This window comes from Dickeya sp. CFBP 2040 (assembly GCF_012273755.1).
Classification (GTDB): Bacteria; Pseudomonadota; Gammaproteobacteria; order Enterobacterales; family Enterobacteriaceae; genus Dickeya; species Dickeya poaceiphila.
Genome location: NZ_JAAVXH010000020.1, coordinates 1 through 57,671, shown reverse-complemented (window position 1 = coordinate 57,671; position 57,671 = coordinate 1). Strand labels below are relative to the sequence as shown.

The 57,671-nt window shown below is 54.5% G+C and carries 51 protein-coding genes, 1 pseudogene and 1 riboswitch; of the genes and pseudogenes, 30 read left to right on the top strand and 22 right to left on the bottom strand.

Annotation, left to right across the window (positions count from 1 at the left end; translation table 11 throughout):
* Window positions 1-63: 63 nt before the first annotated feature.
* On the top strand, window positions 64-2,076 hold the full coding sequence (uvrB, locus tag Dpoa2040_RS02440) for an excinuclease ABC subunit UvrB (protein ID WP_168640165.1): 2,013 nt from the start codon (window positions 64-66) through the stop codon (window positions 2,074-2,076).
* A gap of 386 nt (window positions 2,077-2,462) precedes the next feature.
* On the opposite strand, the gene yvcK is transcribed toward uvrB, so the two are convergent.
* Window positions 2,463-3,383 (bottom strand): uridine diphosphate-N-acetylglucosamine-binding protein YvcK, encoded by a 921-nt coding sequence (gene yvcK / locus Dpoa2040_RS02435; RefSeq protein WP_168640164.1) that lies wholly within the window; start codon window positions 3,381-3,383, stop codon window positions 2,463-2,465.
* A gap of 544 nt (window positions 3,384-3,927) precedes the next feature.
* A riboswitch (molybdenum cofactor riboswitch) is annotated at window positions 3,928-4,072 on the top strand.
* Here yvcK and moaA point away from each other — a divergent pair.
* The 9 genes from moaA to Dpoa2040_RS02390 all read left to right on the top strand — a co-directional run bounded on the left by moaA (window position 4,060) and on the right by Dpoa2040_RS02390 (window position 11,631).
* Window positions 4,060-5,049, top strand: coding sequence for a GTP 3',8-cyclase MoaA (gene moaA / locus Dpoa2040_RS02430; protein WP_168640163.1), 990 nt, complete (start codon window positions 4,060-4,062; stop codon window positions 5,047-5,049). (Overlaps the previous riboswitch by 13 nt.)
* Window positions 5,050-5,093: 44 nt before the next feature.
* Window positions 5,094-5,606 carry a molybdenum cofactor biosynthesis protein B gene (gene moaB / locus Dpoa2040_RS02425; RefSeq protein WP_168640162.1) on the top strand — a complete coding sequence of 171 codons (513 nt, stop codon included), beginning with the start codon at window positions 5,094-5,096 and terminating at the stop codon, window positions 5,604-5,606.
* Between the two features lie 6 nt (window positions 5,607-5,612).
* A complete protein-coding gene (gene moaC / locus Dpoa2040_RS02420) occupies window positions 5,613-6,095 on the top strand; it encodes a cyclic pyranopterin monophosphate synthase MoaC (protein WP_168640161.1) in 483 nt (160 codons plus the stop codon).
* Entirely contained in the window at window positions 6,092-6,337 is a 246-nt protein-coding gene (gene moaD / locus Dpoa2040_RS02415) for a molybdopterin synthase sulfur carrier subunit (protein WP_012885131.1), read from the top strand. Before moaC ends, moaD begins: the two co-directional genes overlap by 4 nt.
* Before the next feature lies 1 nt (window position 6,338).
* Entirely contained in the window at window positions 6,339-6,791 is a 453-nt protein-coding gene (gene moaE / locus Dpoa2040_RS02410) for a molybdopterin synthase catalytic subunit MoaE (RefSeq protein ID WP_168640160.1), read from the top strand.
* A 247-nt stretch (window positions 6,792-7,038) separates the two neighbouring features.
* On the top strand, window positions 7,039-8,055 hold the full coding sequence (locus Dpoa2040_RS02405; protein ID WP_042869996.1) for an iron ABC transporter substrate-binding protein: 1,017 nt from the start codon (window positions 7,039-7,041) through the stop codon (window positions 8,053-8,055).
* Between the two features lie 124 nt (window positions 8,056-8,179).
* Window positions 8,180-9,682: an iron ABC transporter permease gene (locus tag Dpoa2040_RS02400; RefSeq protein WP_246867227.1), complete on the top strand. Its 1,503-nt coding sequence runs from the start codon at window positions 8,180-8,182 to the stop codon at window positions 9,680-9,682.
* Window positions 9,679-10,713: an ABC transporter ATP-binding protein gene (locus Dpoa2040_RS02395; protein WP_168640158.1), complete on the top strand. Its 1,035-nt coding sequence runs from the start codon at window positions 9,679-9,681 to the stop codon at window positions 10,711-10,713. The genes Dpoa2040_RS02400 and Dpoa2040_RS02395 overlap by 4 nt, the downstream gene beginning before the upstream one ends.
* Before the next feature lie 207 nt (window positions 10,714-10,920).
* Window positions 10,921-11,631, top strand: a complete 711-nt coding sequence (locus Dpoa2040_RS02390; protein WP_042870001.1) for a Bax inhibitor-1/YccA family protein — start codon at window positions 10,921-10,923, stop codon at window positions 11,629-11,631.
* A 50-nt stretch (window positions 11,632-11,681) separates the two neighbouring features.
* On the opposite strand, the gene clsB is transcribed toward Dpoa2040_RS02390, so the two are convergent.
* The 6 genes from clsB to hlyD form a co-directional block, all read right to left on the bottom strand.
* A complete protein-coding gene (gene clsB, locus Dpoa2040_RS02385; RefSeq protein ID WP_168640157.1) occupies window positions 11,682-12,893 on the bottom strand; it encodes a cardiolipin synthase ClsB in 1,212 nt (403 codons plus the stop codon).
* Window positions 12,890-13,660 (bottom strand): endonuclease/exonuclease/phosphatase family protein, encoded by a 771-nt coding sequence (locus Dpoa2040_RS02380; RefSeq protein WP_168640156.1) that lies wholly within the window; start codon window positions 13,658-13,660, stop codon window positions 12,890-12,892. Before Dpoa2040_RS02380 ends, clsB begins: the two co-directional genes overlap by 4 nt.
* Window positions 13,661-13,749: 89 nt before the next feature.
* The gene (locus Dpoa2040_RS02375) at window positions 13,750-14,856 is read right to left on the bottom strand and encodes an ABC transporter permease (RefSeq protein ID WP_168640155.1); all 1,107 of its coding nucleotides are present in this window, start codon (window positions 14,854-14,856) and stop codon (window positions 13,750-13,752) included.
* A gap of 64 nt (window positions 14,857-14,920) precedes the next feature.
* Window positions 14,921-16,066 (bottom strand): ABC transporter permease, encoded by a 1,146-nt coding sequence (locus Dpoa2040_RS02370; protein ID WP_168640154.1) that lies wholly within the window; start codon window positions 16,064-16,066, stop codon window positions 14,921-14,923.
* Window positions 16,050-17,801, bottom strand: a complete 1,752-nt coding sequence (locus tag Dpoa2040_RS02365; RefSeq protein ID WP_168640153.1) for an ATP-binding cassette domain-containing protein — start codon at window positions 17,799-17,801, stop codon at window positions 16,050-16,052. The genes Dpoa2040_RS02370 and Dpoa2040_RS02365 overlap by 17 nt, the downstream gene beginning before the upstream one ends.
* Window positions 17,791-18,795: a secretion protein HlyD gene (gene hlyD / locus Dpoa2040_RS02360; RefSeq protein ID WP_168640152.1), complete on the bottom strand. Its 1,005-nt coding sequence runs from the start codon at window positions 18,793-18,795 to the stop codon at window positions 17,791-17,793. The genes Dpoa2040_RS02365 and hlyD overlap by 11 nt, the downstream gene beginning before the upstream one ends.
* Window positions 18,796-19,249: 454 nt before the next feature.
* Between hlyD and rhlE the strand changes: the two genes are divergently transcribed.
* Window positions 19,250-20,614 carry an ATP-dependent RNA helicase RhlE gene (rhlE, locus tag Dpoa2040_RS02355; RefSeq protein ID WP_168640151.1) on the top strand — a complete coding sequence of 455 codons (1,365 nt, stop codon included), beginning with the start codon at window positions 19,250-19,252 and terminating at the stop codon, window positions 20,612-20,614.
* A gap of 4 nt (window positions 20,615-20,618) precedes the next feature.
* Here rhlE and Dpoa2040_RS02350 read toward each other — a convergent pair.
* A pseudogene (locus Dpoa2040_RS02350) lies at window positions 20,619-20,780 on the bottom strand (EamA family transporter); the annotation flags it as partial.
* Window positions 20,781-20,985: 205 nt separating this feature from the next.
* Here Dpoa2040_RS02350 and dusC point away from each other — a divergent pair.
* The 3 genes from dusC to pbpG all read left to right on the top strand — a co-directional run bounded on the left by dusC (window position 20,986) and on the right by pbpG (window position 24,212).
* On the top strand, window positions 20,986-21,921 hold the full coding sequence (gene dusC / locus Dpoa2040_RS02345) for a tRNA dihydrouridine(16) synthase DusC (protein ID WP_168640150.1): 936 nt from the start codon (window positions 20,986-20,988) through the stop codon (window positions 21,919-21,921).
* A 566-nt stretch (window positions 21,922-22,487) separates the two neighbouring features.
* Window positions 22,488-23,027 carry a class IV adenylate cyclase gene (gene cyaB, locus Dpoa2040_RS02340; RefSeq protein WP_042870016.1) on the top strand — a complete coding sequence of 180 codons (540 nt, stop codon included), beginning with the start codon at window positions 22,488-22,490 and terminating at the stop codon, window positions 23,025-23,027.
* Window positions 23,028-23,255: 228 nt separating this feature from the next.
* Window positions 23,256-24,212, top strand: coding sequence for a D-alanyl-D-alanine endopeptidase (gene pbpG / locus Dpoa2040_RS02335; RefSeq protein ID WP_168640149.1), 957 nt, complete (start codon window positions 23,256-23,258; stop codon window positions 24,210-24,212).
* Window positions 24,213-24,230: 18 nt separating this feature from the next.
* On the opposite strand, the gene Dpoa2040_RS02330 is transcribed toward pbpG, so the two are convergent.
* A complete protein-coding gene (locus tag Dpoa2040_RS02330) occupies window positions 24,231-24,917 on the bottom strand; it encodes a glutathione S-transferase family protein (RefSeq protein ID WP_168640148.1) in 687 nt (228 codons plus the stop codon).
* A 92-nt stretch (window positions 24,918-25,009) separates the two neighbouring features.
* Window positions 25,010-25,786, bottom strand: a complete 777-nt coding sequence (locus tag Dpoa2040_RS02325; RefSeq protein ID WP_042870022.1) for a DeoR/GlpR family DNA-binding transcription regulator — start codon at window positions 25,784-25,786, stop codon at window positions 25,010-25,012.
* 392 nt (window positions 25,787-26,178) lie between these two features.
* On the opposite strand from Dpoa2040_RS02325, the gene Dpoa2040_RS02320 reads away from it, so the two are divergent.
* Together Dpoa2040_RS02320 and bglX are read left to right on the top strand one after the other, a co-directional pair.
* Entirely contained in the window at window positions 26,179-27,519 is a 1,341-nt protein-coding gene (locus tag Dpoa2040_RS02320) for an aspartate aminotransferase family protein (RefSeq protein WP_168640147.1), read from the top strand.
* A 230-nt stretch (window positions 27,520-27,749) separates the two neighbouring features.
* Window positions 27,750-30,083 (top strand): beta-glucosidase BglX, encoded by a 2,334-nt coding sequence (gene bglX / locus Dpoa2040_RS02315; RefSeq protein ID WP_168640146.1) that lies wholly within the window; start codon window positions 27,750-27,752, stop codon window positions 30,081-30,083.
* A 108-nt stretch (window positions 30,084-30,191) separates the two neighbouring features.
* On the opposite strand, the gene Dpoa2040_RS18310 is transcribed toward bglX, so the two are convergent.
* On the bottom strand, window positions 30,192-30,299 hold the full coding sequence (locus Dpoa2040_RS18310; protein ID WP_012770198.1) for a membrane protein: 108 nt from the start codon (window positions 30,297-30,299) through the stop codon (window positions 30,192-30,194).
* A gap of 202 nt (window positions 30,300-30,501) precedes the next feature.
* Here Dpoa2040_RS18310 and dinG point away from each other — a divergent pair, with 202 nt between their 5' ends.
* The 4 genes from dinG (at window position 30,502) to Dpoa2040_RS02295 (ending at window position 37,222) form a co-directional block, all read left to right on the top strand.
* Window positions 30,502-32,607, top strand: a complete 2,106-nt coding sequence (gene dinG / locus Dpoa2040_RS02310; RefSeq protein WP_168640145.1) for an ATP-dependent DNA helicase DinG — start codon at window positions 30,502-30,504, stop codon at window positions 32,605-32,607.
* A 223-nt stretch (window positions 32,608-32,830) separates the two neighbouring features.
* Window positions 32,831-33,799, top strand: a complete 969-nt coding sequence (gene ybiB, locus Dpoa2040_RS02305; RefSeq protein ID WP_168640144.1) for a DNA-binding protein YbiB — start codon at window positions 32,831-32,833, stop codon at window positions 33,797-33,799.
* Between the two features lie 34 nt (window positions 33,800-33,833).
* Window positions 33,834-35,699 (top strand): M3 family metallopeptidase, encoded by a 1,866-nt coding sequence (locus tag Dpoa2040_RS02300; RefSeq protein ID WP_168640143.1) that lies wholly within the window; start codon window positions 33,834-33,836, stop codon window positions 35,697-35,699.
* 254 nt (window positions 35,700-35,953) lie between these two features.
* Complete coding sequence (locus Dpoa2040_RS02295; protein ID WP_168640142.1) at window positions 35,954-37,222, top strand: phosphatase PAP2 family protein; 1,269 nt, start codon at window positions 35,954-35,956, stop codon at window positions 37,220-37,222.
* Between the two features lie 133 nt (window positions 37,223-37,355).
* Here the strand turns inward: Dpoa2040_RS02295 and Dpoa2040_RS02290 are convergent, their stop codons facing one another.
* The 6 genes from Dpoa2040_RS02290 to rhtA all read right to left on the bottom strand — a co-directional run bounded on the left by Dpoa2040_RS02290 (window position 37,356) and on the right by rhtA (window position 43,841).
* Window positions 37,356-39,056, bottom strand: a complete 1,701-nt coding sequence (locus Dpoa2040_RS02290) for a fibronectin type III domain-containing protein (protein ID WP_168640141.1) — start codon at window positions 39,054-39,056, stop codon at window positions 37,356-37,358.
* A 192-nt stretch (window positions 39,057-39,248) separates the two neighbouring features.
* Entirely contained in the window at window positions 39,249-39,971 is a 723-nt protein-coding gene (gene glnQ, locus Dpoa2040_RS02285; RefSeq protein WP_168640140.1) for a glutamine ABC transporter ATP-binding protein GlnQ, read from the bottom strand.
* Window positions 39,968-40,627, bottom strand: a complete 660-nt coding sequence (gene glnP / locus Dpoa2040_RS02280) for a glutamine ABC transporter permease GlnP (RefSeq protein ID WP_042870036.1) — start codon at window positions 40,625-40,627, stop codon at window positions 39,968-39,970. The genes glnQ and glnP overlap by 4 nt, the downstream gene beginning before the upstream one ends.
* A 121-nt stretch (window positions 40,628-40,748) precedes the next feature.
* Window positions 40,749-41,495: a glutamine ABC transporter substrate-binding protein GlnH gene (gene glnH, locus Dpoa2040_RS02275; protein ID WP_168640139.1), complete on the bottom strand. Its 747-nt coding sequence runs from the start codon at window positions 41,493-41,495 to the stop codon at window positions 40,749-40,751.
* 533 nt (window positions 41,496-42,028) lie between these two features.
* Window positions 42,029-42,532 carry a DNA starvation/stationary phase protection protein Dps gene (gene dps / locus Dpoa2040_RS02270; protein ID WP_168640138.1) on the bottom strand — a complete coding sequence of 168 codons (504 nt, stop codon included), beginning with the start codon at window positions 42,530-42,532 and terminating at the stop codon, window positions 42,029-42,031.
* Window positions 42,533-42,968: 436 nt separating this feature from the next.
* The gene (gene rhtA, locus Dpoa2040_RS02265; RefSeq protein ID WP_168640137.1) at window positions 42,969-43,841 is read right to left on the bottom strand and encodes a threonine/homoserine exporter RhtA; all 873 of its coding nucleotides are present in this window, start codon (window positions 43,839-43,841) and stop codon (window positions 42,969-42,971) included.
* Between the two features lie 370 nt (window positions 43,842-44,211).
* Here rhtA and ompX point away from each other — a divergent pair, with 370 nt between their 5' ends.
* Window positions 44,212-44,727, top strand: a complete 516-nt coding sequence (ompX, locus tag Dpoa2040_RS02260; protein ID WP_168640136.1) for an outer membrane protein OmpX — start codon at window positions 44,212-44,214, stop codon at window positions 44,725-44,727.
* Window positions 44,728-44,808: 81 nt separating this feature from the next.
* On the opposite strand, the gene Dpoa2040_RS02255 is transcribed toward ompX, so the two are convergent.
* Window positions 44,809-45,306: a MarR family winged helix-turn-helix transcriptional regulator gene (locus Dpoa2040_RS02255; RefSeq protein ID WP_042870047.1), complete on the bottom strand. Its 498-nt coding sequence runs from the start codon at window positions 45,304-45,306 to the stop codon at window positions 44,809-44,811.
* A 97-nt stretch (window positions 45,307-45,403) separates the two neighbouring features.
* Between Dpoa2040_RS02255 and Dpoa2040_RS02250 the strand changes: the two genes are divergently transcribed.
* The gene (locus Dpoa2040_RS02250) at window positions 45,404-46,585 is read left to right on the top strand and encodes an MFS transporter (RefSeq protein ID WP_168640135.1); all 1,182 of its coding nucleotides are present in this window, start codon (window positions 45,404-45,406) and stop codon (window positions 46,583-46,585) included.
* On the opposite strand, the gene Dpoa2040_RS02245 is transcribed toward Dpoa2040_RS02250, so the two are convergent.
* The gene (locus Dpoa2040_RS02245; RefSeq protein ID WP_168640134.1) at window positions 46,582-47,496 is read right to left on the bottom strand and encodes a LysR family transcriptional regulator; all 915 of its coding nucleotides are present in this window, start codon (window positions 47,494-47,496) and stop codon (window positions 46,582-46,584) included. The two genes, Dpoa2040_RS02250 and Dpoa2040_RS02245, sit on opposite strands and share 4 nt — an antisense overlap.
* A gap of 127 nt (window positions 47,497-47,623) precedes the next feature.
* Between Dpoa2040_RS02245 and Dpoa2040_RS02240 the strand changes: the two genes are divergently transcribed.
* The 8 genes from Dpoa2040_RS02240 to Dpoa2040_RS02205 all read left to right on the top strand — a co-directional run bounded on the left by Dpoa2040_RS02240 (window position 47,624) and on the right by Dpoa2040_RS02205 (window position 54,752).
* Complete coding sequence (locus Dpoa2040_RS02240; RefSeq protein ID WP_168640133.1) at window positions 47,624-48,385, top strand: 5-oxoprolinase subunit PxpA; 762 nt, start codon at window positions 47,624-47,626, stop codon at window positions 48,383-48,385.
* A gap of 50 nt (window positions 48,386-48,435) precedes the next feature.
* Window positions 48,436-48,684 carry an acetyl-CoA carboxylase gene (locus Dpoa2040_RS02235; protein ID WP_168640132.1) on the top strand — a complete coding sequence of 83 codons (249 nt, stop codon included), beginning with the start codon at window positions 48,436-48,438 and terminating at the stop codon, window positions 48,682-48,684.
* A gap of 53 nt (window positions 48,685-48,737) precedes the next feature.
* A complete protein-coding gene (locus Dpoa2040_RS02230) occupies window positions 48,738-50,123 on the top strand; it encodes an acetyl-CoA carboxylase biotin carboxylase subunit (RefSeq protein ID WP_168640131.1) in 1,386 nt (461 codons plus the stop codon).
* A 1-nt stretch (window position 50,124) separates the two neighbouring features.
* A complete protein-coding gene (locus Dpoa2040_RS02225; RefSeq protein ID WP_168640130.1) occupies window positions 50,125-51,012 on the top strand; it encodes an allophanate hydrolase subunit 1 in 888 nt (295 codons plus the stop codon).
* Window positions 50,996-52,003, top strand: coding sequence for a biotin-dependent carboxyltransferase family protein (locus Dpoa2040_RS02220; protein WP_168640129.1), 1,008 nt, complete (start codon window positions 50,996-50,998; stop codon window positions 52,001-52,003). Before Dpoa2040_RS02225 ends, Dpoa2040_RS02220 begins: the two co-directional genes overlap by 17 nt.
* 200 nt (window positions 52,004-52,203) lie before the next feature.
* The gene (locus Dpoa2040_RS02215; RefSeq protein WP_168640128.1) at window positions 52,204-53,505 is read left to right on the top strand and encodes a cytosine permease; all 1,302 of its coding nucleotides are present in this window, start codon (window positions 52,204-52,206) and stop codon (window positions 53,503-53,505) included.
* Window positions 53,506-53,671: 166 nt separating this feature from the next.
* Window positions 53,672-54,160, top strand: coding sequence for an Hsp20 family protein (locus Dpoa2040_RS02210; protein WP_168640127.1), 489 nt, complete (start codon window positions 53,672-53,674; stop codon window positions 54,158-54,160).
* Between the two features lie 250 nt (window positions 54,161-54,410).
* Entirely contained in the window at window positions 54,411-54,752 is a 342-nt protein-coding gene (locus Dpoa2040_RS02205) for a GlpM family protein (RefSeq protein ID WP_042870069.1), read from the top strand.
* Window positions 54,753-54,814: 62 nt separating this feature from the next.
* Here the strand turns inward: Dpoa2040_RS02205 and Dpoa2040_RS02200 are convergent, their stop codons facing one another.
* From Dpoa2040_RS02200 to Dpoa2040_RS02190, 3 genes are all read right to left on the bottom strand, one after another.
* Window positions 54,815-55,348 carry a hypothetical protein gene (locus Dpoa2040_RS02200; protein WP_042870072.1) on the bottom strand — a complete coding sequence of 178 codons (534 nt, stop codon included), beginning with the start codon at window positions 55,346-55,348 and terminating at the stop codon, window positions 54,815-54,817.
* Window positions 55,349-56,038: 690 nt separating this feature from the next.
* Entirely contained in the window at window positions 56,039-56,713 is a 675-nt protein-coding gene (locus Dpoa2040_RS02195; RefSeq protein ID WP_168640125.1) for a hypothetical protein, read from the bottom strand.
* A 493-nt stretch (window positions 56,714-57,206) separates the two neighbouring features.
* Window positions 57,207-57,671, bottom strand: a 465-nt coding sequence (locus tag Dpoa2040_RS02190; RefSeq protein WP_168640126.1) for an integrase core domain-containing protein, incomplete at its 5' end; no start/stop codon positions are given.

The following is a 57,671-nucleotide window of genomic DNA, read 5'->3' as shown; positions in this document are numbered from 1 at the left end:
CGCTGGCCGACTCAGGCTGACGTTGGCGTGATTCCAACCGTTTTTTATCCGGGTGTCTTGCTCATGAGTAAAGCGTTCAAACTGCATTCTGCCTTCAAACCTGCCGGCGACCAGCCTGAAGCGATACGTCGTCTGAAAGAGGGGTTGGAGGATGGGCTGGCGCACCAGACGTTGCTGGGGGTAACAGGGTCCGGCAAGACCTTCACTATCGCCAACGTGATTGCCGACCTCAATCGCCCGACTATGGTGCTGGCGCCCAATAAAACGCTGGCGGCACAGTTGTATGGCGAGATGAAGGCGTTTTTCCCGGAGAATGCGGTGGAGTATTTCGTCTCTTACTACGACTACTACCAGCCTGAAGCCTACGTGCCGAGTTCTGATACCTTCATCGAGAAGGATGCGTCGGTTAACGAACATATCGAGCAGATGCGGTTGTCCGCCACTAAAGCGTTGCTGGAGCGGCGCGACGTAGTCGTGGTGGCGTCGGTCTCCGCCATTTACGGCCTGGGTGATCCGGATCTTTATCTTAAAATGATGCTGCACCTGACGCAGGGCATGTTGATTGACCAACGCGCGATTTTACGGCGACTGGCGGAATTGCAGTATTCCCGCAACGATCAGGCATTTGGACGCGGTACTTTCCGGGTTCGCGGTGAGGTCATCGATATTTTCCCGGCGGAATCTGAAGATATCGCCCTGCGGGTGGAATTGTTTGACGAAGAAGTGGAACGGTTGTCGCTGTTCGACCCGCTCACCGGCCACATTGTGCAGGCGGTGCCGCGCTACACTATTTACCCCAAAACGCACTATGTGACGCCACGCGAACGTATCCTGCAGGCGATGGAAGACATCAAGGTCGAGCTGGCTGAGCGCCGTCAGGTACTGCTCGCCGGCAATAAATTGCTGGAAGAACAGCGGCTGTCGCAACGCACTACGTTTGATCTGGAGATGATGAATGAGCTGGGCTATTGCTCCGGCATTGAAAACTACTCACGCTTTTTGTCTGGCCGAGGACCAGGCGAGCCGCCGCCGACGCTGTTTGACTACCTGCCGGCTGACGGTCTGCTGGTGATCGACGAGTCCCACGTCACCATTCCGCAGTTGGGCGGAATGTACCGCGGCGACCGGGCGCGCAAGGAAACGCTGGTGGAGTATGGATTTCGTCTGCCGTCGGCGCTGGATAACCGGCCAATGAAATTTGAAGAATTTGAAGCGCTGGCGCCGCAGACGATTTATGTCTCGGCGACGCCGGGCAATTATGAACTGGAGAAATCCGGCGGCGAAGTGATTGATCAGGTGGTGAGGCCGACCGGCCTGCTGGACCCGGAACTGGAAGTACGCCCGGTGACCACCCAGGTGGACGACTTGCTCTCAGAAATCCGCAAGCGTTCCGCCATCAACGAGCGTGTGCTGGTCACCACCCTGACCAAGCGCATGGCGGAAGACCTGACCGAATATCTGGAAGAGCACGGCGAGCGGGTACGATACCTGCACTCGGATATCGATACCGTAGAGCGGGTGGAGATCATCCGTGATTTGCGGCTGGGCGAATTCGATGTGCTGGTGGGCATCAACCTGCTGCGTGAAGGGCTGGACATGCCGGAAGTGTCGCTGGTGGCGATTCTGGATGCGGATAAAGAAGGCTTCCTGCGCTCTGAACGGTCGCTGATTCAGACCATCGGTCGGGCGGCGCGTAACCTCAACGGTAAGGCGATTTTGTACGCCGACAGGATTACGCCGTCGATGGAGCGCGCCATCAATGAAACCCAACGTCGCCGGGAGAAGCAACAGGCATACAATGAGCAACATGGCATTGTACCGCAGGGCCTGAACAAGAAGATTGGCGACATTTTGCAGATTGGTCAGCCTGTCAACGGTAAGGGCAAAGGGCGCGGCAAGAAAGCGGCGGAACCGACGGCCCGGTATCAACAACTGTCGCCGAAAGCGCTGGACCAGAAAATCCGAGAACTGGAAAGCCAGATGCTGGCCCATGCACAGAATCTGGAGTTCGAGGAAGCCGCCCGCCTGCGCGACGAAATCCACGCGCTGCGCGAGCAGTTTATTGCGGCGTCCTGACGTTAGTTTTAGTCCGGGGATATTTTATTGAGATTGTTTTTCGCGTGAAAAACTGCGCTGAGGTGAGCATCGACGCCGGGTGAGCGGCATGGATGCCGCGAAAGTCTGCGCCGCGTTGGACAAAAACGCGAAAAGCGTTTTTGAACAGCGTTTACGCTGGCCCGCAGGGCGAGCCACAGCATGTGGCGAGTAATCGCGTCGCAGGCGGCCCGAATAGCGGCGATGAACGCCGAAGGCACCGCGTAGCGGCGCAGTTTAGCCTATCAGCCAGTGGTCAAGGAGAGGCGGCGTGTGAGCCTCTCCTTTTCGTGCGCAATTTATTGTTTAATAAGGAATATGAAAGTTTGTCGCGCACGAAATTTTACTCTATCTCAATATAAATCCATTTAAGCTGGACACAGCCCCAGCGCTTGTACCGCCTGTTCCAGCGCTGCGCACAATAATACGCGATCATGGTGATGCGGCACGTCCTGTGCCCCCAGCGGTTGGCGGATAATCAGGCGATCATTCACGCCGCTGGTGTCCGTTTGGGGGGCTACGACCATGGCGTCAATGATACGCCCGTCAATTTTTCTTTCGAGAAGCTGTAGTTTCTGCGCCAGTGTCAGGCGAGTGGCTATCTGGCTTTGCTCGCCGCCCAGATTACCGATGTACACCACAGGCGCATGAGCATCGCGCAGCGATTGAGCCAGATCGGCAAGCAGCAACGGGGGGAGCAGGCTGGTGAGAAAACTGCCGGGGCCGATCAGTATCAAATCTGCTTCGGCAATGGCTGTCAGGGCTTCCTGTGTCGCAGGCGCAGTTGGGTAGATCATCAGATCCTGTGGCAGGGTGGCCAGTTGATCCACCGCGACTTCGCCATAGACCAGATTACCTTGTGTATCAACCGCCATCAGGTCCACTGGCTGTTCCGACATCGGAATCAGCCGTGCATCCACGTTAAGCAGATTGCGTATCAGGTTGATGGCTTCCAGCGGACGCACGCTGAGATGATCCATGGCTTTGAGCATCAAATTGCCAAGGTTGTGGCCCGACAACTCACCGTTACCGTTAAAACGGTATTCGAACATGGCCGACGCTACGCTGGGGGTGGTGATCAACTGATTAAGGCAGTTACGGGTGTCGCCCCAGGCAATGCCGCCTTCCGAGCGGCGAATGCGTCCGGTAGAACCGCCATTGTCGGTGGTGGTGACGATACCGGTCAGCCGCGAGCCGAGAAAGGAGAGCGATGACATCACGCGCCCCAGTCCATGGCCGCCACCCAGTGCGACCACGCTACCCAGCTCCGCCAACGTGCGATTACCCATAGATGCCCTTATATTCCGGTTGTCCACCCTAAAAAAGTAGCGGTTATATACCACACCTTTCATTAAAACAGCATAAATACCAGCAGAAAATTTCAATGCCTCTTGACTACCGGTCACTGCATGTATGCCCTGTACGCCCAATGCATCGTAGTCGGATGTGGGAAAATCTGGTGTCAGGTGGAATTTTTGGTGATGGTGCAGAATGCATCGCTTAATTGCCAGTAACTCATTGCCAGTAACAAGAAACCGATTTTTGAAAATATGCCTGGGTTATAGGGTAGGTAATTATCTACGGTATGCATTATCTGCATTTCACGCCCGCCGGTTATCCTGTGGCGTTACCTCCATAGGAGTAGGGGATATGCGGCATCCTATGACGCAGGTCAGAAAAATTGATCGCATTTCCGCTATGCTGAGCGTGAAAATAGTGAATGAAATCCGCTGTATACAAGATTATATACCGCATTTTTCAATGACGGATAGCTTGATTTGGCGATAAACTTCATGAAGTAATCACGGTTGCCCGGCGTCAGTGTCATCATGCCGGGAAATCAAACTCCTAGCCTTGGAACCTACGTTCGTGTATCAGCGCGAATAGGGTTCTCTGGCCGTGACCTGTGGGTCACCAGGGTGCAGGGTAGAAATGCCCGCATCTCCCGTACTTGGAAAGGTGTTTATGGTGAGTCAACTGACCGATGCGTTTGCGCGCAAGTTTTACTATTTGCGCCTGTCGATAACGGATGTCTGCAATTTCCGCTGTACTTATTGTCTGCCGGATGGCTATCAGCCCAATGGTGCGACCCCCCATCGCTTTCTGTCGTTAAGTGAAATCCGCCGTATTGGCCGGGCGTTTGCCGAACTGGGCACGGAAAAGGTGCGCCTGACTGGCGGCGAGCCGTCCTTGCGCCGGGATTTTGTCGATATTATTGCCGCTATTCGTGAAAACCCGGCCATCCGTACGCTGGCCGTCACCACTAACGGTTACCGGCTGGCGCGGGATGTGGCGAGCTGGCGAGAGGCCGGGCTGACGGCGCTTAACGTCAGCGTCGATAGCCTGGATGCCCGTCAGTTTCATGCCATTACCGGGCAGGATAAATTTCGTCAGGTGATGGACGGCATCGATGCCGCGTTCGCTAACGGATTCCAGCGGGTGAAAGTCAATACGGTGCTGATGCGCGATGTTAATGACAGCAGCCTGCACGCCTTTCTTGAGTGGATTCGCACCCGGTCTATCCAATTGCGCTTTATTGAACTGATGGAAACCGGCGAAGGACGGGAGATGTTCCGCCGCCATCATGTTTCCGGGCAGGTGATTCGCGAGCGTCTGTTGCAGCAAGGGTGGCAGCAGCAGATGCGGGAGCGCAGCGACGGCCCGGCTCAGGTGTTCTCGCACCCGGATTATCAGGGTGAGGTGGGGTTGATCATGCCGTATGAAAAAGACTTTTGTCAGAGCTGTAATCGGCTGCGGGTTTCGGCCATCGGCAATCTGCATCTATGTTTGTTTGGTGAGCAGGGTATTCCGCTGCGCGATTTGCTGACGGATGACGAACAACTGGACGCGCTGAAATTGCGTATTTCCGGCGGTCTTGGCAGCAAGCGGCAGTCGCATTTTCTGCATGACGGCAACAGCGGCATTACCCCGAATCTTTCCTTTATCGGCGGCTGAGTGGCCGCGTAATACGGTATTACGGCAACCGTTACGGAGTGTTTATGAGCAAGGTCAGCAGCGAATTTATTCCTTTGCAGGTGGCGGTGATGACCATATCGTCCCGTCGTACTGCCGCCGACGATACGTCTGGCGATTATCTGCGTGAAGCATTGCAGCATGATGGACATCATCTGGCGGACAGCGCGATTGTCAGTGAAAACCTGTATCACATCCGTGCACAGGTTTCCGCCTGGATAGCCCGCGACGATGTGCAGGTTGTCCTGATCAACGGCGGCACCGGCTTTACGTCAGGCGACCTGGCGCCGGAAGCTATTCGGGTACTGTTCGACCGGGAAATCGAAGGATTTGGCGAACTGTTCCGCATGGTGTCGTACGAAGAGATCGGCACCGCCACCATTCAGTCTCGCGCGATTGCCGGGCTGGCCAATCAGACGGCGATTTTCGCTATGCCGGGGTCAACCAAAGCCTGCCGTACTGCCTGGGAGCGCATTATTCGTGAGCAACTGGATGCGCGCCAGAAACCCTGTAACCTCTATCCTCATTTGAAAAAGTAAGCTGTTATGGCACAACTGACCCACATTAATGCCGCCGGTGAAGCGGCTATGGTGGATGTTTCTGACAAGGCGGAGACGGTGCGTGAAGCCCGTGCCGAAGCTTTTGTGGAAATGACGCCGCAGACTCTGTCGATGATTATCGAAGGGCGACATCACAAGGGCGATGTGTTCGCCACTGCCCGTATCGCCGGTATTCAGGCTGCCAAGCGAACCTGGGAGCTTATTCCGCTATGTCATCCGTTGCTGTTGAGTAAAGTCGCCGTCGAGCTGGAAGCCCAGCCGGAACATAACCGGGTGCGCATTGAATCCCTGTGCCGACTGACCGGCAAAACCGGGGTGGAAATGGAAGCCTTGACTGCTGCCTCGGTAGCCGCGCTGACGATTTACGACATGTGCAAAGCGGTGCAGAAAAATATGGTGATCGGTCCGGTGCGGTTGCTGGCAAAAAGCGGCGGTAAATCCGGCGATTTTACGGCGGAGGCATCATGATTACGGTGTTATTTTTCGCGCAGGTGCGTGAGCTAACCGGCATCGACCGGTTATCACTGCCTGCCGACTATCAGGACGTGGCGTCGTTGCGACAGGCGCTGTGTGAACGTGGCGACCGCTGGGCGCTGGCGCTGGAAGACGGCAAACTGCTGGCGGCGGTCAATCAGTCGCTGGTGGCGATGACGCATCCGTTAACGGATGGCGACGAAGTGGCGTTTTTCCCGCCGGTTACCGGAGGCTGACATGGACACACGCATTCGGGTAGGGCAGGAACCATTCAGCGTAGGCGATGAGTACACCTGGCTGGCAGCCTGCGATACAGACGGCGCAGTGGTGACCTTTACCGGCAAAGTGCGTAATCACAATCTGGGGGATAACGTCAGCGCGCTGACACTGGAGCATTATCCGGGCATGACCGAAAAGGCGCTGGCAGAGATTGTCGATGAGGCACGGCAGCGCTGGCCGATTCAACGCGCAAGTGTTATTCATCGTGTTGGTGCGCTCTACCCCGGTGACGAGATCGTCTTTGTGGGCGTCAGCGCTGCCCACCGTCAGGCGTCGTTTGATGCAGCGCAATTCATTATGGATTACCTCAAAACGCGCGCGCCGTTTTGGAAGCGGGAAGCGACGCCGGATGGCGACCGCTGGGTCGATGCCCGCGACAGCGATCAGCGGGCGGCGCAACGCTGGTCTTAAGCGGTGGTGGCGGTGGATTGATTGCCGCCACTGCATGATTTTTACAGAAATGATTTCATCACCGTAAAAAAAACGATAAAAAGCAGCAAATTATAAAATTTGCATTAACGTAGTGTTAAGAAAATAATTAATAAGAATCATTTTTATTTCTATTTTAATGCAATGATAATGAGCCGGCGGTAATGTCCCGCCTGATTTGCTTTTATTGTCATACAGTTAATTGCCACACAGTTAAAAGGATAATGGTATGAAACGGCGTATAGCTTCTCTGTTCCCCGCCACGTTGCTGGCCTCTTCCCTGATGATGGGATTCTCCTTCGGCGCACAGGCGGAGGATGCGGGTATTGTGATTTACAACGCACAGCACGAAAACCTGGTGAAATCCTGGGTGGATGGTTTTACTCAGGATACTGGTATTAAAGTCACGCTGCGTAATGGCGGTGACAGCGAATTGGGTAACCAACTGGTGCAGGAGGGCAATGCCTCTCCGGCTGACGTGTTTTTAACGGAAAACTCGCCGTCGATGGTGCTGGTGGATAACGCCAATCTGTTCGCGCCGTTGGATGCCGACACCCTGGCGCAGGTGGAGCCGCAGTATCGTCCGTCCCATGGCCGCTGGATTGGTATCGCCGCGCGCTCGACGGTATTTGTCTACAACCCGGAAAAACTGACCGAGGCACAACTGCCAAAATCACTGATGGACCTGGCCAAACCCGAATGGAAGGGGCGTTGGGCGGCTTCTCCGTCTGGTGCTGATTTCCAGGCCATCGTCAGTGCGATGCTGGAGCTGAAAGGCGAGAAAGCGACGCTGGAATGGCTGAAAGCCATGAAAACCAATTTCACCGCGTATAAAGGCAACAGCACGGTGATGAAAGCAGTGAATGCCGGTCAGATCGACAGTGGCGTCATCTACCACTACTACCCGTTTGTCGATGGCGCCAAAACGGGCGAAAACAGTAAAAATGTCCGTCTGTACTACTTCAAACATCAGGATCCGGGGGCGTTTGTCAGCATTTCTGGCGGCGGCGTGCTGGCATCCAGCAAGCATAAAGAGCAGGCTCAGGCATTCATCAAGTGGATCACCGGCAAGAAAGGTCAGGAAGTCCTGCGTACCAACACCGCTTTTGAATACGCGGTGGGCGTGAATGCAGCCTCTAACCCGAAACTGGTGCCGCTGAAAGACCTGCAGGCGCCGAAAGTGGATGCCGCCCAGCTTAACGGCAAGAAAGTGGTTGATCTGATGACCGAAGCAGGTTTGCTGTAATGTGTCAGTGCAGGGCGGGAGTCCAATAAGACAGATGGCTGATGTGGAATTGAAAGTCGCTGGTGTCGGTGTCACCCAACCGGTGCGACCGGGGGCGTGGCCATACCGGATAACGGGCGGCAGTATGGCACTGATAGCCGTGCTGTTGTCGTTGCTGGCGTTATTGCCGCTGGGCTTTGTGGTGGGTATTACTCTCAATACAGGCTGGGAAACGGTAAAAACGCTGGTGTTTCGGCCCCGTGTCGGAGAGTTGTTGCTCAATACCGTATTGCTGGTGGCGGTAACGCTGCCGCTCTGCACATTGTTTGGCGTGGCGCTGGCCTGGCTGACCGAGCGCACAACGCTGCCGGGTCGCCGTGTGTGGTCGTTATTGCTGACTGCGCCGCTGGCGGTGCCGGCGTTTGTCCAGAGTTACGCCTGGATCAGTCTGTTGCCCGGTATGCATGGCCTGGCGGCAGGCGTGTTCCTGTCGGTACTCGCTTATTTCCCGTTTATTTATCTGCCGGCGGCGGCGGTGCTGCGCCGGCTTGATCCCAGCCTGGAAGATGTGGCGACCTCGCTGGGCGCCAAACCCTGGCGCGTTTTTTTTCGCGTGGTGCTGCCGCAGTTGCGGTTGGCGGTATGGGGTGGGTCGTTGCTGATTGCGTTACATTTGCTGGCGGAATACGGCCTGTACGCCATGATCCGCTTCGATACCTTCACCACCGCGATTTTCGAACAGTTTCAGTCTACTTTTAATGGTCTGGCGGCAAATATGCTGGCAGGCGTACTGGTGCTGTGTTGCCTGGGACTGCTGTTACTGGAAGCGTTGACCCGTGGACGGGCGCGCTATGCTCGTGTCGGTTCCGGCAGTGCCCGCAGCCAGACTCCCTGGCGGCTGTCGTCATCGGCGGCGTGGCTTTACATGCTGTTGCCGCTGGCGTTAACCCTGCTGGCGCTGGGGGTGCCGCTGATGACACTCATCCGCTGGCTGTGGCTCGGCGGCATGGAGGTGTGGCGCAATAACGAGTTGTGGCCTGCGCTACGCCAGACATTGTGGCTGGGTGTCAGCGGTGCGGTGCTGGTTACGCTGTGCGCGTTTCCGATGGCCTGGCTGTCGGTGCGTTATCCGTCACGGTTGTATCGCCTGCTGGAAGGCTGTAACTACGTCACCAGCGCGTTGCCGGGCATTGTGGTCGCGCTGGCGCTGGTCACCGTGACCATTCATACCCTGCGGCCACTGTATCAGACTGAATTCACCTTGCTGCTGGCCTATGTGCTGATGTTTATGCCGCGTGCGCTTATCAACCTGCGCGCGGGTATTGCGCAGGCGCCGGTAGAGTTGGAGAACGTCGCGCGTAGTCTGGGCTGTTCGCCAGGCAAAGCGCTGTGGCGCATCACGCTGCGATTGGCCGCGCCGGGCGCCGCAGCCGGCGCGGCGCTGGTGTTTCTCGCCGTTACCAATGAATTGACCGCTACTTTGTTGCTGGCACCCAACGGCACCCGCACGCTGGCGACCGGTTTCTGGGCGCTGACCAGTGAAATCGACTATATGGCGGCTGCGCCTTACGCGCTGATTATGGTGGTGCTGTCGCTTCCACTGACCTGGTTGCTCTATTCTCAATCGAAACGTACGGCAGGTTTATGAATACGCTTGAACTTTATGGCATCGGCAAATCTTTTAACGCCGTTACGGTGCTGGATGGCATCAACTTGCAGGTGGCAGCGGGTAGCCGTACCGCGATTGTCGGTCCCTCCGGTTCTGGTAAAACCACGTTATTGCGCATCATCGCCGGCTTTGAAGCGCCGGATAGCGGTACGGTGCGGCTGCAAACACGGGTTGTGGCGGACGTAAGCCAGTGGGTGCCCGCACATCAGCGCGGCATTGGTTTTGTACCGCAGGATGGCGCACTGTTCCCGCACTTTACCGTGGCGCAGAATATCGGTTTCGGGCTTGAGGGCAGCAAGCAGGATAAGCAGCGGCGCATCGACGAACTGATGGCGATGGTGTCGCTGGACTCACGGCTGGCGGCGTTGTGGCCGCATGAACTGTCCGGCGGTCAGCAACAGCGGGTGGCGCTGGCGCGCGCGTTGTCGCAACGTCCGGCATTAATGCTGCTGGATGAGCCGTTTTCCGCGCTGGATACCGGCCTGCGTGCCGCTACCCGTCAGGCAGTGTCGGCGCTGCTGGAGGAAGCGGGTGTGGCGTCAATTCTGGTCACCCACGATCAGGCTGAAGCGTTGTCGTTCGCCGACCAGGTGGCGGTGATGCGGCAGGGGCGGTTGGTGCAGGTCGGGTCGCCGCAGTCGCTGTATCTGCGTCCGGCGGATGAGGGGATTGCCGCGTTCCTCGGCGATACGCTGGTGTTGCCGGCGCAGCTCAATGGGGGTCGCGCCGCTTGTGTTCTGGGTGATGTGGCGGTGGATGATAATCAGTCTGCCGGCGGGGCGCGCATCATGCTGCGACCAGAGCAGATTCAGATAAGGCTGGCTGAATCATCCGCCACGCCGCAGGCGGTAGTAACGGCCATTGAGTTTGCCGGATTTGTATCCACACTGCGCCTGCGGATGACGAATAGCCAACAGGAGATTGAGCTAAAAAGCGTCAGCCGGGAAGAGATCGTGGTTGGCTGCGGCGTCCATCTGGCGGTAGCAGGGCGAGCGCACCGGCTGGATTAAGCATTCCCCCCCTTCGTAACCTGTGTCCGGCATGATGTCGGGCACAGTGATTCCTTTCGGTATTACGCGTTGCGTTGTTACGTCATGTAAAGAAATTGCGATAGCTGTTGAGGATGCGTTACCCGTCGTGTGTAGCATTTTGTGTTAAGCTGAAAGGCAGGTGGGCGTTAAGCCCGTTTGTTTCACTTACATGCAAAAGGTTGCATCATGGATCGATTTCCACGTTCTCATGGTTCCATTGTTCAGCAGGCTGGCGCAGGCCTGCAAACCTATATGGCGCAGGTCTATGGCTGGATGACCTGTGGCCTGTTGCTGACGGCGTTTGTTTCCTGGTACGCCGCCAACACCCCGGCGGTGTTGCAGATGGTGTTCTCCAGCAAAATTACCTTTTATGGACTGGTGATCGCCCAATTAGGGCTGGTGTTTGTGTTGTCCGGCATGGTGCACCGTCTGAGTGGCGGCGTTGCCACTACGCTGTTTATGCTTTACTCCGCGTTGACCGGTCTGACGTTGTCCAGCATTTTCATTGTCTACTCCGGTGAATCCATTGCCAGTACCTTTGTGATTACCGCCGGGATGTTCGGCGCGATGAGCTTGTACGGTTATGTCACTAAACGCGACCTGACCGGTCTTGGCAGTATGTTGTTTATGGCGTTGATTGGCATCCTGCTGGCAACGCTGGTGAATTTCTGGCTGAAAAGCGAAGGGTTACAACTTGCCATCACCTACATCGGCGTGCTGGTATTTGTCGGCCTGACCGCGTACGACACGCAGAAACTGAAAAACATCGGTGAAGAGCTGTCGGTTGATGATCGGGATAACTTCCGCAAGTACTCGATCATGGGCGCGTTGACGCTGTATCTCGACTTCATCAACCTGTTCCTGATGCTGCTGCGTTTATTGGGTAACCGCCGCTGAGTGTGATGATAATCAGTGATAAACGGAGCCAATTGGCTCCGTTTTTTTTGCTATTTCCTGTCGTTGTCATCCATTGGCGTGCGCTCCACCTGGGTTAACTGTGGGCTGTGCGCCGGTAGCCAGCCGACCATCGATGGGAAACGTTTCAGGAAATGAAACACCACCATGCTTTTGAACACCTGCCAGTATGAGCGTTTCGGTAGTTGTGCGGGGTCAACCTGTACGCAATCTTCACGAATAAGCTGGTGCAGGTTGTCCTGCAATTGCTGGTTGAAGTCCCGGTCATTGATAAACAGATTGGCTTCCAGATTGAGCGCCAGACTGAGCGGGTCCAGGTTGCTGGAACCGACGGTAGACCCGTATTCATCCTGTAATGCGACTTTGCCGTGCAGTGGCCGACGGCGGTATTCATAAATAGCTATCCCGGCGTTTATCAGCCACGGATAGAGCAATCGAGCGCCTATCAGAACTATCGGCATATCCGGTTGACCCTGGATGATAAGTCGTACCTGTACACCCCGGCGAGCAGCCTTGCGCATTGCCCGCAATAACCGATAGCCGGGAAAGAAATAGGCATTGGCGATAATCACTTCACGTCTGGCTCGCCGTAGCATTTGCAGGTATTGACGCTCGATATCACGGCGGTGCAGGCCGTTGTCGCGCCAGACAAATAGCGCCTGTGCGTTGCCGGGGTGGATATTACGCGCCGGGCGGCGCAAACGTCGCCGCCACCAGATGCGCGGCTCCTCATCATGTGCCAGTGCCGCCAGTACAAAGCGGTTGATATCGTCCACCACCGGGCCACGCACTTTCACGGCGTAATCCTGCTTGGCCTCCGGACCGTAATCGTTGAGGTGGTCAGCGGAATAATTGATGCCGCCTATCCAGGCGGTGTGACCGTCCACTACCACTATTTTACGGTGCAGTCGCCGGAATAAATTGGTACGCAGCAGGCCGAACAATGGAGGGCGCGGGTCGTAAAAATGGAAACGTACCCCGGCTTCCACCATCGGCGACAGAAAGTCGGGCGACAGGTCGCGTGAACCATAGCCGTCAGCGGTGGCATCTATGCTGACGCCGCGCTGTGCTGCTTCAATCAATACCTCTCGCAACGCGTAGCCAACGTTGTCTTCAAACCAGATAAAGGTTTCCAGCACTACCCGGCTGCGGGCCTGGCGGATAGCGTTAAACACGCTGGGATAGTATTCATCGCCATTCACCAGCAGTTCAATTTGATTGCCGTCGCGCCACTCGGTTTTCACAAATGAATCTCCACTGCCAGCGGCGCATGGTCAGACAGATGCGACCATGGCCTGGACGGCAGCAGCTTCGGTACGCTGGTGCGGGCGTTGCGCACGTAGATGCGGTCAAGTCGTAACAATGGAAAACGTGCCGGAAAGGTACGCGGCGGTTTGCCGAAATGGCGGCTGAACACCTCTTCCAGACCAGCACGGCGTTTGAGCAGAGTGCTGGCCTTCATTTGCCAGTCATTGAAATCCCCGGCGACAATCAACGGCGCATCAGTGGGTAGCGTGGCCAGCAGGTCACACAAGAGCGTCAATTGCTGCCGCCGATGCGAGGCGGTCAGCCCCATGTGCACGCACACCACGTGAATATGCAAATCCCGGTTAGGGACTTTCAGCACACAATGCAGAATGGCGCGTCTGGCCTTTTCGGACACCGACACGTCCAGATTGCGATAGCTGAAAATCGGGAAATGCGACAGCACCGCGTTACCATGCTCGCCTTCCGGGTAGACAGCGTTACGCCCGTAGGCGTAATCGTTCCACATGGTTTCGGCCAGAAATTCGTAGTGCGGGGTATCCGGCCAGTGCTCCACCTGCAATGGGTGAGTGGAGTGGCGCCCCAGCACCTCCTGCAAACACACAATATCGGCGGAAACCGAACGTACGGCATCACGCAGCTCAGGCAGGATGAAACGGCGATTGAGTGCGCTGAACCCTTTGTGAGTATTGATGGTCAGCACAGTGAAAGAAAACCCTAATGACGGCTGCGAGACGGTATCCATTGTTTTCCCTCGTTCTCAGGTAGCTGAAATCAGTGTAGTCAGTGTTTGACAAGACGTCGTTGACGCCGGATACAGGTGGCGATGAAAAATTAGCCAATCTTGCGCCGAAACAGGGCGTAAGCCGTGCTGCCGGTGGTGGCGGTAATCGCCAGTAGCGGCCATATCCCACGCCAGATGACAGCCAGGCTGGCATTTTTCAGATAGATCTGTTTGGTTATGTCGGTGAAATGGCGCACGGGATTAACCCAGGTAAGCTGTTGCAGCCATAACGGCATGTTTTCGACGGGCGACAAATAGCCGGAGAGCAGAATGGCAGGCATCACGAAGACAAATACGCCGATAAATGCCTGTTGCTGGGTGGCGCAGAACGCAGAAATCAGCAGCCCGAACCCCACCAGCGATAATCCATACACCAGCATACTGAGGTAAAACAGCAGTAACGAGCCGGAAAACGGAATACGGTAAGCAAGGATGCCGGCTGCCAGCACGATACTGGCCTGAACGGTGGCGACAATCAGCGCCGGGACCGCCTTGCCGATGAAGATTTGCCCGGTAGAAAGTGGTGAAACCAGCAACTGCTCCAGCGTCCCTTGTTCCCGTTCGCGCGCCACCGACAGCGCGGTGACGATCAATACGCCAATGGTGGTGATCAACGCCACCAGCGACGGCACCACAAACCATTTGTAGTCCAGATTCGGGTTGTACCAGTGGCGAATCACTAAGTCGCTCTGGTGCGTCAGTGTCGGGTCGTTTAGCTGTTCCTGCTGGTAATCCTGCACTATCTGCTGGATATAACGAGCGGCGATCTGGGCGCTGTTGGAGTGGCGTCCGTCAAGCAGCAACTGGATGCGGGTCGGCGTGCCGCCAGCCAACTGACGGGAGAAATCGGGGGGAAAGCGCGCCAGCAGCAGCGCTCGTTGATTATCAATCGTGGGGGCGATGTCCTGCGGGCTATGCAGCATGATGACCCGCGAAAAAGCGCTGGCGCTGGCGAAACGCTCCGTCAGTTCCACCGAGGCGGGGCCATTGTCCTCGTTGTAAATAGCGAGTGTGGCGTCGGTGACGTCCAGTGTGGCGGCAAACGGGAACAGCAGTACCTGTAACAGCACCGGCAACACCAGAATGGCGCGCGTTTGCGGCTCGCGCAGCAATGACTGAAGCTCTTTGCGGATAAGCGTCCACAAGCGGTGTAACATACTTTTCTTCTCTCTCAGTATGCCGGCATCCGTTCGGCACTTCCCAACAACAGATTTCCCTGACCTAATCGAGCCGGCAAGGGGTTTTCCAGGCCGTCAGACCAATGAAAAATACTGCGGATGTTATCAAAAACAGCAGGTTCATCAGCAATACGCTACCGATGTTCCCGGCCAGAAACAGCGTTTGCAGCGTGCTGACGAAATAGCGGGCGGGGATCAGGTACGACACCGCCTGCACCAGCACCGGCATACTGTGGATCTCAAAAATAAACCCGGACAACATCACCGCAGGCAGAAACGCGGCATTGAGCGCTACCATCGCCGCGTTGAACTGATTGCGGGTCAGGGTAGAAATCAGCAACCCCATGCCCAGCGTACTGGCGAGAAACAGGCTACTCAGGCCAAACAGCAGCCATAGCGAGCCACGATAAGGCACGCCCAGCACAAACACCGCCACCACCACACACAGCACCATGGCTATCATGCCCAGCACGTAATAAGGGAGCAATTTGGTGAGCAGCAGTTCGACACGGGTAACCTGGGTTGACAACAGTGCTTCCATGGTGCCCCGTTCCCACTCGCGGGCGATCACCAGCGAGGTCAGAATCGCGCCGATCACCGTCATGATGATGGTGATGGCGCCGGGGATGATGAAGTGTTGGCTGATGGCGGCGGCGTTGAACCAGTAGCGAGTCTGTACCTCAATCAGCGGTTGGTAGCGGCCACCGTGGTCTTGCGCATACTGTTGCTGCCAGAGTTGCCACACTCCTTGCGCGTAGCCCTGTACGAACTGCGCGGTATTGGGTTCGCTGCCATCGGTAATGACCTGAATCGGTGCGCGGTCTTGCGGGTGTGCCAGCCGTCTGGCGAAATCAGCCGGGATGACGATCAGTCCGCGGATCTGCCCGGCCTGCATCCGTTCGATCAGCGCCGGTCGGTTATCGCTAAGGGTGACATCCATAAACGGCGATCCGGTAAAGGCGCGCGCCAGGCTGTCGGCTTCAGCGCTGTGCTGTTCCATCAGTATGCCGACATTCAGGCGGCTGGAGTCAAGGTTAATGCCATAACCGAAAATAAACAGCAGCAACAATGGGATGACAAACGCAATCAGTGCGCTACTGGGATCGCGCAGAATCTGACGGGTTTCCTTCAGACATAGCGCTCGCAGCCGTCGCCAGGAAAAACGCTGATCATCAATGTGTTGTGGCATCAGCCGTCTCCCGATCATACGCCTGTACCAGTGTGATAAACGCCTGCTCCATGGTCGGTTCCGGCGTGTCGTCACAGGCGGCCTGGCGCTTGAGGTCGTCCGGCGTACCGCTGGCGATGATCCGACCGCGATATACCAGTCCGATGCGGTCGCAGTATTCGGCTTCGTCCATAAAGTGGGTCGTGACCATAACCGTGACGCCTTTGTCTACCATGCCGTTAATGTGCTGCCAGAACTCCCGACGGGTAAACGGGTCAACGCCGGAGGTGGGTTCGTCAAGAAACAGGATGTCCGGTTCGTGCATCAGCGCGCAGGCCAGCGCCAGCCGCTGGCGAAAACCGAGCGGTAGGGCATCCGGCGTCTGCTGGAAAATGGGATGAAAGTTGAACGCCTGCGCCATGCGGTTCACTTTATCTTGCTGGCGCTGACCACGCAGGCCGTAAACACCAGAAAAAAAGCGCAGGTTCTGTTCCACGGTCAGGTTGCCGTACAGCGAAAATTTCTGCGCCATGTAGCCAAGATGCTGGCGCGCCCGGCCAGAACGGGTTTTGAGATCCATATCCAGCACCAGCGCCTGACCGTCGGTTGGCGTCAGCAGGCCGCACATCATACGAAAGGTGGTGGATTTACCGGCACCGTTTGGCCCCAGCAGCCCGAAGATTTCACCACGACGGACCTGAAAGTTCACCCGGTCAGTGGCCGCAAAATCGCCGAACTTTTTTGTCAGGTTACGGGCTTCGATCACCGTTTCTCCGCGGTGAGTGTCGCGTTGCGGCAGGATAGCCGCCAGCGATGAAGTAGCGTCAGGGCCGCCACCCAGCAGGTCAATGAATGCATCTTCAAAACGCGGCGCGGTATTTTGTGCGCTTTCCGGCGGCAGGCCGAGGGTGTGCAGCAGGGTGTGTCGATCCGCCTGCGGTTTCAGAATCAGCCGCACATAGCGCCCCTGAATGACGCCGTCGCTCACCTGCGGTTGGCGCAGCGCCTGTTGCAGCAGGCGGCGATGATTGCTACCCGGCTGGTCGAGCAGAATACAACGGCCCGCCATTTGTTGCGTCAGGTCGGCGGGCGCGCCCCGATAGAGCAATTCCCCCTCGTTGAGCAGCAGCACGTCGCGGCACTGTTCCGCCTCATCCAGATAGGAGGTACTCCAGAGAATCAGCATACCGTCGTCTGCCAGTTCATGTACCATGCGCCATAACTCGCGGCGGGAAATGGGGTCAACGCCGACTCCCGGTTCATCCAGCAGCAGTACGCTGGGTTGCCCCAGCAGGGTACAGGCCAGCCCCAGCTTTTGTTTCATGCCGCCAGAGAGTTTGCCTGCCAGCCGGGTGGTGAAGCGCGTGAGGTCGGTAAACTGCAACAGCCGATCAAAGGTAGTGCGCCGGGTGTCACCGGTGATGCCGCGCAGGTCGGCATACAGCGTCAGATTTTCCATCACCGTAAGGTCTTCATACAGGCCAAATTTTTGCGGCATATAACCAAGTCGGGCGTGTAACTGACGGTCATCGGCTATCGGGTCAAGCCCCAGCACCCGAAGGGTGCCTGCGCTCGGCGTCAGCAGTCCGGCCAGCATCCGCATCAAGGTGGTTTTGCCCGCGCCGTCCGGCCCTATCAGCCCGGTAACCGCACCGGCGCGAATTTCAGCGCTCAACTGCGCCAGCGCCGGTTTTGCCTGACCAGCAAAGCGTTTTTCCAGCGCATCAAGGCGAATCAATGGTGTGTCATCGGTCATGGAAAGCATTGTCCTGCGCCAGCGTGAGTGTCACCGGCATTCCCTGACGCAGACCATCGTCTGCATCGTTAACGATGATGCGTAACCGATAGACCAGATCGGTGCGTAACTCCGTGGTTTCGACGTTTTTGGGCGTAAATTCGGCGCTGGGCGATACAAAACCAATTTTGCCGTGATAGGGACTATTCGGGCGGCTGTCGGTGTAAATCAGCACCTCGCGCCCCGGCGCGGCGCGGCCTAGCTGGGTTTCACTGACGTAGGCGCGAATCCAGACCGGTTGCGTTAACGACAGGGTAAATACGGTGCCGCCGGCGTTCAGCATGGTGCCGGCTTCGGCAGCACGCGTCAGGATCACGCCGGGAGAGGGCGCATACAGGCGCGTATCCTGCACATTTAGCTGAGCCTGTGCTTCGGCGGCTTGTGCTTGCGCCAGCGCGGCTTCGGCAGCGGCGATTTCCTGCGGGCGGTTACCGCGTTGATACTGGCTCAGTTTTTGCCGTGCTGCCTGTAACGCGGCTTGCGCCTGATTACGGGTAGATCGAGCGTCTTCCAGCGTATTGGTGGCAAGGGTGTGCTGTTTCCACAAGCCAAGCTGACGTTGGTAGAAACTGTTGGCGTAGTCGTAAGCGGCCTGTGCCTGTTCCAGTTGTGAATGCACCTGGGCGATTTCCTCGCTGCGGTAGCCTGCCTGCAACAGCGCCAGTTGTGCCTGTGCACTGGCAACATTGGCTTTCGCCTGTTGCAGCGCGTTTTGCAACGGTGCACTATCCAGCCGGGCTAACAGTTGTCCCGGCTGGATAACATCCCCTTCATCCACATTCAGACTTGCCAGTCGTCCGCCAACCCGGAACCCCAGATTGACGCTGCGGATATCTACATTGCCATACAGCGTCAACGGCATGGCCTGTTGATTCCGTTGTTTCATCAGGCCATAACCGGCAGCGGCGATAGCAATGACCACCAGCACCAGCCATAACCCTGTTTTCTTATTCATAGCGCTCCCGATATGCTCCTGCGTCCTGTTCGTGCCATTCATGTCGTGATTGTCGAGCCCGCATAGACGATGACATCGCTCTAAGAGTAAGAATAATGCCTCGTTCCACAGATTGCCGCGTTCTGCCGGAAAGTAGGTGGATTCTACGCGGATATCCGCTGACGTTTGTGATGGATGAATCCGATTTTTTAATCAGTAACTGCTTGATATACCAAAAGCGCAGAACCATTTTGCGCACAATGCAGAGGATAAAATGTGATCGACAGATAAAAATTCCTTGGACAGGCGATTTTCTGTTATAATCGCGCGCAGTCATGCACCGTAGTTTGTGCCCATTCATCTGGAGTCAGCGTTGTGCGGTAATAGATGCCGACTCAGCGTTACTCCATCTGTCGTCACCCTAAAAACTGCACCGGTAGATATCGGGTAGGGTGAATCTGGAGTTGTTCTCGTTATGTCTTTTGAATCTCTCGGTCTGAGTGCCGATATTTTGCGCGCTGTGGAAGAGCAGGGCTATCGTGAGCCGACGCCGGTTCAGCGTCAGGCGATTCCGGTAGTGCTGGAAGGGCGCGACCTGATGGCCAGCGCCCAGACCGGAACCGGTAAAACCGCGGGTTTCACGCTGCCGTTGCTGCAATTGCTGAGTGAACGCCCTGTGATGGCGAAAGGCCGCCGTCCGGTACGGGCGTTGATCCTGACGCCAACCCGTGAACTGGCCGCACAGATCGGCGAAAACGTGCTGGCGTACAGCAAGTATCTGCGTCTGCGCTCTCTGGTGGTGTTTGGCGGCGTTAGCATTAATCCGCAGATGATGAAGCTGCGTGGCGGCGTCGATATTCTGATTGCCACGCCGGGTCGTCTGCTGGATTTGGAACACCAGAACGCGGTTGACTTGTCTCAGGTGGAAATTCTGGTGCTGGATGAAGCGGATCGCATGTTGGACATGGGCTTTATCCACGATATCCGTCGGGTACTGGCGAAGTTGCCGCCGAAACGGCAGAACCTGCTGTTTTCCGCTACGTTCTCTGATGAAATCAAAGAACTGGCCGGCAAGTTGCTTGATAAACCGGCTTCGGTGGAAGTGGTGCGCCGTAATACCCCGTCCGAGCTGGTGACCCAGCACGTGCACTTTGTGGACAAAAAACGCAAGCGCGAACTGTTGTCGCACCTGATTGGTAAACACAATTGGCAGCAGGTGCTGGTGTTTACCCGTACCAAGCACGGTGCCAACCATCTGGCGGAACAACTGAACAAAGACGGCATCACTGCCGCCGCTATCCACGGCAACAAGAGCCAGGGGGCGCGTACCCGTGCGCTGGCTAATTTCAAGGACGGCGAGATTCGGGTGCTGGTGGCGACCGATATCGCGGCTCGTGGATTGGATATCGACCAACTGCCGCATGTCGTGAACTATGAACTGCCGAATGTGCCGGAAGATTATGTGCACCGTATTGGCCGTACTGGTCGGGCGGCCTCTACCGGTGAGGCGTTGTCATTGGTATGCGTCGATGAGCATAAACTATTGCGCGACATCGAACGTCTGTTAAAGCGGGAAATCCCGCGTATTGCGATTGCGGGTTACGAACCGGACCCGACCATCAAGGCCGAACCGATCCAGAATGGCCGACAGGGTGGGCGTGGCAGTCGCGGCGGGGCGCCGCGTCAGGGCGAGCGACCGCAAAGTGAGCGTGCCGCCGGGCGTTCGCAGGGAGATCGTCCCCACCAGCCGCGCCGTGAGGGTGCCGCGCGTCCGGCGGGCCGTCCGGAAGGACAACCCGCCCGTCGGCGAGCGCCGCGCAAACCAGCCAGCGGTCAGTAATATCCTACACTGCCGCTTTCGCCTCCGCCTCCGGTTGCCGCCGGGGGCTATAAAACATCACTGCGTTGCCTGCCAGAATCAGCAACAACCCCAGCACAGCGTTAGTCCGCCATACGTACCCTTCGTACAAGGTAGAAATAGAGAGCGCAACTAACGGTAAACACATTTTTTATCAGGTGAATATTCGTCCATAATTCCTGTGCTATGGCGGGAAAGTGTCACAGCGGGAAAGTGTTGACTTTCCCGTCCATTCTTTTGCCGGTCCCGGTTGCGTTGTGGCTCCCATTAACCGTTTATCCTGCCAACAGTTTCTTTCATCGACAGTTTCTCCCGCTGACAGTACCATTTACTTTTTTGCGATGAGTTGAGTTATGCGCGTTTTACTGGCCCCGATGGAAGGGGTGCTGGATGCTTTGGTGCGGGAATTACTCACCGAAGTGAATGATTACGATCTCTGCATCACCGAGTTTTTGCGGGTGGTGGATAGCCGTCTGCCGGTAAAAGCGTTCTATCGATTGTGCCCTGAATTGCGCCATGGCAGCCGTACACCGTCTGGCACGCGGGTGCGGGTGCAACTGCTCGGTCAGTACCCGCAATGGCTGGCGGAAAATGCCGCACGGGCGGTGGAGCTTGGGTCATGGGGCGTCGATCTCAACTGTGGTTGTCCATCCAAAATGGTGAACGGCAGCGGTGGCGGTGCTACGCTGCTCAAAGACCCTGACTTGATCTATCGGGCTGCCAAAGCGATGCGCGAAGCGGTGCCGTCATCGTTGCCGGTAACGGTAAAAGTGCGGCTGGGTTGGGACTCTGGTGATCGCCAGTTCGAGATTGCCGACGCCGTACAGCAGGCAGGAGCCAGCGAGTTGGTGGTGCATGGGCGTACCAAGGAAGAGGGGTACCGGGCAGAGCGCATCAACTGGGCGGCGATTGGCGAGATCCGCAAACGCCTGCGTATTCCCGTTATCGCCAACGGAGAAATCTGGGACTGGCAAAGCGCACAGGATTGCATGGCCGTGACCGGTTGCGATGCGGTGATGATTGGCCGCGGTGCGCTCAATGTGCCCAACCTGAGTAGGGTCATCAAATATCGTGAAGCGCGTATGCCGTGGGCGGAGGTGGTGCAATTGCTACAGAAATATGTGCGGCTGGAAAAGCAAGGCGACACCGGCTTGTATCACGTAGCACGCATCAAGCAGTGGCTGGGTTATCTGCGCAAGGAGTATGACGACGCCAGTGAGCTGTTCAGCCAGATTCGAGCGTTGACGACCTCCGCCGATATTGCACGAGTTATTGATGATATCGGATGAAAGGATTGCAGATAACGTGCGGTGCCATAGCGAGTGTCGCAATCTGAGGAGGGTTATCTGCATCGTACGGCGATGATAATCTATTCGTAACGACCTGTTCATGAAAAGAAAACTTACAACAATGTACTCATCTGATCAGCAAAATGGCAGTCAGTGGATTGAATTATTATGCTTTCGTATCTATACCTGATCATCGAAAAAAATAATTTGTAATAATGCCCTGATGAAATAGAGGGAATGTTGGTGTAAAACGCTGCATTCCATTTCAACATGCTGAACGCACATCCAACATGTTGAACGCACACTGTGCTATTGTTTTTTGCTGCTCATTTCAGCACAACATACAAATAAAGGCTGGCGTAGTCCGCGCGTTGTTATCCAGGCGATATACAAGGTGCATCGGGGTAGCCGAGAATCATTCGTTGTGCGGCTAACCACCTGAGTATAAATGGTTAGTATGATAATAGTGCTGTAATGATAAATATAACATGGCCTGATCGTCTGCTTTGTATGTATTCGCCAAATAATGAGACGTGTCAGAGAAAACCGATAAGCGGAGAAAAAAAGTGCACGAGCATTTCAGAGGGAAATATGAAGTTGAGTTGAAATTTCGTATTCAGGATATTGTCGCTTTTCGTGAAAATTTATTCAGTCACCATCCTGAGTCGTTTGTATTCGAAAACAAGGAACACGATATTTATTATGACTCGGCAGAAAAGACGCTGTGGCAACAAAATATCAGTATGGTATTACGCCGTATGGCTCCATCAGGGATCAAACTGTGGATCGTGAAAGGGCCACGTATGGGGCGCTGCGAGGCCGTCAACGTTGAATCGTTCGACATGACCGACAGTATGCTGAGAACGCTCGGATTTCTGCCGATCTTCGAGGTGAATAAAACCCGCAGCATCTATTTTCTTGAGCGATTCCACATCACGCTGGATTATATCGAGTCATTAGGGCATTTCGTTGAAATTTCCTGCATGACAGAGGAAGAAGCGGAGTTGGATATTCTGAGCGAGCACTGTCAGGGGTGTGCCTTGCGGCTCGGATTGCACATGGACAGCATTGAAACCCGATCCTATCGTCAACTGTTGGGATATTAGGCGGTGGCGTATATTACCGCATCATGCTAACTGCCTGATGGTTAACTGACGGAGGGGTTGTCGAAATACCATGAGCATCAATGTGAGACAACCGCCGCCAGTTTGGATGAGCGGTTGTTAAACTTTGTCACAAAGCTTTTAGGCGGACGGAGTGCACGCTATCCACAGGCGCATTATAATGCGTCGTTGTTTTTTCAGTTAACAGTACACTGTTTAAGCTATTGAATAATGAATAAAAAATTTCGGCTTTCCGTTGTAAGCCTGCTGTTGCTCTCAGCGCCTGTCTGCTTTGCGCCACACGCTGTGGCCAAAACCCCTGTAGCACAACATGTACCATCCCGTCAGGAGATTGCATCCGGCAGCGCGATGGTGGTGGATTTGCGTAATAACGACGTGCTCTATTCCAGCAATCCGGATGTGGTCGTGCCGATTGCCTCGGTCACCAAACTGATGACCGCCATGGTCGTGCTGGATGCTAACCAGCCTCTGGACGAGCTGATCTCCGTTGATATCAGCCAGACTAAAGAGATGAGAGGAGTGTATTCTCGCGTGCGTCTGGGAAGTGAAATCAGTCGTCACGATATGCTGCTGCTGGCGTTGATGTCGTCAGAAAACCGGGCGGCAGCCAGCCTCGCGCATCACTACCGCGGCGGATATCAGGCGTTTATCGCGGCGATGAACGCGAAAGCCAAAGCGCTGGGTATGACGCATACGCATTATGTGGAGCCGACCGGGCTGTCTACCAGCAACGTCTCTACTGCGCGCGACCTGACTAAATTGCTGATTGCCTCCAAACAGTATCCGTTGCTGAGTCAGCTCAGCACGTCGCAGGAGAAAACCGCAGTCTTTACCCACCCGTCTTACAGTCTGCCGTTTCGCAATACCAACCATCTGATCTATCGGTCGGACTGGAACATCCAATTGACCAAAACCGGCTTTACCAATCAGGCCGGCCACTGTCTGGTGATGCGTACCGTAATCAATGGCCGACCTGTGTCGCTGGTGGTGCTGGATGCGTTTGGTAAATTCACCCATTTCGCCGATGCCAATCGCCTGCGTAACTGGCTGGAAACCGGTAAGATCAGCCCAGTGCCGGCAGCAGCGCTGAGCTACAAGAAACAGAAGTCGCTGGCGTCGCGTCAGCCGCACGGCAACAGCGCTGCTGTCGCCGAAGCGGACGAATAACTGAGAGTACGGGCGGCGTTACGGCGCTGCCCGCCAGTCCTGAACCATCTGGCCTGATGCCGCGATTTCTTCTTCATGGCCAGGCTCACGCCAGGTTTCTGCCAGCGCCTGCTGATACCAGAGTTGCATCGCCGGATGGGCCAGCAGGTGACTGACATAATGCGCAGCGTCGCCGGTGAGCGGCAGCGCGTAAGTTTGCGCACGAAACACCACCGGAGCGAAAAATGCGTCTACTGCACTGAACTGTGCACCGGCCAGAAACGGCCCGCCAAACCGCTCTATGCCTTCCTGCCACAACTGATTCAGCCTGTCGATATCGCCCTGTAATGCAGCAGTGATGGTGTGGAGTTTCACCCGCACGCCGCAACTCATGGAGCACTGGTTACGCAGCGCACTAAAGCCAGAATGCATTTCCGCCGCCGCGCTGCGCGCCCAGGCGCGTGCAGCGTTGTCTTGTGGCCAGACTGACGGGTGATCTTCCGCCAGATATTCAGTAATGGACAGCGAATCCCATACAGTGATGTCACCATCGATAAGACAAGGCACTTTGCCGGTCGGTGAGAAGGGTTTGAACGCTGCCTGAACCGGAGTGGGTGCAAAGGGGGTCAGAATTTCTTCAAACGGAATATCCAGTGCTTTAAGTAAAATCCAGGGGCGCAGTGACCAGGACGAGTAGTTTTTATTGGCGATGTGTAGCTGATACATGTCTTCCTCCATGGTGATATAGCAGTCATTTTATTATCTGGATATATCATGAAATCAGTGATATGCACCAGTTGATTGGTCAGTAAAGCCGTTCAGGTCAGCAGCACCTGGCCGCATGTCGCTTGTAACGCAGTGAGATCGGCGTTATTGCGACTGGCGCTGTCGCTAATCAATATGTCGATATCAGCAGGGGAGGCGTAAATAACACGGCTGGTGATGCCAATCTTGCTGTGGTCCGCCAACATGATGCGCTGTCTGGAGCTGCGCGACATCGCCCCGGCAATCGCTGCTTCATGGTGGGAGAAACTGCTGGCGCCGGACTGACTGGCGATACCGACCGGCGATAGCAGGGCGACATCGGCGCGGTAGCGCTGGATTTCCGTCACCGTCAGTGCGCCGCTGGTGGCCTGTGACGCCGCGCCCATGTGGCCGCCGAGCAGGATGACGTCATGCGGTGAATACGCCTCGGTTTCGGCGGCGGTGAGTTTCAGTGCCACATTCAGGCTGTTGGTGATAATGGTCATGCCGGGAAGCCGCAACAGCTCACCGGCCAGCAAAGCGGTGGTGCTGCCAGCATCGATAAACAGCGTTTGACCCGCTTTCAATTGTTGTGCCGCCAGTTGGGCGATTGCCAGCTTCTCTTGTTCCCGCACTGTGTTGCGAACTGACAACGGCGGCTCCGGCTCGGCGCCGATTGCCACAATGCCGCCATGCACCCGGCGCAGCACGCCTTGTGCTTCCAGTTTGAGTACATCGCGCCGTACGGTTTCCCGCGATACCCCCAAATGCTGAATGATGTGTTCGGTACTCACCCGGTTGAGGGACGACAGTAGCAAACGGATACGGTGCAGACGGGTTTCTTCAAGCATCAGCGGGCATTCTCTCGGTCAGCGTAATAGTCGTCGCCATTATAACGGCAAGGCGGCGCACGATCAGGTTCAACAATGAGTGGATTCTTTGTGTATTTTTGTGCTTTTAAGCATAACAGGTATGGCAAGCCTGGTAAGCGGGGGGATGGGAAATGCAGGAAAATGCCTGTTCGATATAATTAATTGTTTTTGTTTTGTTTTTTTGGTGGTGTTTTTGTGAGCTGGCTCGCCGTTATGATATGCTTTCTTGGTGGTTTTTACGTCACTAAATAGTGCGTATTTTTGTATTTGTGTATTTTGTTGCTTTTGGTGTAGGGTAGTGCTTATCAGGCGGCGGCACAGAGCCGACAGCCATCATACGCTGGGCACATTACATTTAATCTGGAGTCATCATGGCGACACGTTCAACCATTATGGATACCAACAGCTTCCGGGCGGAACATGCGGCGGCACTGACCGACGATATCCGCACGCTGACGGAAAAACGCGGCAGGATATTGGGCGATTCTTACCGGCTTTTCTACCGTAACCCGGTACATCTGGTGCGCGGCGAGAAGCAATACCTGTGGGACGCGGCAGGTAACCAGTATCTGGATGTGTACAACAACGTCGCCAGCATTGGTCATTGCCACCCGGTGGTGATTGAGGCGGTGCACGCGCAGATGTGCCAGCTCAATACCCATACCCGCTACCTGCATGACCGCATTCTGGATTACACCGAAGATCTGCTGACGCTGGTGCCAAAAGACATCACCAAAGCGATGTACATGTGTACCGGCTCTGAAGCCAACGATCTGGCGATTCGCGTAGCGCGTGCTTACAGTGGCGGCACCGGGATTATCGTCACCCGCGAGGCGTACCACGGCACCAGCGAACTGACTTCCGGCGCGTCGCCTGCGCTGGGCAGCGGTCAGCCGATTGCCGCGACCACCCGTCTGGTGCCAGCGCCGGATCGTTATCGTGTCGATGCTCCGGATCTGGGCGTCTGGTTTGCTGGGGAAATCCAGAAACAGATCGATGACATGGCTGCCCACGGCATCAAATTTGCGGGTTTTCTTGCCGATTCGATTTTCTCTTCCGATGGCGTGCTGCCGGGACCGGCGGGTTATTTGCAGGCCGCTATCGAGGTGGTGCACGCCAACGGCGGCATCTTCATTGCCGATGAAGTGCAGCCGGGCTTTGCCCGCACCGGCGACGCCTTCTGGGGCTTTGCCCGTCACGACATCGTGCCGGACATTATCACCATGGGTAAGCCGATGGGTAATGGCATCCCGGTATCGGCGCTGCTGGCGAAACCTGAAGTGCTGGCCGCATTTAGCGATGACATTCCCTATTTCAATACCTTTGGCGGCAACCCGGTGTCGATGGCAGCGGCACAGGCGGTGCTGACGGTGATTCGTGAAGAGAAACTGCAGGAGCACAGCAAGGTTGTTGGCGCCCGGTTACTGAAAGAACTGGCTGGGTTGGCGGATCGTCATGCCTGTGTGGGCGACGTTCGCGGCGCCGGGTTGTTTATCGGTTTCGAACTGGTCAGCGACCGTGACAACAAAACGCCGGACAAAGCACGGGCGCTGAACGTCATCGAACAGCTGCGTGAGCAGCGCGTGTTGACCTCGGTGGCTGGCCCGCATGGGAATGTTCTGAAATTACGCCCGACGCTGGCGTTTCAGGCACATGATATCGACTGGCTGGTCGGTGCGCTGGATCAGGCACTGAGCGCTACCGCTTCCTGACGATTGCATACCGATAACACAGGCTTGTGGTTTACCGGATAGCGAGTTGTTTGATAGGTGTTTGATTCCTCTCCAGCCCTTGTGCTGCATCACACCGTGAGCGGGAAAATACGTGATATCCGTTTTTCCGCTCACGGTTTTGTGGCACATTAGCCGCCTTGTCAATCACACTCATCGGGCAGACTGTCGCTTTCTGGCACCGACAACTGCTATAGGAACTCGCAATAATAATGAAACGGTTTACTTCACTGGCGCTCGCGGTCGGCCTGGCCTGTAGCCCACTATGGGCGCAGACGCCCGGTGCGGTGTTGCAAAAAAGTCTGTCGCAACAGACGTCACCGCAGGTAGCATCCGCCGGGCATCAGCGCGATGCCTTCGTTAACGACTTGATGAAGAAAATGACGCTGGATGAAAAGATTGGCCAGCTTCGTTTGATCAGCGTCGGCCCGGATAATCCGAAACATGCCATCCGTGAAATGATTCGCAACGGTCAGGTCGGCGGCATTTTCAACACCGTTACCCGACATGATATCCGCGTGATGCAGGATCAGGTGATGCAACTCAGCCGCCTGAAAATTCCACTGTTTTTCGCCTATGACGTGGTACACGGTCAGCGTACCGTATTCCCTATCGGATTAGGGCTGGCTTCCAGCTGGGACATGAGTGCTGTGGAGCTGTCATCGAGAATTGCCGCGTATGAAGCGACCGAAGACGGCCTGAACATGACCTGGGCGCCGATGGTGGATATCACCCGTGATCCGCGATGGGGCCGTGTCTCCGAAGGTTTTGGCGAAGATACCTATCTGACCAGCGAAATCGCCCGTGTCACGGTAAAAGGTTTTCAGGGTGATGACCTGGCCGGTCGCCACTCGCTGATGACCAGCGTGAAACATTATGCGTTGTACGGCGCGGCGGAAGGCGGGCGAGACTACAACACCGTCGATATGAGTCCGCAGCGCATGTTCCAGGATTACATGCCGCCCTACAAAGCCGCGATTGATGCAGGCAGTTATGGCGTGATGGTGTCGCTCAACTCCATCAACGGCGTACCGGCTACCTCAAACCGCTGGTTGTTGAGAGACGTGCTGCGTGACCAGTGGCATTTCAAAGGCATTACTATCAGTGATCACGGCGCTATTAAAGAGCTTATCAAGCACGGTGTGGCGGCGGACCCCAGCGATGCATCGCGCATTGCAGTGCAGTCCGGCATCGACATGAGCATGAGCGACGAGTATTTCGTGCGTTATCTGCCGGAGCTGGTCAAGCGCGGCGTGGTCAGTATGAAAAATATTGATGATGCCTGCCGCCAGGTACTGAACATGAAATATGACATGGGCCTGTTCCAGGACCCGTATCGTCACCTTGGCCCGGTGGGTTCCGACCCGATTGACACCAATGCCGAGAGTCGTCTGCACCGCGAAGAAGCGCGTGACGTAGCGCGCCGCAGTCTGGTGTTGTTGAAAAACCGCCTTGATATTCTGCCGTTGAAAAAATCCGGCGCTATCGCGGTGGTGGGACCGCTGGCCGACAGCAAACGTGACATTATCGGCAGTTGGTCCGCCGCAGGGCGCCCGGCACAGGCGGTCACCGTGTATGAAGGCATCCGTAAAGCCGTTGGGTATAACGCACGGGTTTACTACGCTAAAGGCTCGAACGTCACCAACCATCCGGGGTTGATCAAATTCCTGAACGAGTATGATGAGTCGGTTGTGATTGATCCTCGCTCGCCGCAGGCGATGATTGACGAAGCGGTGGACGTGGCGAAGAAATCCGACGTGGTGGTAGCGGTAGTGGGCGAATCCCAGGGGATGGCGCACGAAGCCTCCAGCCGTGCCAAAATCACGATTCCGCCGGAGCAGAAAGCGTTGATTGCTGCGCTGAAAGCCACCGGCAAGCCGCTGGTGCTGGTGCTGATGAATGGCCGTCCACTCGACCTGAGTCGTGAAGATCAGCAGGCGAACGCGATACTGGAAACCTGGTTCAGCGGCACTGAAGGCGGTAACGCCATCGCCGATGTGCTGTTTGGCGATTATAACCCGTCCGGTAAGCTGCCGATGACCTTCCCGCGCTCGGTAGGTCAGATCCCGATGTACTACAACCACCTGCCGACCGGTCGTCCGTATTCGGCGGATGCGCCCAACAAATACACCTCGCACTATTTCGACGAGGCCAACGGCCCGCTGTATCCGTTTGGTTACGGTCTGAGTTACACCACCTTTACGGTGTCGGACGTGAAACTCTCCAGCCCGACGATGAAGCGCAGCGGCAGCATTAGCGCCTCGGTAACGGTCACCAACACTGGTAAACGCGCCGGCGAAACCGTAGCGCAGCTGTATCTGCATGATGTGGTGGCGTCGGTCAGTCGCCCGGTGAAAGAACTGCGTGGCTTCCAGAAGGTGATGTTGATGCCGGGTGAAAGCCGCACCGTGACCTTTACTCTGTCGCCGCAGGATCTGATGTTCTACAACGCACAGATGCAGCAGGTGGTGGAGCCGGGCAAGTTTGATGTGATGATTGGGCTGGATTCTCAGCGCGTGAAAACCGGCAGCTTTACCTTGCTGTAACGCGTTGCTGTAGATAAATAAACCGTGGCCCCTGAGGTGTTGTTCCCAGGGGCCTGACAGGAAAACCGGCTGCGCCGTAACGGGTAGCCGGAACTGGCCGGTTTGCCGTTAGCCGCCGTGCACGATAATGATATACCCCACCAGCATCACGCCGCCAATGCCGCCTAATGCGCAGAGCGCAAACAGGCTGACAACCCCCAGTTTTTTAATATTCATCCGGTTATCCTTTTGTTCCGTTCCGGTAATGGTCAGGTTCCGGCGATTATAGAGTCTCTGTCATCGGATACAAGCCGAGCCGCCGCTGTCAGCGTCAAGGTGCCAACGCATAAGGTAAAGTGACAACGTCACAATCATGGTGGCTGACGTTGCCGCCAGTCTGTGGGACAATACCGGCCAGATTGAACCACAGTGAGACGGCATGACCCTTACCCCCGCGTTAAAGCAGCAGATTGGCGAATGGTATAAAGCGCTGCAACAGCAGATTCCCGATTTTGTTTCCCGTGCGCCACAGCGCCAGATGATCGCCGAAGTGGCGAAAGCGCTGGCAGGCGACTATCCGCGTCATCTGGTGATCGAAGCGCCGACGGGCGTAGGTAAAACCCTTTCCTATCTGATTCCCGGCATCGCTGTTGGGCGAGCAGAGCTGAAAACGCTGGTGATCAGCACCGCCAACGTGGCGTTGCAGGACCAGATCTTTAATAAAGATTTGCCATTGCTGCGCCAGTTTATTCCTGAACTGAAATTCACTGCGGCGTTTGGCCGTGGACGCTATGTTTGTCCGCGCAATCTGGCGGCGATGGCGACCGAAGCATCGGCGCAGGGCGATTTGATGCTGTTTATGGATGATCACCTGCCATCGAGCCGTGAAGAGCAAACCACCAGCGCCCGGCTACAGCAGGCGCTGCAAAGCTATGCCTGGGACGGGCTGCGCGATCACTGTCAGGAGTCAGTCAGCGATGCGCTGTGGCAGCGTCTGAGCACCGACAAGGCCAACTGTCTGGGGCGTAACTGCCATTATTACCGCGAATGCCCGTTTTTTCTGGCCCGTCGGGAAATTGAAGACGCCGATGTGGTGGTGACCAACCACGCGCTGGTGATGGCTGCGATGGAGAGCGATTCGGTACTGCCGCAGGCCAAAAACATGCTTCTGGTGCTGGATGAAGGCCACCACGTGCCAGATGTAGCGCGCGACGCGCTGGAGATGTCCGGTGAGGTGACGGTCAACGCGGTGCAACATCAGATGGATCAATTGATTCAGCAGGTGGGATTGTGTCTGGCGCAGTTTCCGCCCAAATCGCCGCCGCGACTGATGCAGCCCGACCGACTGGGCGATCACTGCGGCGAGGTTCGGGAACAGTTGCAACTGTTCGAGCGCCTGAGCAGCCTGTTTTTGCCGCCTGCCCAGCCGGACGCCGATTACCGTTTCCCGATGGGGGAACTGCCGGAAGAGATGCGTGAGTGCTGCAACCGGCTATGCAAACTGGCTGATAGCCTGCGTGGGTTGGCGGAATACCTGCTCAATGATTTGGCGGAGAAAACCGGCAAGCATGATGTGGTCAAGCTGCATCAGGCGATGTTGCGCATCAGCCGCCTGAACGGTTACTGGGACGCGCAGAGCAAACTATGGCGGCTGGCAGCGCTGGAGAAATCCTCTAATGCGCCGGTGTCGAAATGGCTGCTGCGGGAGAGGCGCGATAATCAGCTGCATCTCTATTTTCACTGCGCCGGTATCCGCGTATGCGACCAGTTGGACCGGTTGCTGTGGCGCAATCTGTCGCACGTGGTGGTCACCTCGGCGACGCTGCGCTCGCTCAACAGCTTTTCCCGCCTGAAAGAGCTGTCCGGGCTGGATGAAGAGGAGGGCGATACCTTTATCGCGCTGGATTCACCGTTCAATCACCGCGAGCAGGGCAAGCTGGTGATCCCGCGTATGCGCCATGAACCGCTGATCGCGCATGAAGCTCAACATATCGCCGAGATGGCGCGGTTTTTCCGCGCCGAATTGCAGCGGGATGTCCACAAAGGCATGTTGATGCTGTTCGCCAGTCAACGGGCGATGCAACAATTTCTGACCGAAGTGCCGGATCTGCGGTTGATGCTGCTGGTGCAGGGCGATCAGCCGCGCTACCGGCTGGTGGAATTGCACCGTCAGCGGGTGCAGCAAGGGCAGACCAGCGTGTTGATCGGCCTGCAATCCTTCGCGGAAGGATTAGATCTCAAGGGTGAGCTGCTGTCGCAGGTGCATATCCACAAGATTGCGTTTCCGCCGGTAGACAGCCCGCTTGTCCTCACTGAAGGCGAGTGGCTGAAAAGCCTCAAGCGTCATCCGTTTGTAGTGCAAAGCTTGCCGAGCGCCTCATTTAGCCTGATTCAACAGGTTGGCCGGTTGATTCGTAGCCATGATTGTTTCGGTGAAATCGTCATCTACGACCGCCGCTTGCTGACCAAAGGCTACGGCGCTCAGTTACTGGCCGCGTTACCTGTATTTCCTATCGAACAGCGCGCCATGCCGGACGGTGAGTAGCGAACTGTGTACGTCAGGTTATCTGCACCCCCAACAGCAAGCGGTAACGGTTGATGGAGTTTCGCTGCCGCGCCGTTTCCGCAGCGGCAGCGGCGTTTTCACACTTCCCCTGTGACCAATTCATGCTATGTTTCCAGACAAATTATCCTTTTATGACGGGCGTTATCAGTTCGCCCGGTTTATGAACACTGCTTAACCGTTGCCTTATCAATGAGAGCACATCATGGATTACACCCGAATCATTAAAGAGGTTGGCCGCGGCAAAAATCATGCGCGCGATCTGGAGCAGGACACTGCTTATCAACTGTATGCTCAAATACTGCATGATCAGGTGCCTGAGCTGGAACTGGGCGGGTTGTTGATCGCATTTCGCATTAAGGGCGAGTCCGAAGCGGAAATGCGTGGTTTCTATCAGGCGATGAGCGAACAGACCTTGCATCTGTGCGCCCCGGCTGGCAGCCCGATGCCGGTGGTCATTCCCAGCTATAACGGCGCTCGCAAACAGGCCAACCTGACGCCATTACTGGCGCTGTTGCTGCATCGGCTGGGGTTGCCGGTGGTGGTGCACGGCGTGAGCCACGATCCAACCCGTGTAACCAGCGAGTCGATTTTTCGTGAACTGGGCATTACGCCGGTGGAGCAGGCGCAGGAAGCGCAGCAGCGGCTTGATCAAGGCGAACCGATATTCATACCGGTGTCGCTGCTGTGCCCCGCCATTGAGCGTCAGTTAGATCTGCGCTGGCGCATGGGGGTGCGCAACAGCGCCCATACACTGGCCAAGCTGGCCACGCCGTTTGGCGACGCCGAGGCGCTGCGACTAGCGAGCGTGTCGCATCCGGAATATGTCGGTCGGGTCGGCAGATTCTTTCAGGATATTGATGGTCGTGCGTTGCTGATGCACGGCACCGAAGGCGAGGTCTATGCTAACCCGCAGCGCTGCCCGGAAATACATTTCATCCGTGAACAGCGTCAGGACATGCTGCAAGCACGTCAGGATATCGCGGTAGCAAGCGACGCGCTGCCGTCAGCGAAGGATGCCGTCACCACCGCCCGTTGGACGGAGGCTTGTCTGGCAGGCGAACAGCCGATACCACAGGCGATTCGTCTGCAACTGGCGTGCTGTCTGGTCGGAACGGGTGAAGCGGCCTCAATGGAACAGGCTGCTTCAACGATACGAAAACGACTGGGTTGATCATAACGACTAACAATAAGTAAGGAACAACCACATGCAACAGGCTAAGGCATATTTTGACGCCCTGAACCGCGATTATCTGGCGGTGCACCAAGCGAAAGAGGATCTCTTCTGGCAGCGTTATATGGGAACCGGCGACGAAACCGTTTCCTTGCGTTTTGCTGAGGCGGAAAGCGCCTGGAAACGTTTTATCTCGCAATCATCCCGGCTGGCCGAACTACGGCAACACATTGCCGACGTCGAAGCCGCGCCTGCTGGCGAAGCGCGTGACGCGCTGCTGCACGGATTACGCGGCTGGTATCGCTTTTTTGACTGCAATGTAATTGAAGATGTACAGGCACAGGCGCTGATGGATGAACTGATTGCCGCCGAGCATGACCTGTTTTCCCGCCGTAAAACCTATCAGCCCACCCATCTCAATGAGCAGGGCGAGCGCGTTTCCGCCTCGCTGGGCGAATTGCTGACTAATCAGGCCACCAATGATAACGAGGAATACCGCCGTAGTTCACAGCAGGCGCTGCGCGATTTGGAACAGTGGCTGGTTAATCACGGATTTCCGGCGCTGGTCAGCCTGCGTAACCGCTTTGCTCGCCAGATGGGGTATCGCAACTACTTTGATTACAAGGTGAACAAGACCGAGCGGATGACGCCGGAACAGTTGTTCGCCATTCTTGACCGTTTTGAGGAGCAGACCCGCGACGCCAACCGGCGCAGCCTGCGTCAACTGGCGGCGGAAAAGGGCGAGGAAGCGTTACAGCCGTGGAACGTGCGTTATGCCAGTACCGGCGATGTCACCCGTCAGTTGGATCCGTACTTTCCGTTTTCTGCCTCGCTGTCTCGTTGGGTCAATAGCTTCAAACGTCTGCATATCGATTTCAGCGGCGCACAGATGCAGCTCGACCTGCTGGTGCGCAAAGGTAAATATGAAAACGGCTTTATGCATCAGCCGGTGCCGCCGTTTGTCGATCAGGGTCAGTGGCTGCCCGCACGTATCAATTTCACCAGCCTGGCGCAGCCGGATCAGATCGGCAGCGGCGCTAACGGCATCAATACGTTGTTCCATGAAGGCGGCCACGCGGCGCATTTCGCTAATATCCGCCAGAATGCGCCCTGTTTTGCGCAGGAGTTTCCGCCAACCTCAATGGCCTACGCAGAAACTCAGTCGATGTTCTGCGACAGCCTGTTGCAGGATGCCGACTGGCTGAAGCGTTATGCGCATAACGCACAAGGAGAGCCGATGCCGGATGCATTGATTCAGGCGGATATCCGCGCTCGTCAGCCAATGCGGGCTTTCAATGAACGCCATATTTTGCTGGTGCCGTATTTCGAATGGCAGTTGTACTGCATGGATGACGAGGCGCGTACCCCGGAGGCGATTTTGCAGCTGGCGCGGGATACCGAACAGCGCATTCTCGGCATTAGCGGCAGCCCGCGCCCGACCATGGCGATTCCGCATTTGCTGTCGATGGAATCGGCCTGTTCCTATCAAGGGTACCTGTTGGCGATGATGGCGGTAGAGCAAACGCGCCATTTCTTCTTGCAGCGTGATGGTTATCTGACGGATAACCCGGCGATTGGTCCGGACCTGACGCGCCATTACTGGCAGCCCGGCAATAGCCTGAGCCACGATGAAACCTTACGCAGCCTGACCGGCGAAGGATTCAACCCAGACTATCTGGCGCGTGAATGCAACCTGACGGTGGAAGAAGCGTGGCAACAGGCGCAGGCAACCATCGCTGCAGCTATGGCGCGCCCGCAACCCGCGGCGGATTTCTCCCTCAACGCCCATATTCAGGTGGTGGATGGCGATACCGTGTTGGCTGACAATCAATACGGCGATGATGCCCTGTGTCAGGCATTCGCCCGTGTAATTGAAGACACTTACCCGATTCATGCCTGAGAATTTCAGACGCCGTGGCGGTGCCACGGCGTCTGTTTTATCTGTTTCAGATGTTGCGCCTCCATCACGTTTTTGTATTGCTAAACCGGTACAGTTCTCTCGCGCCGGGGGAACCCGCGCCTATACTGTTTGGCGACATTGGTAATCAAAGTACCTGTTATTAAAAAAGTTTCACCGAGTTGTCATCAGCAGCGCTTAGGCTGATGCGGTTTCCTATCCTTGCCGATAATCCGTAACAATAAAAAGGACCTACCATGCGCTATTCCTACGCGTTTATAACCGTGGCTTGCTCACTGGCGACAGTCCAGACGCAGGCGGCTTCCCGTAGCGATTCCCCACTGCCGTTGCTGCAAACTACCACTGAGGCCAGCAATAGCGCCCCGGTCATCGAGATGCAGCAACGGGTGCAGCAATATCTGCAAAAAGCCTTGCAGGGAAGCGCCCCAAAGCTGACCCGTGCGGTGCTGGACAACGCGCCTGATCAGGGCGAACCGCAGGGTGATATGAAATGGCTGAAAGCGACTGGTTACGTTTTCAACCCTAAAGGTCAGCAGCAGGCCAGCGTGAAACTGCTGGATGGGTTTCGTACTCTGCCGGCGTCGGTGTTGCAGAAAAACCTGGCGACGGTTGAGCACATCAATCTGGAATCTACCCTGCCGCTGCGCCAGAAAGCACTGATTGATGCGGAAAACACCCGCTATTTGTACGCGCTGGCAGAAGCGCTGGGACCGAAGTTGGGCAAGGCGTTTCTCGATGTTTATCAGAAAGGCGAAATCGGTAAGGCTGCTGCGCTGATCAAGGCGACCAACGTCAGCACATCGGCGGCGAAAAACGCCTTTAACTACCCACGTCCGTTCAAACAACCGGGCAACAGCATTCATCTGGTGCCGGATACCGCTGTGGTAGTGGATAACGTTCGCTACACGGCAGCGGGTGGTTCGTTCCCCAGCGGCCACACCAATAGTGGTTATAACGATGCGTTGTTGCTGGCGCAGATGCTGCCGGAACGTTTCGTGCCGCTGATTGACAGAGCGGCTACCTACGGTTATTCCCGTCTGGTGCTGGGGGTGCATTATCCGCTGGATGTGATTGGCGGTCGCATGGCGGCTGAACGCAGTGTGGCGTATTTCCTGAATGACCCGAAATACCGCGTGTTGTTCAACGAGGCCAAAACCCAGTTGCGTACCGCGCTGGAAAAAGCCTGTGGTACCACGCTTGCCGAATGCGCCAAACCACAGGGCAAAAACGATCCTTACACCGACCCGGCGATGACGTCGTTCTATCGTTACACCATGACCTACAACTTGCCAATGGCAAAGGTGAAAGCCCAGTCGGTTAAGGTGCCGGAAGGGGCGGAAGTGCTGCTGGAAGGACCGTTGCCGCAATTGAGCGCCACCCAACGTCGTGCCTTGATGGTAAAAACCGCGATTGCCGACGGTTATCCGCTGTCTGCCGGCGGGGGGGAGGCGAATTTCTGGCAGCGCCTGAACCTACATGATGCGGTGGCAGCAGCGAAGAAGTAGACGTTCTTGCCTGAACGGAAACGCATAACTAGCAGTTATAAAAGAGCAGTGAAGAGAGGCGGGGTTAGCGCCTCTCTCTCTTTTTTTGGTATTTGGGTTTTGGTGTTAAGGGCAACCTAACCCAACTGCGTGACTAGTGCGCGATGCTGACGTTATCGAAACTGACTTTGCCGTTACTATTGTTGCGTGACGAGAGTACCAGTCCGACATACAGCGTATCGTTCATGTTTTGATTGATTTGCTTATTTAAGGTGGTCCAGGTCAGCCCATCGTCAGAAACTGCTGAGATAAACGTGTTGCCATCGCGGGTTACGCGCAGCCAGGTAGGTTGGCTGCCGTTTTCGGATTTGGCGAACACACCGCGGTTGCCGGTAGCACTGGCGTCTTTGCTGCGCCATTGCGACATCGCGCCGGATGATGCTGTGTACCCTGTCAGCATGTAAGCGCTGCTGTCGGAGAGCGTGTTGCGCATCATCACACCCGCTTTGGCCTGAGGATCGCTATAACGCAGGTCGATCAGTCGTGCGGTAATGCTGCCGTCGCCTTTCAACTGCTGATAAACGAAATTGACGTTGTCGGCAGCGCCCCACATATCGCCGGTGTGTGCTTCCAGTGCAATCACGTCCTGATCTTCAGTGGCGACACCGGGCGTATCGGTTTTGCCGATGTCCTGCTGCTTCCAGTTGCTGCTTAGCGGGGAAGCAGGCGGTGTGGTTACGGTAACCACGTTGGAATAAGCGGAGTCTCCGGCCTGATTGTAGGCTTTGACCCGAAACGCGTAGGTCGTGTTAGGTGCCAGCGTCCCCACGCTCACCGAGGTGGCGCCTGGTCCCAGCGATTCCGCGCTGGTGTAGACTGCGCCCGCATCGTAGGCACGGGGTGTGGTGTCATAAGCGCCGTCGCCGAAAGTACCGGCATAGGAATATTCGACGATGAAGCCGAGTTCATTATCTGAACAGTCATTCCAGTCCAGTTGTACTACCGAGCTGGAAATAACGCCGGCAGTCAGGCTATCTGGCGAGGAGGGCGGTGTATCCTCACCGGTGTAAGGGTCCAGCGATATGCCGTTGCGCAGCGTGGCGGCGTTGATACGATGGCGCGTTGCCGCCAGTCGGTTGTTCACCTCGGTCAGCGTCAGCGGGGTGATGCTGATATCGTAATCCACCGGGCCTTCGCGTTGGGTGAGGGTGACGGTGCCGTCCAAATAGAAAATCTCGTTGAGCCACAGGCTGGGCATGATTTCGCCGTTGTTGGCCGGTGGCCCAACGGTAAACGGAACCATCGGGTTGCCGGTGCTGGTTTGGATGCCGGCGTTCCACACGGCAGAGCGGCCAGGTATACCATCAAGGCGATAATCCGGCGCGTAACGATCAGTTAACGCTACTTTTTTGATGAAACCCTGCGTGGTCGTCACCAACGGTGCGTTTTCCGCCAGCAGGGTACCGCCACGGTTGAAATAGTTTAATTCCCAATGCATCAAAAAGTATCCCTGACCTGTCAGAGTCAGGTGCTCACCGGCATGTAACAGGAGATATTTCCCTTCTTTTGAGCCTTTAATCGGCTCAACGTATTTATTGGCCTCACCGTCGTTATTACCGACCAGCGTGACGCCAGTCGTTGCTGGTCGCTGGTACAGGCCATTGATCCTGGGGTAGGCGAGATTCTGATCGCCCTTATCAAATGTGGCGTGGGCAGTCGATGCGACAGAACCCGCGCAGCGTTGTGTGTTGACGGCGCTGGTCGTGTCGTCAGCAAACCCGTATGCGCTGAACAGCATGACACCCATCAGGGCGCTGAATCGGCGTCGGGAAAGGCGATAACGGGTGGTTTTCATGTATATATCCTGGTGAATTGATAACGTATTGATTTAATGCAATATCGGGAATGGTTGATGCACGCATCGCGCAGCGTATAGGAAGCAGTAAAAAATGCCAAACCGGTTGGATTTATTCTCGGAATATTCTGATGCTATGTCGCGTGGTCGGAACGTTGACGACAGCCCGTCAGAGCTGCCGTCAGGGAACCATCAGGAAACGTGTTGCAGAAATTCGCGCAGTCGATCACTGGGCGGATTGGAAATCAACGCATCCGGATGACCGTCTTCGGCAATACGACCTTTATCGATGAAGATCAGGCGTGAAGCCACTTTTTGGGCGAATCCCACTTCGTGGGTCACGATCACCATGGTCATGCCTTCTTCAGCCAGGTCTTTCATCACGTTCAGCACTTCGTGACGCAGTTCCGGGTCCAGCGCCGAGGTAGGTTCGTCAAACAGCATCAGCTTCGGTTTTACCGCCAGCGCACGGGCGATAGCCACACGTTGCTGCTGACCGCCGGACAGTTCGGACGGATAGTGGTGCGAGCGTTCCGCCAACCCCACTTTGGCCAACAGTTCACGCGCCAGTTTCTCAGCATCGGCCTTGCTGGTGCCGCGCACTCGAATCGGGCCGAAGGCGACGTTTTCCAGCGCCGTCAGGTGCGGGAACAGATAAAACTGCTGGAACACCATGCCGGCTTCCTGACGAATCAGGCGTTCGTCCACGTTGGGGTCATTGACGGTCAGGCCGTCTACCACCAGCTCGCCGCTGCTGATTTCTTCCAGTTTGTTGATGCAGCGCAGCAGGGTGGATTTGCCGGAACCAGACGGCCCGATAATCACCACGACTTCACCCTGTTTGATGTTCAGGTTGATGTCGTGCAGTACCTGGGTTTGACCGTAGTGTTTCGATACGTTTTTGAATTCAATCATATAATCTTCAGTCTTCTTTCCAGCCAGCGCATTCCAATGGTAAGAACGAGTGTAATTACCAGATAGATAATCGCAGTAGCAGTCAGTATTTCCAATGCGCGGAAATTACCTGCGATGATTTCCTGTGCCTGACGCGTTAATTCAGAGACACCAATGACGATACACAATGATGTGTCTTTGATACTGATGATCCACTGGTTACCCAGAGGAGGCAACATACGGCGTAATGCCAGTGGCGTAATCACATGACGTAATGTTGCGCGGTGTGATAACCCCAGCGCCAGACCGGCTTCGGTAAAGCCTTTGTGGATAGACAGCACCGCGCCACGAGTAATTTCGGCGATGTAGGCACCTGAGTTAATCATGATAGTGATGACGGCTGCGGTAACAGGATCGATACGAACTGACGTCAATATCATCGGGATGGCGAAGTAGATGTACATTATCTGTATAACCATGGGAGTGCCACGGATAACTTCGATAAAGACCAGCGCGACGCGATTGGATAGCCACCCGCCATAGACGCGGGCAAATCCCGCAACGACACCAATAACCAGGCCGCCCAATAAACCCAGCACGGAAATCAGCAGAGTCATTTGGGCTCCCTCCAGCAACTGAGGGATAGACGGCCAGATGGCACTCCAGTCAAACTGCATGAACATTCTCCAGCAATAATAACGCTACCATAGCAAGGTGCCGCACGGACTGACCGGCGGCACCGTAGAAGCTATTCAGCTTGTTATTTCTATTCAACCTACGATTTGTTAATTAAACCTATTACTTCGGGTCAGTACCGAACCACTTTTTGTAGAGGGTGGCATAGGTGCCGTTATCGCGCAGGGTTTTCAGCGCGCCGTTCACCTTGTTGCGCAGATCATCGCTGCCTTTCGGGAACGCGATGCCGTACTGCTGTGCTTTGATAGAATCGCCTACGGCTTTGAATTTGCCGTTACCCGCAGTTTTGATGAAGTACAGGATGTTTGGCGTATCATGCAACACGGCGTCGGCACGGTTTGTACCCAGTTCCAGGTAGGCGTTGTCGATGTTCGGGAACTGGCGCAGTTCCCTGGTTTTGAGGTTGGCTTTGGCGTAATCGACCGAGCCGGTACCGCTCTTCACCGCCACCACTTTACCGTTCAGATCCTGCTCGCCTTTGATGTCCTGATTGTCGGCGCGCACCATTACCAGCAGGCCGCTGTTGTAGTAACCGTCTGAGAAATCGATTGCGCGTTTGCGCTCTTCAGTAATGGTAATGCCTGCCAGCGCCAAATCTACGTTGCGAGTCTGCAGTGCCGGGATGATGCCGCTGAAATCCATCGGTTTCAGGGTGTAGCTCAGGTTCAGTTGTTTAGCGATGGCATCCCACAGGTCGATGTCAAAACCGACATACTTGTCACCTTGTTTGAATTCAAATGGCACGAATGCCGTATCGGTCGCTACGGTAAGCGGTTTCTCTGCGGCCTGGCCAGACAGGCTGAAGGCCAGCGCCAGTGCTGCCAGTGAAGTTTTAAATAATGATTTCATCAAAACGTCCTTCCTCTCGTTGGTTATGTATTCCGCTGTTTTACACCGTTGGCTACTTGCCACCATGGGTTGCCTGCCACCATTGAGAATGGTGTTGCATCGGCTTTGGCATACAGAGATGAGGCCGATTATCCGACATCAGTTGTTATTAGCCGCCGCACTGACATGCAAGGTGCTGTGGAGAAAACAGGGGGAGTCGTTGCCAAAACAGGACGGGTAGACCCGCTAATTCTTATCGCGCAGCCATCAGGAAATCCTATAGCGTGCGTTGCTATGAATAACTGAATTGTGCAGGGTACACAACCGTTGATTACGTTCAAGGAGGAATATTGCTAACAAGCGCTAATTTTTTGTTCATTTTGTGGCGTGGATGCAAGCGATTTGCGTGGCGATGCAGAAAAAATGCATATTATCTCAATGTGTCTGGCAGGGTAAAAATGGCGGAAAATAGCATAGATGCAATCAGAAAGTGGGAAGTGCTGAAATCTGGCCGGAGAAATCCGGCGGTTCGACCGCCGGTCATCGTTGATGAACTATTCGATGTTGGCTTCGATAAACCACAGGTATTGATCCAGATCGCGGGATGCGGCAGTGAGCATATCTGCGGTATCTTCGTCCTGCGCCTGACTGATGGCCTTGCGAACCGTATTAGCGACGATGGCATAGCTATCTGCCAGCGCTTTCAGGTGGTCTTGCACGCTGTGAATGGTAAGCGGGTAGCTACCCAACGCCGTTTTCTGGTGAATGACCTGGACAGTGCCGGTTGCCACGCCGCCCAGTTGCACCACACGCTCGGCGAAGGTGTCCAGATGAGTCATCAGTGAGTTGCGGAAGGTATCCAGCATCTCATGTACGGCGATGAAGTTTGCTCCGCGCATGTTCCAATGCGCCTGTTTAGTCATCAGCGACAGATCGGTAAAGTCCACGACCAACTGATTTAGCAGGGCGATAGTCGAGGTTTTAACGTTATCGTCCAGATCGTTACGGGTGAAAATAAGATCAGCGGAAGCTGCTTTTACCAGTTTAGCTGTACGCATTGTATTATCCTCTTTAATTTCCGTTATTGCTGATAATGATTTTGGCTGTCAACGGAACGAATTATAGCAACCTGAATGTGCGGAAGATGCTTAGTTCGGTCTATTACAGGGATAGCCTCAGACAGTGAAAAACAACACTTCTGTATATGTTATTTAGCGTCTGGATACAGCAGTAAAAAATAGCCAGGATAAAAGGTTATTTTTTTATTAAGTTACAATCTTTTGGTATGGAATTATCAGGTGATGACTGGATATTTCTTATGCAATGTTTTCCCGAATGCGTCTGTCAGGCATTAAATAATTTAGCGGGATAATCACAGAGGATGATATTTCCCGGCCAGGCTGACCGGGAATGCGGTTATTTTTCAGACGGGAGAACAATTGCACGATAACAATTCACGATAACAACTGCACGATAACAACTGATGCCGCTAATTCAGGCTACGGCACTTTTTTTCGCGCTAAGCGTGGTGCCCAGCGAAGCAATGATAATAAATGTCAGAGCCAACCACTGAGTGAGAGTCAGGTGTTCGTGCAGAAAGAGGATGCCGGAGAGTGCTGCTACGGCGGGTTCCAGGCTCATCAGGGTGCTGAAAGTACGCGTCGGCAACCGGGTCAGCGCCAGCATTTCCAACGTATACGGCAAAGCGGTGGAAAGCACCGCTACAGCGATACCTGTCGGCAGAATATCAAGAGAAAATAGAGTGTTGAGATCGGAAAACAGCAGGCCAATCGGGCAATATATCAGGGCGGCAATCAGCGATCCGATTGCTACGGTTCCGGTGCCATGACTGGTTCCTGCCTTTTGACCAAACAAAATATAGCCCGACCAGCAGGCTCCGGCGCCAACGGCAAAGACGGCGCCGGTGACGTCCACATTATCAATATGCTGCCCAAGCGGTAGCAGCAGCCACAATCCGGCGGCAGCCAGCAACACCCACACGACATCCAGCAGGCGGCGAGATGCCAGAAGCGCGACCGCCAGCGGCCCGGTGAACTCCAGCGCCACGGCAATCCCTAATGGTACGGTGCGCAATGCCAGATAAAACAGATAGTTCATGCCGCCCAGCGTGATGCCATAGATCAGCAATGGCAACCGTTCTGAACCAAAACGTAATCGCCAGGGTTTGAAGACCAGCAGTAAAATCAGCGAGCCTATCGCCAGACGCAGTGCCGTCACGCCTGAAGCGCCAATCAGCGGGAAAACCATTTTAGCTATGGCTGCGCCGGTCTGGATGGACAGCATAGCGATCACGATGAGTAATACCGGTAGCAATACAGAATTTTTTAATGCGGAAATCAAGGTCATTTGCAGGGCCTTAACATGTCGTGGGCAGCCAGAAAAAACAGGTAATAAATGAACAATTCATTCGACGTTAGTTTACTCTCGTTGACTTTAATTTACTCTAAATTTGAAAATCTTTTTTTTATATAAAATCAGCCTGAAAAGTAATCAAAAAATTAAGAAAACTCCATGCCAAAGCAGTGTGTTGCATTTATTTTTTCACACTGCGATGAGCTTATTTTATTTATCAATATCAATTATTTATATTGTATTTGAAAATTTTTGTTACACGTTTACCCTAATTGAAAAATAATAACCAGTCAGCATTTGCCCTAATTTCTTGTTATATTTGTCTCGCTTAATCTTCTTTTCGTAAGATAATTCGAGGCATATTATGAAAAAAATCGCGTGTCTTTCCGCTTTAGCTTGTGTTCTGGCTGTAAGCGCAGGTTCTGCAGTGGCTGGTGAAAGCACTGTATCTCTTGGTTATGCTCAGGGCGATGCTCAGGGCGTGCAGAACAAACTGCCGGGCTTCAACCTGAAGTACCGTTACGAGTTCGATAATAGTCAGCTGGGCGTGGTAGGTTCTTTCACTTACCTGCAAGACAGTCAGACTATTGATAATTTCTACAACAAGAACCAGTACTACGGCTTCAGCGCGGGTCCGTCTTTCCGCTTCAATGACTGGGCGAGCATCTACGGCCTGGTTGGCGTAAGTGCCGGCAAGTTCACGGTTAACAAGACCGATGGTTCTTCCAACAACAGCTCCAGCGATGCTGGCTTTGTGTACGGTGCCGGTTTGCAGTTCAACCCGGTTCAGAACGTGGCCTTTGATGTTGGTTACGAGCAGAGCCGCATCCGCAGTGTTGACGTAGGCAGCTGGAACGTAGGCGTAGGCTACCGTTTCTAATCGCGCCTTGCACTTTACGCGTTGCGTGAGAGCACTGTTGTGAAAAATCCGCCCGACTGGGCGGATTTTTACTATTAACGGCTATGTACGGCTAGGCAAACCAGCCAGCAATTTTTTAAGCAACTGATTCAACTGATGCTGTTCCTCTTCATCCAATGCGGCCAATAGCTGCTGCTCATTGTCGGTATGCAGTATCACCAACGTATCCATCAGTTCCCGTCCTTTTTCTGTCAAGGTGACCAGCGTGCCGCGTCGGTCTTGCGGGTTGCTCTGACGTGCGACCCACTGCGCCCGTTCCAGCCTGTCGATGCGGTTGGTCATGCCGCCTGATGATATCATCAACGCTTCGTAAAGCTGAGTCGGCGTCAGCGCGTAAGGCGCGCCGTTGCGTCGTAGCGTCGCCAGTACATCAAATTCACCGGGACGCAGGCCAAACCGGGCGAACAGCGGATTGAGATAATCCCGTTCTAACCGCAACGTGGCTTCAAGTAACCGTCCCACTACCTGCATCGGGAACGGATTAATATCCGGCCTTTCCCGTTGCCATTGTTCATAAGCGTTGTCTGCACGATCTGCCATAAGTGTAATTTGTCTTGATATTAAGATTCTTTCTGCAAAGATATTCTATGGGGAACACCTATCACCACTCAAGCATCAGAGAGTTACAAGGAGCGGTATGTCACACGCAATTCGTGCCAAATCACTGTATTTTGTCGTTATTACCGTCATGTTACTGGGGCTTAACCTTCGCCCGGTACTGGCAGGAATCGGCCCGTTGCTGTCACGGATTCAGGCGGATACCGGCATGGGCGATATGCAGGCAGGGCTGCTGACCACCCTGCCAGTATTCGCTATGGGAATCTGCGCGCTGTATGGCGGGTGGTTGCAGTCTAAAGTGGGCGAATATCGGGGTATCGGCATAGGCATTGTCGGTATTGCGGTTGCTTGCTTGCTGCGTTGTTGGCTAACCGGCACGACGGGGTTACTGCTGACTGCGGCGCTGGCTGGTGTCGGCATTGCGTTGATTCAGGCGTTGATGCCCTCATTTTTGCGGCGCAGTTTTAATCAACAAAGCAGTCGTCTCATGGGGTTGTATACCACTGCTATTATGGCGGGTGCAGCACTGGCGGCAGCCAGTATTTCACCGCTGGCAGATATTATGGACTGGGATGGTGCGCTGGCGATATGGGGCGGTCTGGCGACGCTGGCTGCCGTAGCCTGGATGATCTCGGTGTTGCTGAATCCGATGCCCGATAACGTATCACATACACGGGTGGTAGCCGCATTGTCGCGCAGACGGGCTTGGGCGTTGATGATATTTTTTGGTATCGGCACTGCGGCGTACACCCTGGTGCTGGCCTGGTTGCCGCCTTACTATACCCAGCTTGGCTGGAGCTCTGCCCGTAGTGGTCTGCTACTGGGGGGACTGACGCTGACAGAAGTGGTGGCCGGGCTGCTGGTGTCGTGGCTTATCAACCATGTTCCTGACCGGCGCTATCTGTTGCTGCCGGTGCTGCTGTTGCTGTTGCTGGGCATGGCGGGCCTGATACTGGCACCGTTGACGCTGGTGCTGCCGATTATGGTGGCGCTGGGGTTGGGGATCGGCGCGTTGTTTCCACTGTCGCTGATTATCGCGTTGGATCAGGTGGACGACCCACGACAGGCCGGGGCGTTGATGGGGTTTGTGCAAGGTGGTGGCTATCTGATAGCGAGCCTGATGCCGCTGTTGGCAGGATTCATCCGGCAACATACCAGCGGGTTGAATCAAGCCTGGCTTATCATGGCGGCAGGCGTTGTCGTATTAATCCTGATGGCGCTACGTTTTTCCCCACGTCATCCGGTTCCGGCATCAGCCTAACGGCGTGAAAACGCCAACTGCGGTGTCAGGAACAGATTACGGAAATATTCCCGAACTGCCTGCATAGCCGGGGTAAACTCGGCGTCACGGTACCAGGCCAGTCCAACGCTCATCGGGTGAACCTTGTCTTTTAGCGAACGGGTCTCGATACGCCGCCCCTCAAGCGACCAGGGGCGGTACACCAGATCGGACAGTATCGCCACCCCTAATCCGTTCGCTACCATACTGCGCACTGCCTCAACGGAACTGGTGCGCAGCATCACCTTCGGGTGATGTCCGCTCAGTTCCCAATAGCGCATCGCACTGTGATCCGCTTCATCTACCGTCAGCATAATAAACGGCTCATTGGCGACATCCGCCAGACTTACTTCCGGTTTGTCACACAATGGGTGGTGACTGGGCAGCCATAAGCGCCGTTCTGAGTTGAATAGCGTTTCTGAGGTGATTTCCGGATGTGTGAGATTCGCTGTCAACACCAATGAGAGATCCAATGATCGGTCCAGTAATCCTTGTTCGATATCCTGCCGCTCGCGTTCATTGAGATGAATGGCGACTTGAGGAAAACCGTCAGACAGCCGTTGCAGGTGGAAGGGCAGGAAATAGCCCATGACCGTGTAGCTGGCGGCGATATTCAGTGCACCGCTAATCCGGTTATCGGTTAACGGGATGTTCATGGCGTCGTTGACACTGCGCAGCACCGCGTAAGCGTGATTAAGGAAGTAACTGCCGTTTTCCGTCAGCGTCATGCCGTGTACCGACCGCAGGAACAACGGTTTGCCCAGCAGGTTTTCCAGTTCCTGAATCGCGGTCGTTACTGCGGACTGCGAAATGTTGAGATGAATCGCCGCCTGTGAGATTTGGCCCATCTCGGCGGTGGCGATGAAGTAGCGGATCTGACGCAATGTGACCATAACCGGTTCCTTAGCGATGAGCGTTCTGTTTTTCAGATAGTGAGTATTCTGAAAATACGTCTTTCCGAATAGAAAACGGTAGCTCTATATTGTTTTTAAACATAACCATCACAAATAAGAAATAACTATGAAATATGAAATCGATCTGAATTCCGATATGGGAGAAAACTTCGGTCCCTGGAAAATAGGCGATGATGTTGATCGGGATATTATGTCTTATATCAGCTCAGCCAATATTGCCGCCGGATTTCATGCAGGTGACCCTTCGACAATACGCCAGACTATTGAATGGGCCAAAGAATGTGGCGTTGCGGTGGGCGCTCATCCCGGATTTCGTGATCTGGTGGGTTTTGGCCGTCGGCATATTCACAGTCAGCCGTCGGAAATGGTGAATGACATTTTGTATCAATTGGGGGCGGTGCGGGAATTTACCCGGCTCTACCAATTACCGTTACAGCACGTTAAGCCGCATGGCGCGTTATATATGCATCTGGCCCACGATCAGCTATCTGCGCAATTGTTTGTGCAGGCGCTGCACCGGTTAGATCCTGAATTGCGGTTATTTTGTCTGTACGGTTCATGGGTATGGCAGGAAGCCAGAAAGCTACAACATCCTGTTATTTGTGAATTTTATGGCGACAGGGAGTACGACGCCAGTGGTTCTATCGTATTTACCCGCCGGGTTGGTGCGTTGGAGCCGGCGGCAGTGGCGGCGAAAGTAGTGCGCGCCTGTGTGGATGGCAAGGTCACGACGATTGATGGCGAAGATATTCCTGTTGAGTTTGAATCGATTTGCATTCATAGCGATACGCCCGGTGCGTTGGCATTAATTCAGGCAACGCGAGAGGCATTGAATAACGCCAATATTCACGTGTGCTCACCATTTTAAAATAATTTAAATCATCGGTAATTAATCAGTAAATATAAGGGTTAAAGATAATGAAAATATATGAAGTGTGTTCTCCTTTGCCGGGTATTTTTTATCGTCAGCCTACCCCGGAATCCCCGGTGTTTATTGAAGAAAACAGTCCGGTGATGGCGAGTAGCATTATTGGCTTGATCGAAGTAATGAAACAATTTAGTGAAATTTATGCTGAGCAGGCGGGGGAATTACTCTCGTTTTGTGTCAATAACGGTGATGCGCTGGAGCCGGGGCAGGTTATAGCCATTATAAAAATCGATGAATAACGGTAACACTATCCTATAGCCTCATTAATTATGTCATCAGGAGGGCCGCGACGATGTGTCAGCCGATCAAAAAATTGCTTATCGCCAACCGGGGAGAAATTGCTGTGCGCATTATTCATGCCGCTCGCAGTCTGGGGATTACCTCGGTGGTCGCCTGCAGTGAAGCCGACATCGATTCATTGCCCGCACGTCTGGCGGATGAAACGGTACTGTTGGGTGGCGCGCGCGCCGACCAAAGTTACCTGAATCAGGCGGCGTTGCTGAAGGTCGCCAAAGACTGCGGGGCTGAGGCAATACATCCAGGATACGGTTTCTTGTCAGAAAACGCGGTCTTTGCCGAGGCGGTGGAGCAGGCTGGGTTAGTGTTCGTCGGTCCGACATCGGAAACCATCCGCCTGATGGGGGACAAGGCGGAAGCGCGACGCACGGCGCAGGCGGCTGGCGTGCCGGTGGTGCCCGGTTCGCAGAGTGTGTCGTCGCTGGAGGCGGCGTTGTACGCTGCCGCAGAGATCGGTTATCCGCTGTTGATCAAGGCGGCTGCCGGCGGCGGTGGGCGCGGCATTCGGGTCGTTAATAACGAAGACGACCTGAAACGCGAATTACCGATTGCCCAACGTGAGGCGAAAGCAGCATTTGGCTGCGGTGATGTCTATCTGGAACGATTTATTCGCCATGCCCGCCACATTGAAGTGCAAATTTTGGGTGATGGCGAGCGGGCGGTGCATTTATATGAGCGTGAATGCTCGCTGCAACGCCGACGCCAGAAAATATTTGAAGAAGCGCCTTCGCCAGCATTATCGCCAGTACAACGCGAGGCATTGTGCCGTAGCGCCCTACAGCTTGCTCAACGGTTGAACTACCGCAGCGCCGGTACGCTGGAATACCTGTTCGATATCGAGCGGGAGCAGTTTTATTTTATCGAAATGAATACCCGCATTCAGGTCGAACACCCGGTCACGGAGCGGGTAACCGGTGTTGATCTAGTGCAGTGGATGCTGCGAATCGCCAGTGGTGAAACCCTTGATTTGCATCAGGAAGACATTGTGTTACGCGGTCATGCCTGTGAAATGCGCATCAACGCGGAAGATCCGGCGCGCAATTTTTTCCCTTGTCCCGGTGTGGTGGAGACGCTGACATGGCCGCAAGGCCCCGGTATTCGTATCGATAGTCATCTGTTCAGTGGCTACCGTATTCCGCCGTATTACGATTCCCTGCTGGCGAAACTGGTGGTGTCGGGAACGGATCGGTTGCAGACGCTGGCCCGTGCTGAACAGGCGCTATATCAGTTGCGAATCGGCGGTATTACTACCACTCAGTCGCTGCATCAGTGGCTATTGGCTGATCCGCGATTGCGCACCGGGCGTTTTGATACTACCTCGCTGGAAAACTGGCTACAGGCGCGGGAAGCCGACGCGCTGCTGCTGACCAGGGAGGCCTGAGATGACGTTTCCCGAAATCAGATACACTTTTGGTGGCGATGAGCACTTGTTTGCTGAAATTGACGAAGCGATGTCGTTGGGGGCGTTCTTCCGTGGGCTGGCGATGACCCGTGCGCTCGAACAGCAGGCGTTGCCCGGCGTACTGGACATTTGCCTTGCCAACGCATCGTTTCAGGTGCGTTTTAACCCGGACCTCATCGCACCGCAGGTGCTGTTGGATCAGGTGCGAGAAACGGAACATCAGGCGCAAACCATGACGGTGCTCGATACACGCATCATCGAAATTCCGGTGTTGTACAACGACCCCTGGACGCACGATACCCTGATGCGGTTTCGTGATCGGCATCAGGACCCTAGCGCCACGGATCTGGAGTACGCCGCTCGCATCAATGGTTATCAGGATATCGCGGCATTTATTGCGGCGCACAGCGGTACACCGTGGTTTGTGTCGATGGTGGGGTTTGTGGCGGGATTGCCGTTCATGTTTCAGATGGTGGAGCAGGCACAACAGCTTCAGGTGCCGAAATATCTGCGGCCACGTACCGATACCCCCAAACTGTCGCTGGGGCATGGCGGCTGCTTCGGCTGTATTTACTCGGTACGGGGCGCAGGTGGTTATCAGCTGTTTGGCGTGACGCCTGCGCCAATTTATGACCCGGAACAACGGTTGGATTACCTGCAATCGTCGATGGTGTTTTTCCGTGCAGGTGACATTGTGCAGTTCAAACCGATTGATCTGGCGCGTTATGAGCAGGACGTGCAGGCGGTGGAGGCGGGTTGCTTTAGCCTGCGCATTCGCCCAGTCACGTTTGAGCTGGATAAATTCCTCGCTGACCCAACTGGCTATAAACACTATCTTCAGGGGGTACTGTATGCAGCGTTGTCGTGAGCAGATATCGGGTACGCGCATCAATGTCATCCGCCCAGGGCTTGCAACCTCAATACAGGATACCGGTCGTGAAGGGTATTACCATCTCGGCATCCCGCCATCCGGTGGGCTGGACCAGTATTCGCTGCGACTGGCGAACCTGTTGGTGGGTAATCCTGCTCAGGCGGCGGTACTGGAAATGACGTTGCTGGGGCCGGAACTGCAGTTTGAGGGTGATGTGCTGGTGGCGGTGTGCGGCGCACGCCTGTCGCCGCTGCTGGATGGCGAACCGATGCCGATGGATACCACCTTTGCGGTGCGCGCCGGTCAGGTACTGCGGTTTACGCCGACGACGGCAGGCTGCCGCGCCTATCTGGCGGTCGCTGGGGGGATTGCGGTGCCGGAGGTGCTGGACAGCCGCTCGACCTACGCGCTCGGTGCGCTGGGCGGTTATCAGGGGCGGCGGCTGGCCGCCAACGACGTATTGCCAATCGGCGTGCCGACCCGACAGATGACGCCGGAGATGACGGTACCGACAGACTATCTCCAGCCGCTGGATAAGCACGTGACGTTACGCATGGTGACCGGGCTGTACATTCACCGACTGACTCCGGCTGCAGTGGAGCAGTTTTTTGCCGACGACTGGCGAGTCGGCACCGAAGCTGACCGCATTGGCTATCGCCTCAAAGGTGGTACACCGCTGGCGTTTGAGCCACGTACTCCCCCGTTTGGCGCCGGTTCAGACCCGTCCAATATCGTTGATGCCTGCTATCCCATTGGGTCGGTTCAGGTGCCGGGCGGGCTGGAACCGATCATTTTGCTGCGTGATGCGGTATCCGGCGGGGGTTACATGACGCTGGGAACGGTGATCAGCAGCGATCTGGACCTTATCGGTCAATTGCAGCCGCATTACGGCGTTCGCTTTACGCCGGTGTCGCTGGAGGATGCACTTCTTGCCCGACAGCATTATCGCTACCGCCTTGAGCGGCTGGAACAGTTGTTAGCACACTGATTTCAGACGGCCTTGCCAGATTTCACCTGCGCCAACACCAGGGTCAATGGTAGCGGTGAGGCATGTCTGACCCTATCGAATGCATGATTGACTGTGCGACACAACCGACACGGCGCGTGCGCTCGGCTTTAAAAAAGCCTGTGACGGCAGGCTCGTCAGCGTCAACCAAGATACATCAACAATAGATAGGCGGAGGGGGTATGGCTGAAATATCCGGAGTACAGGGTGAGGTGGTGGCGCCTGCCGATACGGTGTCTGGAAAGGAGCGCATGGGAAAGCTATCACTGACCATGGCCTGGTGGGCGGTATGCAGCGCCATTTTCTACATCGTGGTGGGGGCCTCGCTGGCGCTGAATTACGGTGCGCGCAATGCCATCATCGGCATGGCGCTCTCCGTGGTGTGTTATGGCGTGATCAACGCTGCCATTAGCCGTTTTGCTATCCGAAGCGGCCTGTCGGTGGCGGCATTTTCCGGTCAACTGTTCGGGCAGGCCGGGTCAGCGCTGGCCACGCTGATTTTTTTCTCCACCGCGATGTATTACGCGGTGTTTGAAGGCTCGGTAATCGCATTTGCCATTAATCATCTGTTTCCCGCGCTGGATTATCATTGGGCGGCATTACTGGTGGTGCTCTACAGCGTACCGTTGATTTTCGGCAGCGTGCAGCACTGGCTGGATAAATTCAACGGCGTGCTGTTGCCATTCTACCTGTTTGGGCTGGCGCTGACGGTGGCGGTGTCTGTTCAGCATTATGGCTATCAACCACACTGGCTGTCGTTTGGTCCGGCATTGCCGCCTGCTAATGGCTGGTGGAACTGCTTTACCTACTACATGGGGGTATGGATTTTGATGATGTATACCTTTGATTACGCCCGGTTTGGCCGTCAGGAAGACAGCCAATACCACGCGCGTATCAACTTTGGTATGCCGTTCTATCTGATCACCTTTTTGCTTAATGGTGCGGCTGGCATCTATCTGGTCAGCAGTTTTGCCCAGCAGAATGGTGTGAGTGAAACGGCGGTCGTGGTCAATATCCTTAATCTGCTTGGTTTCTGGGGATTAGTATTCGTGTGGGTGACCCAGACACGCATTAACACCGCTAACTATTATCTGGCTACCGTCAATATGCAGGTGTTTTTTGACCGACTGTTTCGTTTGCGTTATCGCAAGATTGTCTGGGCCTGCGTGGTGGGGGCCGCGGTGTACGGCCTGATGCTGGCAGATGTCTTCGCCTATATTTTGCAGGCGTTGGCCTATCAAGGGGTGTTTGTGGTGGCGTGGGTTGGTGTGGCGCTGGCGCATATTCTTGGCAGCCGCGATTCATCGACCACGACGCCGGTGCGTGCGTTTAATCCGACCGGCCTTGGCGCCTGGCTGCTGGGTGTGATTGCAGGCGTAGCGCTGATGCATGGTAGCGCGCTGTTACAGTCATTTTCCGCGCCGGTAACCTTTGTGGTGGCGCTGGCGTTGTACCGGGTGTTTTCGGGTAACCGTAACGCCTGAAATAACCGGGGCAGGGAAGCCCATTTGTTTCCATTGGTTAATTTCTTAGTTAGTGGCCTTGAAAAAATCGCACAGGGATCTATATGAAGAAGTGAAAGCAAGACAATGCTGTTGCCTTGCGGTTTGCACTTTTGAATGGGTATGAAGAATATTCAGGAGGTTAACCATGGCATTCAAGTCCGTGTCTTTATTTCCGGCATTTACCGACTCACTGTTCTCTGATCGTTTCAACCGTATCGACCGGTTATTCAGTCAACTGACTGGCGACACGCCGCTTACTGCTACGCCATCCTATGATATCCGCCGGCTTGACGACACCCACTATGGCATTACGGTTAGCGTGCCCGGCTGGCGTGAAGAGGAACTGGAGATTAATACGCATGGTGGTCAGCTCACTATCAGTGGCAAACATAAGGACGAGGTGTCGGAAGAGCCGCAGGAACAGAATGGCTGGCTCTATCGCGGCATCAACCGCACTGATTTCAGTATCAGTTATTCACTGCCTGAGCATGTCAAGGTGGAAGGCGCACATCTGGAAAATGGCCTGCTGACCATCAATCTGAAGCAGGATATTCCGGAAAATGAAAAACCGAAAAAGATTGCCATTGAAAACCGTAACCAGCCGGCTTCTCAGGCACTGGAGCACACCAGTTAACGTCTCCTCAGTTATGATTACGGTGTGCAGCCCCGATGATATCGGGGCTTTTTATTTTCAGGGTGAACAATTTTCCGGGTGAACCATGCTGTTGCATTGCGCTTTGCGAGCGGTTTTGACAAACGCGGCGATAATCCTGTTTTTGGGTGCGTTTTCTGTTAGATATAGACAGCCGCCAGATGAATTGGGCGGAAAGGGTGGACGTGATAGACGGACCGAATAGCCAACCGATAACCTGAACATGACAAATATGGCATTACTGATAAAAGCAGCGCTGGGTGCGATCATAGTGGTAGTTATTGGTCTGCTGGCCAAAACCCGTAATTACTACATTGCCGGGCTGGTGCCGTTATTCCCGACCTTTGCGCTACTGGCGCATTACATTGTGGGCACGGAGCGCGGCGTGGAAGCGCTCCGTGCCACTATTCTGTTCGGTATTTGGGCGGTGATTCCCTATCTGGTGTATCTGATTTCGCTCTATTACTTTACTGGTGTGATGCGTTTGCCGCCGGCACTGATGCTGGCGGTGGCGTGCTGGAGCCTGTCGGCGGCGGTACTGGTGAAAGTCTGGAGCGGTTACCATGCCGGATAAGGCATGGCGGAGCGTGTTTTACAGGGATGAACCCGGCGTGACGATCTCCAGGGTTTTCGATATTACAGGTCGTCCTTGGTGATGCCCCGGTTGGCTGGTGCGGCAGTTTGGCCAGCGCTGACACTGTTTTCAGCGTTGTATACCAGATAGATGTTCTTCTGATTATCCATGCTGTTGTCGAACACCAGCGTAATATTGTTCTTGTCGAACCGGGCGGTCACGCGGGTATTGGGTTTATTCATGAAGGTATCGACATCGTTGGCAGACAAGGGGGCCGTCATACCGTATTTGCTCTTTAGCCCTTCTACTACGCTTGGTACATCAGCGAGCGTGATTGAGATCGCCAGGCGGTTGAACTTGTCATTGTTAAAACTGAAAATCGCCTGGGTTTTTTTGTCGGCAAAATTGAAATCAGGGCAGATGTAAACAGTCTGTCCCATGATCATTTCCGGGCCGCGCAGTGAACAATTTGCCTGTTGCCGGATAGTGGCGGCGGACGATCCGAATTTCAGGTTCTTGTAGCCATCGGTGGCGGATGCCGTCAGCGACAGCAGAGACAAGGCCAGCGCCAGCAGGGAAGTATGTGGCTTGTTCATGTGAACCCTCGTGATTGAATGTGGCTGTAGCCACGAGCCTTGCACCGGCTCAGGCAGGAACCGCATGAGCCGGTGAAGTATACGTCTATTTTACATTGACCTATCTTACGTCGATTGTTGGATTCTCAGAACGATTTATTTGCTATGGCGAGAAGGTGATAGGGAACGTAGACGCTGCTCATGGGGAACAGGAGTAGTACCCGCTCAATGATGACCACGACAATCAGCAAGATAATCAGTTTGTTACGCCATCACCCGTCATCGAACCACACGATTTTTCCTGTGTTTATACGGTTTACTCCGGCGTTTTTTTACTCCAACGATACGACTGACTGCCTCAGCCATTAAACGGCAGTATGGGCGACTTATCATGGCAGAAGCGCGAGTTCATGCATTTTCAATCAATGGTTTAAAATGGCTTAATAGGAAGGACTGCTTACTAACTAATATGAGTTTATTATATTTTATAAAAAATAGCACAGGTTATAAAAAGAGTAATTTAAATACACAGTGTAAGAATGCTCAATAGTCTGTGCTACGGTAAAAAAGCTACAGAATTATTTAGCTGGTAACAACCTGTTCGTTGTTAGTAACACATAGCGATGTTTCTTTGTGGTGTTTACGCAATGCGCTAACCCATTGCGTTGGGTGATTTATTTACCCTGATATTTGTCAGGGTAATTTTACGCTTTATGGTGTGGCGTCCAGCGTTTCAGTGAGATTTTTAATTTCGGTTGGTAGATTTTGTTTTTCGATCCTGCCATTGATAAAGTTAGGCATTGGTTGCCCTGTCATAGCATGAGTGTAGATATTTTCAATGTCGGATCGCAAAACAAATAATGAGCGTTTGTCATAAGCCACTGCCATTTCAAGCATGGCGACGACAACTCGCAATAATGTTGGCGAGATGCTCTGCTCTTGAAACACAGACATGGAATATAGTTTCTCGGCATTGCCCAAACTGCAAGATAGGTTAAAGTCGTCAAGTATCCGCCACACTCCGAATATTAAACATGGAGGCGATATATTGTAACGGAAACCATTCCTGCCAGAAGAGGAAAAGGTGATTTCTATATCGTCCACTGAGCCTATAATCCGTGATGATTCAAAGTTATATAATTGGTTTAGTTCAATGCGAACTTTTTTCTTTTCACTATCACTCAACATTTTATCACTGATAAAATAAAGGTTTGCCGACGTTTTATTATTCAACTTAATGGCAAGAGAGATAGCACCGATATCATGCCAGTGTAAAAAATCCTCTTCCTCACACTTCAATAACGCAGATGCTCGTTGGATGGAACAATATTCAAGCGGCGCTACCTGTTTATCAATCCAAATATTTCCTATCGTTTTATGAACCACTACAATCACTCCCCAAAATATATTCCCCCTGAACTAAAAGCCAGCACTAACCATAGGGCCAAGCGTTCGTCAACTATACTGAACATGGGCACAGCTTTGTTCGGTTATCATCAGTAGTAAATTAATATAAATCGTATCGTTGGAAGGGGAAGCAGGGAAATCCTTTACTGTAACTTTATTTGCCATTCCTCAACCACGTGTAAACCTTATGCATCTTTCGGACACGAATATCTTGACATTCGTATCGCTTTCCGCAAATCAAGAGAAAAAGCGATTTTGTTATTTATATAAAATTTTATTTATTTTTTTTCATATGAAAAAGAGGAATTTCACCCAGGAAAATGATAATGGCGGGGGAGGGTTGTTCTTTCCTTTAATAATAAAGTGGATTAACCGTTTATTTAACGTGGTATTGATTGGAAGTAAGGTGTGGCTAAAGAGATATACTGATATACCCGCCATACTTCAAGTGGCAGTGTAGTCCCTCCAGTTTTTAGTACCACCGCCAATGAGGATCTCCGGCCAGTTTTTGCCTTGCATAAATAACGGGTGGCATATCACCCAGTGAGCTATGTGGGCGTTCCTCGTTATATTCTGTGCGCCAGCCTTCTGTTAGTTCTCGCACTTCAGACAAGTTTCTGAACAGATACATATCCAGTATTTCTGTTCGCAGCGTTTTGTTAAATCGCTCGATAAATCCGTTCTGCATTGGCTTGCCGGGCTGAATAAAATTAAGTCTCACTCCATGCTTCTCTGCCCATTCGGATAAGACCGCCGCAGTGAGTTCTGGCCCGTTATCACTTCGTATATAAGTCGGGTAGCCTCGTTCTGCACTTAATCGCTCCAGAATACGTACAACACGATGAGCCGGTATATTTAGGTCAACTTCGATGGCCAGCGCTTCCCGATTAAAGTCATTGACGACGTTAAATAACCTGAATCGCCGCCCGTCGATCAA

Coding starts and splice junctions, on each gene's coding strand:
- Dpoa2040_RS02245 (WP_168640134.1), bottom strand. CDS start 47,496: ATGGTCACATTGCGTCAGATCCGCTACTTCATCGCCACCGCCGAGATG.
- Dpoa2040_RS02290 (WP_168640141.1), bottom strand. CDS start 39,056: ATGAAAACCACCCGTTATCGCCTTTCCCGACGCCGATTCAGCGCCCTG.
- Dpoa2040_RS02395 (WP_168640158.1), top strand. CDS start 9,679: ATGAATACGCTTGAACTTTATGGCATCGGCAAATCTTTTAACGCCGTT.
- Dpoa2040_RS02330 (WP_168640148.1), bottom strand. CDS start 24,917: ATGTATCAGCTACACATCGCCAATAAAAACTACTCGTCCTGGTCACTG.
- rhtA (WP_168640137.1), bottom strand. CDS start 43,841: ATGACCTTGATTTCCGCATTAAAAAATTCTGTATTGCTACCGGTATTA.
- yvcK (WP_168640164.1), bottom strand. CDS start 3,383: ATGGGTAATCGCACGTTGGCGGAGCTGGGTAGCGTGGTCGCACTGGGT.
- Dpoa2040_RS02205 (WP_042870069.1), top strand. CDS start 54,411: ATGGCATTACTGATAAAAGCAGCGCTGGGTGCGATCATAGTGGTAGTT.
- uvrB (WP_168640165.1), top strand. CDS start 64: ATGAGTAAAGCGTTCAAACTGCATTCTGCCTTCAAACCTGCCGGCGAC.
- moaE (WP_168640160.1), top strand. CDS start 6,339: ATGGACACACGCATTCGGGTAGGGCAGGAACCATTCAGCGTAGGCGAT.
- Dpoa2040_RS02225 (WP_168640130.1), top strand. CDS start 50,125: ATGACGTTTCCCGAAATCAGATACACTTTTGGTGGCGATGAGCACTTG.
- moaA (WP_168640163.1), top strand. CDS start 4,060: ATGGTGAGTCAACTGACCGATGCGTTTGCGCGCAAGTTTTACTATTTG.
- ompX (WP_168640136.1), top strand. CDS start 44,212: ATGAAAAAAATCGCGTGTCTTTCCGCTTTAGCTTGTGTTCTGGCTGTA.
- ybiB (WP_168640144.1), top strand. CDS start 32,831: ATGGATTACACCCGAATCATTAAAGAGGTTGGCCGCGGCAAAAATCAT.
- moaD (WP_012885131.1), top strand. CDS start 6,092: ATGATTACGGTGTTATTTTTCGCGCAGGTGCGTGAGCTAACCGGCATC.
- Dpoa2040_RS02255 (WP_042870047.1), bottom strand. CDS start 45,306: ATGGCAGATCGTGCAGACAACGCTTATGAACAATGGCAACGGGAAAGG.
- Dpoa2040_RS02400 (WP_246867227.1), top strand. CDS start 8,180: ATGGCACTGATAGCCGTGCTGTTGTCGTTGCTGGCGTTATTGCCGCTG.
- Dpoa2040_RS02230 (WP_168640131.1), top strand. CDS start 48,738: ATGTGTCAGCCGATCAAAAAATTGCTTATCGCCAACCGGGGAGAAATT.
- Dpoa2040_RS02405 (WP_042869996.1), top strand. CDS start 7,039: ATGAAACGGCGTATAGCTTCTCTGTTCCCCGCCACGTTGCTGGCCTCT.
- Dpoa2040_RS02365 (WP_168640153.1), bottom strand. CDS start 17,801: ATGACCGATGACACACCATTGATTCGCCTTGATGCGCTGGAAAAACGC.
- rhlE (WP_168640151.1), top strand. CDS start 19,250: ATGTCTTTTGAATCTCTCGGTCTGAGTGCCGATATTTTGCGCGCTGTG.
- Dpoa2040_RS02370 (WP_168640154.1), bottom strand. CDS start 16,066: ATGCCACAACACATTGATGATCAGCGTTTTTCCTGGCGACGGCTGCGA.
- Dpoa2040_RS02325 (WP_042870022.1), bottom strand. CDS start 25,786: ATGCTTGAAGAAACCCGTCTGCACCGTATCCGTTTGCTACTGTCGTCC.
- Dpoa2040_RS02250 (WP_168640135.1), top strand. CDS start 45,404: ATGTCACACGCAATTCGTGCCAAATCACTGTATTTTGTCGTTATTACC.
- Dpoa2040_RS02380 (WP_168640156.1), bottom strand. CDS start 13,660: ATGGATACCGTCTCGCAGCCGTCATTAGGGTTTTCTTTCACTGTGCTG.
- Dpoa2040_RS02200 (WP_042870072.1), bottom strand. CDS start 55,348: ATGAACAAGCCACATACTTCCCTGCTGGCGCTGGCCTTGTCTCTGCTG.
- Dpoa2040_RS02220 (WP_168640129.1), top strand. CDS start 50,996: ATGCAGCGTTGTCGTGAGCAGATATCGGGTACGCGCATCAATGTCATC.
- Dpoa2040_RS02295 (WP_168640142.1), top strand. CDS start 35,954: ATGCGCTATTCCTACGCGTTTATAACCGTGGCTTGCTCACTGGCGACA.
- Dpoa2040_RS02215 (WP_168640128.1), top strand. CDS start 52,204: ATGGCTGAAATATCCGGAGTACAGGGTGAGGTGGTGGCGCCTGCCGAT.
- dps (WP_168640138.1), bottom strand. CDS start 42,532: ATGCGTACAGCTAAACTGGTAAAAGCAGCTTCCGCTGATCTTATTTTC.
- Dpoa2040_RS02235 (WP_168640132.1), top strand. CDS start 48,436: ATGAAAATATATGAAGTGTGTTCTCCTTTGCCGGGTATTTTTTATCGT.
- Dpoa2040_RS02390 (WP_042870001.1), top strand. CDS start 10,921: ATGGATCGATTTCCACGTTCTCATGGTTCCATTGTTCAGCAGGCTGGC.
- Dpoa2040_RS02320 (WP_168640147.1), top strand. CDS start 26,179: ATGGCGACACGTTCAACCATTATGGATACCAACAGCTTCCGGGCGGAA.
- Dpoa2040_RS02375 (WP_168640155.1), bottom strand. CDS start 14,856: ATGTTACACCGCTTGTGGACGCTTATCCGCAAAGAGCTTCAGTCATTG.
- Dpoa2040_RS02210 (WP_168640127.1), top strand. CDS start 53,672: ATGGCATTCAAGTCCGTGTCTTTATTTCCGGCATTTACCGACTCACTG.
- moaB (WP_168640162.1), top strand. CDS start 5,094: ATGAGCAAGGTCAGCAGCGAATTTATTCCTTTGCAGGTGGCGGTGATG.
- bglX (WP_168640146.1), top strand. CDS start 27,750: ATGAAACGGTTTACTTCACTGGCGCTCGCGGTCGGCCTGGCCTGTAGC.
- dusC (WP_168640150.1), top strand. CDS start 20,986: ATGCGCGTTTTACTGGCCCCGATGGAAGGGGTGCTGGATGCTTTGGTG.
- Dpoa2040_RS02300 (WP_168640143.1), top strand. CDS start 33,834: ATGCAACAGGCTAAGGCATATTTTGACGCCCTGAACCGCGATTATCTG.
- hlyD (WP_168640152.1), bottom strand. CDS start 18,795: ATGAATAAGAAAACAGGGTTATGGCTGGTGCTGGTGGTCATTGCTATC.
- moaC (WP_168640161.1), top strand. CDS start 5,613: ATGGCACAACTGACCCACATTAATGCCGCCGGTGAAGCGGCTATGGTG.
- glnH (WP_168640139.1), bottom strand. CDS start 41,495: ATGAAATCATTATTTAAAACTTCACTGGCAGCACTGGCGCTGGCCTTC.
- glnQ (WP_168640140.1), bottom strand. CDS start 39,971: ATGATTGAATTCAAAAACGTATCGAAACACTACGGTCAAACCCAGGTA.
- pbpG (WP_168640149.1), top strand. CDS start 23,256: ATGAATAAAAAATTTCGGCTTTCCGTTGTAAGCCTGCTGTTGCTCTCA.
- dinG (WP_168640145.1), top strand. CDS start 30,502: ATGACCCTTACCCCCGCGTTAAAGCAGCAGATTGGCGAATGGTATAAA.
- Dpoa2040_RS02240 (WP_168640133.1), top strand. CDS start 47,624: ATGAAATATGAAATCGATCTGAATTCCGATATGGGAGAAAACTTCGGT.
- Dpoa2040_RS18310 (WP_012770198.1), bottom strand. CDS start 30,299: ATGAATATTAAAAAACTGGGGGTTGTCAGCCTGTTTGCGCTCTGCGCA.
- glnP (WP_042870036.1), bottom strand. CDS start 40,627: ATGCAGTTTGACTGGAGTGCCATCTGGCCGTCTATCCCTCAGTTGCTG.